Source organism: Streptomyces sp. NPDC006691 (assembly GCF_042869955.1).
In the GTDB taxonomy this organism is placed as follows: domain Bacteria; phylum Actinomycetota; class Actinomycetes; order Streptomycetales; family Streptomycetaceae; genus Streptomyces.
Genome location: NZ_JBIAGW010000001.1, coordinates 264,162 through 320,428 on the forward strand (window position 1 = coordinate 264,162; position 56,267 = coordinate 320,428).

Sequence of the window (56,267 nt, forward strand, 5' to 3'; positions counted from 1 at the left end):
GGGCGGGCAAACCCCCAGGGTCTGGGGCGCAGCCCCAGAGCCCGGCCCCATCAACTCCCCCCACAGGTGGGCGGGCGGGCAAACCCCCAGGGTCTGGGGCGCAGCCCCAAGGCCCAGCCCCATCAACTCCCCCCACGGGTGGGCGGGCGGGCAAACCCCCGGGGTCTGGGGCGCAGCCCCAGGGGCCGGAACCGACCGACCCCGGGCAACGGGCGGGTGGGAGGGTGGGCAAAACCCCCAGGACCAGGCGCGGCACCCCCAACCGCAGGGCTCCGGCTCGCGTACAGGCGGGCGGCACGCCGCACCCTGGCCGGTCAGTGGCTGAAGGACAGGAACACCGTCTCCCCCTCCCCCTGCAACCGCACGTCGAAGCGGAACACCCCCGCCCCCTCCCGCCGGGCGAGGAGCGTACCGGCCCGGTCGCCCGCGAGCGCCTTCAACTCCCCCACCCCGCCCAGCCCTTCGACGTAGGCGCGGGTGAAGAGGTGGCCGGACAGGCCTCGGGCGAACAGGCAGATCGCCAGGTAGGGGGCGGTCGGGGGCGGGGGCAGCGTGCGCAACGTCCAGTGGCCGTCCGCGCCCGTCGGGACCCGGCCGAAGCCCGTGAAGCCGAGGCCGTCGCGGGCCAGGAAGGCGCCCGAGGCGGGATCCCGGCGCCAGGAGCCGGGGCGGGGTGCGGGCGAGCCGTCCGGTGCGGCCTGCCAGAACTCCAGGAGCGCGTCCGGCACCGGCTCACCGGCCCCGTCGTACACGTACCCGTGCACGGTGATCGCGGTCGCGTCGCCGCTCGGCGCGACCTCCCCGCCGCCGGGGAACGGCAGGGCGTACCCGTAGAAGGGCCCGACGGTCTGCGCAGGGGTAGGGCCAGACCCCGAGGCCGGGCCAGACCCCGAGGCCGGGCCGGGCATCGACGCAGAGGCCGGGCCAGGCACGGAGGCAGAGCCAGGCATCGACGCAGAGGCCGGTCCAGGCACGGAGGCAGAGCCGGGCATCGACGCAGAGGCCGGTCCAGGCACGGAGGCAGAGCGAGGTATAGACGCAGAGGCCGGGCCGGGTTTGGAGGCGGTCACCGCGTTGCCTCCGGGTCGGGCAGCGTCGCGGTGGGGCCGTCGAGGACGATGTCCCAGCGGTAGCCCAACGACCAGTCGGCGACCGACAGTTCGGGGTCGTAGGCGGCCACCAGCCGAGCCCGCGCCGCCTCGTCGCTCACCGTGTGCAGGATCGGGTCGTACGCGAGGAGCGGGTCGCCCGGGAAGTACATCTGGGTGACCAGGCGCTGCGTGAACGCGCGGCCGAAGAGCGAGAAGTGGATGTGCGCGGGGCGCCACGCGTTCTCGTGGTTGCCCCACGGATAGGCGCCCGGCCGGACCGTGGTGAACGCGTAGCCGCCCTCCGCGTCCGTCAGGCACCGGCCCGTACCGGTGAAGTTCGGGTCCAGGGGTGCCGGGTGCTGGTCGCGTTGGTGGGCGTAGCGGCCGGACGCGTTCGCCTGCCAGATCTCGACGAGCTGGCCCCGGACCGGCCGGCCCGCGCGGTCGCGGATCCGTCCCGACACCGTGATGCGTTCCCCGTGCGGCTCCGCCATGTGCTGCCGGGTCAAGTCCGCGTCCAGCGCGGTCACTTCGGTGCTGCCGAAGACCGGGCCGTACAGCTCGACCGCCTCCGGATCGCCGCCGACGGCCAGCGGCGCCCGCGTCGGCTCGCGCAACGCCCCGCTGCGGTACGGGTCCACGACCCGCCCCGCGCTCCTTCCGTCCACCACCACATCCGTCGTCATCGCCCTGCCACCTCTCCCCACTTCCCCTCCGGATCCGATTCCGTCCGTACGCACCCGCGACAGCACCCCCGCCCGTACCCGCGCTCCCACCCGCACCCGCGCCCCCGTCCGCGCGCGCACCTCCTGCGCACCGACCCCCGGCGCCGTCTCGACCAGGACGAACCCGTCCTCGGGGTGGACGTCCAGTACGGCCAGGTCGGTGATGACCCGGTGCACACAGGCCCGGCCGGTAAGCGGCAGGGTGCAGTGCTCGACGAGTTTCGGGGTGCCGTCCTTCGCCGTGTGCTCGGTCAGGACGAGCACCCGGCGGACCCCGTGCACCAGGTCCATCGCGCCGCCCATCCCCCTCACCAGGCGTCCCGGCACGGCCCAGTTGGCGAGGTCACCACCCGCGGAGACCTGCATCGCGCCGAGGACCGCGGTGTCGACGTGGCCGCCGCGGATCATTCCGAACGACAGCGCGGAGTCGAAGAACGCGGCGCCCGGCAGCACGGTCACCGTCTCCTTCCCCGCGTTGACGAGGTCCGGGTCCACGTCCTCCTCCAAGGGGTACGGTCCGACGCCGAGGATGCCGTTCTCCGAGTGGAGCACCACATCCACGCCCGGCGGTAGATGGCCCGGCACCAGGGTGGGCAGCCCGATGCCGAGGTTCACGCAGCTCCCGTCGGCCAGTTCGGCCGCCGCCCGCGCCGCCATCCCGTCCCGCGTCCAGCCTTTCACCGGACCTCCCTTCCCGCTCCCTGTCCGGCTCCCTGTCCCACTCCCTGTCTCACTGCCGCCCCCGCCCCCGCCCCCGCTTCTAAGCCCGCGTCCACGCCCGCGCCCACGCCCACGCCCGCGTCACCGCGCCGCACTGTGCGTTTCTCAATTCCCTTGGCAGCGGCCTGAGTTGCTGTCAGGACTACGACACGCTGCACGAAGACGCCTGGTACGTGAATCGCGTCCGGGTCCAACTCGCCCGGCTCCACGAGGTGTTCGACTTCGGCCACGGTGACCCGGCCCGCCATCGCCGACAGCGGGTTGAAATTGCGGGCCGCGCGCCGGAAGACCAGGTTCCCGTGCCGGTCGCCCTTCCAGGCCCGTACCAGGGCGAAGTCCGTGGTGATGCCGTGCTCCAGGACGTGGTCGCGGCCGCCGAACTCCCGTACCTCCTTGGGCGGCGAGGCCACGGCCACCTCGCCGTCCGGCCCGTACCGCAGCGGCAGCCCGCCCTCGGCGACCTGGGTGCCGACGCCCGCCGGGGTGTAGAACGCGGGGATGCCGCAGCCCCCGGCACGCAGCCGCTCGGCCAGCGTCCCCTGCGGGACCAGCTCCACCTCCAGCTCGCCGGCGAGGTACTGGCGGGCGAACTCCCTGTTGGTGCCGATGTACGAGCCGGTCACGCGGGCGATGCGGCCGGCCGCGAGCAGGACGCCCAGGCCGCCGCCGTCCACCCCGCAATTGTTGGAGACGACGCTCAGCGCGGTGGCGCCCTGCGCGTACAGGGCGGCGATCAGCACGTTCGGGACGCCACTGAGGCCGAAGCCGCCGACCGCGAGGGAGGCCGCGTCGGGGATGTCGGCCACCGCGTCCGCCGGGGCCCGTACGACTTTGTCCATGGAAAACTCCCGCCCGCTCTCGACCACGGCTCACGCCCGATCCCGACCACGGCCCGCGACCACGACCCGCGACCACGGCTTTCGACCACGACCCTCGACCACGGCCCTCGCCAATTGTTCGCCAGATGAACTAGAGTTCAGAATCGTGTCGGCCCGAGTCTGCGTTCTGCGGGCCCGCGCGTCAACACCCCCGCCCGCTGCCCCGCGCCTCAACAGCCCGTCCCCGGAGGCCAGATGAGCCCCGTCCCCGCCGAAGCCGTCGGCCCGCTGATGCGCGGGGTGGCCGTGCTGCGCGCGCTCAGCGACGCGGACGGGCGGCTCAGCCTCGGCGAGCTCGTCCGGGCGACGGGCCTGGCCCGCTCCACCGTCGACCGGGTCGCGGCGACCCTGGCCCGCATGGGATACGTACGCCTCGACGGGCCGGCCGTGACCCTGGCCCCCCGCCTGATGGAGCTCGCCAACGCCTATCTGGGCGCGCTGCGGCTGCCCGCGCTGCTGGGTCCCGGCGCGGTCCGGCTCGCCGAGGAACTGGACGAGTCGGTGTCGCTGGCGGTCCCCGACGGCGACGGCATCCGTTTCGTCCACCAGAGCACCCGGCGCCGCGCGATGTCGCTGACCTTCCGCATCGGCGACCTGCTGCCCGCCGAACGCACCGCGCCCGGGCCGCTGTTCGCCGCACACTGGACGCCAGGGCAGTGGGCCGCGTGGCGCGAGCGGCGTGCCACCGACCCCGAGGGCCTCGGCTTTCCGGGCGTGCCCCCGGGCACGGGCGACCGTGGCGGCCAGGGCGAGCGTTTCGAGGAGCGGGTCGACCGGGCCCGTACCGCGGGCTGGGCCGTGGACGACCAGCTCATCGAGCCGGGCCTCATCGCGGTGGCCGTGCCGCTCCGCGACCCGGCGGGCATCCCGCTCTGCGCGCTCAGCGTCGTCAGCCACACCAGCCGGCACAGCGCCGCGTCCCTGCGCGAGTCCGTCCTGCCCCGGCTCCGCGCGACCGCCGCCACCATGGAGGCCGAGCTCGCCCACCCCACCGAACCGGCCGAGCCCGCCCACCCCACCGAACCGGCCGGGCCCGCCCGCGCCGAAGGGCTCCCCGCTCCCCAGGCGGGGCCCACCCCGCCCGCCCTCGCCGCCTGGACCTCCGCCTCCAAGCAGGAACTCGGCGCCGAGTTCGTCGAGTCGCTGGCCCGCGGGCTCACCGTCCTCACCGCGTTCGGGCCCGGCCGGGCCGAGCTGACCCTCAGCGCCGTCGCCGGGGCCACCGGGCTGCCGCGGGCCACCGCGCGGCGCGCCCTGATCACCCTGGACCATCTGGGCCTGGTCGCCACCGAGGGCCGCGCCTTCCGGCTCACCCCGCGCGTCCTGGCGCTCGGCTGCCCTCCCCTGTCCCGTACGACGCTCTCCGACATCGCGGCACCGCACCTGGCCGCCCTCGTGCACCGCGTGCACGACTCGGCCTCGCTCGCGGTGCTCGATGGAGACGCCATCCAGTACACGGCCCGGGTCGCCACCACCCGGATCATGAGCGTCAACATCACCCTGGGCACCCGCTTCCCCGCGTACGCCGCCTCCATGGGCCGTGTCCTGCTCGCGGATCTGCCCGGCCCGGAGCGCGCGGAACGGCTCGGCCGTACGGCGCTGTCGGCGCTCACGCCGCGCACGGTCACCTCACCGGCCGTACTGGCCGCCCTCCTCGACGAGGTCGCCGAGCAGGGGTACGCGGTGGTCGACGAGGAGCTGGAGGAGGGGCTGCGCTCGATCGCGGTGCCGGTGCGGGACGCGGCGGGGCGGGCGGTCGCGGCGGTGAACGTGGCCATGCACACCACGCGGCGCACCCTGGCCGAGTGCCGCGCCGAGCTGCTGCCCGAGCTGCGCGCCACGGCCGCGGCCATCGAGGCCGACCTGCACGTGGTGAACCGGTTCCGCCGGCCTTCGGCCGTCTGACCGGCATCCGCGCCCACCAGCAACGGAGCGCCGGGTTCGGAACCGGCGCGCGTTTGTCACCTCGACTCCCCGCGCTCTCCCTCTAATCGGTTAATTCAGGGGAAGGCGGACATGTTCATGACTCCGCTCGGGGATACAGCGCAAGTCCGCTGCCCAGCTGGGCCGGCTGTCCCCCGACACACACCGGAGTACGCCACGTGGAGACCACAGACACCGTGTGGAGCTGCCCCTTCGACTACGCCGATGCGCTGGAGTTCGACCCACAGCTCCAGCGGATGCTGGCCGAGGAACCGGTCGCCCGGATCCGGATGGCGTACGGCGAGGGCGAGGCCTGGCTGGTGACCCGGTACGAGGACGTGCGGACGGTGACCACCGACCGCCGGTTCAGCCGGAGCGCCGTCATCGGCCGCGACTTCCCGCGGATGACCCCCGAGCCCATCGTGCAGGCCGAGTCCATCAACCTCATGGATCCGCCCGCCAGCAGCCGGCTGCGCAGCCTCGTCGCCAAGAGCTTCGCGCCCAAGCACGTGGCGCGGATGCGCGAGCGCACCCAGAAGAAGGTCGACGAGCTGCTCGCCACCATGGCCGAGCACGGCTCGCCCGCCGACTTCGTCGAGCACGTCGCCGCCCCGCTGCCCCTCGTCACGATCTGCGAGGTCCTCGCCATCCCCGACGGCGAGCGGGACTGGCTGCGCGCCCACGCCCTGACCATGATGAACATCGGCGCCGCGGGGCGTGAGGCGGCCGTGCTCGCCAAGGCCGAGCTGCGCGCCTACTTCACCGACCTCACCGCGGCCCGCCGCCGTTCCCCCGGCGACGACCTGATCTCCACCCTCGCCACCGCCCGCGACGGCGACGAGCTCCTCGACGACCAGGAGCTCGCCGTGATGGCGATGGTCCTGCTCATCACCGGGCAGGACACCACCACCTACGAGCTCGGGAACATCGCGTACACGCTCCTGACCAGGCCGGACATCCTCGATGACCTGCGTACGCGCCCGGACCGCTTCCCGGCCGTCCTCGACGAGCTGCTCCGCTTCATCCCGTTCCGCAAGGGCGTCGGCATCCCGCGCGTCGCCACCGAGGACGTCGAGCTGAGCGGGGTGCTGATCCGCGCCGGTGACATCGTCCACGTCTCCTACCTGACCGCCAACCGGGACACCCTCAAGTTCGACCGGCCCCACGAGGTCGACCTCGACCGGGGATCGGTCCCGCACATGACGTTCGGCTGGGGCGCCCACCACTGCCTCGGCGCCCCGCTCGCCCAGATGGAACTGGAGGTGGCGTTCACCTCCCTGCTGACCCGCTTCCCGGGTCTGCGGCTCGCCGGTGACCCCGGCGACGTGCCGTGGAACACCCACTCCATCTGGCGCCACCCGCTCAGCCTTCCGGTCGCCTGGTGACCAACCACCCATCATCGAAGGGAAGTTAAATGGCCACCCTGTGCCGACCGGCGGTCGCGGTACCCGACCACGTCATCACCCAGGAACAGACGCTGGCGCTCGCCCGCGAGACCCACGCCGGGCACCCGCAGCGCGATCTGGTCCTCAGACTCATCGAGAACACCGGCGTCCTGACCCGCCACCTCGTCCAGCCCCTCGAAGAGACCCTGGCCCACCCGGGGTTCGAGAAGCGCAACCAGGTGTACGAGGCCGAGGCGAAGAGGCGGGTGCCCGAGGTGGTGCGCCGCGCGCTCGCGTACGGCGAGGTCGAGGCCGCCGACATCGACATGATCGTCTACGTGTCGTGCACGGGCTTCATGATGCCCTCGCTGACCGCCTGGCTGATCAACACGATGGGCTTCCGCTCCGACACCCGGCAGCTGCCCATCGCCCAGCTCGGCTGCGCGGCGGGCGGCGCCGCGATCAACCGCGCGCACGACTTCATCACGGCCTACCCGGGCTCCAATGTGCTGATCGTGTCGTGCGAGTTCTGCTCGCTGCTCTACCAGCCCACCGACATCGGCGTCGGCTCGCTGCTGTCCAACGGCCTGTTCGGGGACGCCCTTTCGGCCGCGGTGGTCCGCGGCGAGGGCGGCGTCGGCATGCGGATCGAGCGCAACGGCTCGCACCTGGTGCCGGACACGGAGAACTGGATCTCGTACGCCGTCCGCGAGACGGGCTTCCACTTCCAGCTCGACAAGCGGGTCCCGGGCACCATGGAGATGCTCGCCCCGGCCCTCAAAACCTTGGTGGCGCAGCACAGTTGGGAGGTCGGCGCGCTCGACTTCTACATCGTGCACGCGGGTGGTCCCCGCATCCTCGACGACCTGTGCCACTTCCTGGACCTGGGGCCGGACATGTTCCGCTTCAGCCGCAACACCCTCACCGAGCGCGGCAACATCGCGAGTTCGGTCGTCTTCGACGCGCTCGCCCGCCTCTTCGACGAGGGTGGCATGGCCGACGGCGCCCGCGGCCTGATCGCCGGCTTCGGACCCGGTATCACCGCGGAGATCGGGGTGGGCAGCTGGAACGCGGGCCCGCATCTGGACGAGGAGCTCACCGCGCTGGCCGCACGGGCCTGAACTCCCGCTGTTCGATTACTGGTTGAAGTCCGGCACGGCTACTCGTTGACCAGCACGGGGATGGAGAGCACCGCGCTGGTCGGCGTGCCGGTCAGGGTCCCGGCCCTGACCTCGAAGTCGATGCCGGCTCCCTCCGCGGCCGGGGTGTGGCCGCCCTGGTGCTCCTCGTGGCCCTCCTCGGCGTACTGGAAGGAGCCGGTGCCGAGCAGCCTGCCGTTCCCGTCGTAGTAGGCGGCGCGCAGTTCCAGGGCGATCAGCTCGCTGACGTCCGAGGTGACGGCGAGGTGCCCGGTGACGGCCGCCCCGGTCCCCAGGGCGCCACCGGTCACCTTCACCCGGTCCGTGAACGGGCCCTGTTCCAGGCGTACTTCACCTCGCGCGAGCTTCTGGTACGCGGCGGGGGCGGCGGCCCGCTCGGGCGCCGCGAAGCTGACCGAGGGGACGGGGGCCGGGGTGTCCTCGGCCCGGTCGCCGGCGGCGCCCCCGGAGCCGCCGCCGCAGGCGGTCAGCAGGGCGAGGGCGAGGGCGGCCAGGACGGCCGGGGCGGCGGTGCGCTTCATTGCCTGGGACTCCTGCGGAGTAGGACGAGGGGGCCGGAGTAGGACGAGGGGGCCGGGGGTGCGAGGGGCCCGGGGGGGGGAGCGAGGGGCCGGAGGCGGGTGCCCCCGGCCCCTGGCCGGTTCTCAGCCGGTCGGCCGGGGGGTCAGCCGCGCGGGGCGCGGCCGAACAGCGAGCCGTACATCTTCCCGTACAGGTCGGTGTTGAGCTGGCTGGCCGCGAACCGGTCGGCGCCCGGGCCGTAGGCGAAGATCGGCACGTCCGCGCCGGTGTGGTTGCCCGAGAGGTACGTCAGCCACAGGCTCGCCTCGGGGCTGCCGTCCTTGACGCCCTTGGGGTCGTCGGGGGTGCGGAAGGTCGCCGGGGCGAAGTTCTTCGCGTCGCCCGCGCCCGCGCCGTTGGCGATGCCGGTCGAGCGGGCCGGGTCCTTGGCGCCCGAAGTGGCGCGCGAGGGAAGGGAGTTGTTGGCCGGGTTGCCCGCGTCCGTGTTCGCGGGGGGCGCCACCGACTCGGCGTTGGTGTAGGTGCCCTTCTCGATGATGTTGAAGCCCGCGCACTCGTGGTCCGCGGTGACGACGACCAGGGTGTGGCCGTCCCGCTTGGCGAAGTCGGTGGCCGCCTTGACCGCGTCGTCGAACGCCTTGACCTCGGCGAGCGTCTGGGCCGCGTCGTTGGCGTGCGAGCGCTTGTCGATCTGGGCGCCCTCGACCTGGAGGAAGAAGCCCTTCCTGGAACGGCCGTCGAGCAGGTCGATGGACTTCTTCGCCATCTCGGCGAGCGTCGGTTCCTGCTTCTGCGGGGCGCCCGCGGGGAGGGCGGCCTTGGCCTGCTCGACCGTCAGGTTGCCCCGGTTGAAGAGCCCGACGACCTTCTTGCCGCGCGCCTTGTCGAGGTCGGCCTTGGTCGCGGCCCTCTGCGAAGCGGCGGTCTGCGCGGGCAGCTTCGGGTCACCGAAGGAGCCGAGCACCTGGTAGCCCTGCTTCTGGAGCGCCTGCTGGTCGTCCGGCTCGAAGCGGGCGAGGCCGCCGCCGAGGACCACGTCGGCGGTGCCGTTGCGGGCGATCTGCTCGGCGATCGGGGTGATCAGCGTCTTGTCGGCGGGCGCCTTCTCGTAGCTGCCGTCGGCGTTCTTCGGCAGGCAGGCCGCGTCCGAGTACGTCGGGCCCTGGCAGCCGCGGAGCAGCGCGTGGCTGAACTGGGCGGCGGGCGTGGCGTCGGTGATCTCGGCGGTCGAGACGTTGCCGGTGGCGAAGCCGGCCGCCTTGGCCTGCTCCATCAGCGTCACGCGCCGCTTCTCGTAACTGTCCACACCGATCGCGGCGTTGTACGTCTTGACGCCCGAGGCCCAGGCGGTGGCGGCGCTCGCCGAGTCCGTCACCAGGGCCGGCTGGTCGCTGCCCTTCTCGACGGCGTACGTGGCGACCGCGCCGGTGTAGGGCAGGCGCTCCATGGTGAGCTTGCCCTGCGCCCCGTAGAAGCGTTCGCGGCCCGCGGTGACGTGGGTGCGGCCCATGCCGTCGCCGAGCAGGTAGATGACGTTGCGTATCTCACGGTTGCCGTGACCGCCGTGACCGCCGTGCTGGGGCTGGGAGTTGGCGGTGACGGCCGAGCCGGCGGCGACCGCGGAGGCCGCCGCGACGACCGCGAGCACCTTCATTGCCTTCTGTCTCATGGCGGCGAAGCTATGAGTCGGATGTGAACGGACCGGGAGGTTCAGGCGGCCGCGAGGCGAACGCCTTTACCTCCCGTATAACGTTTCCGCCCCGGCGCTTTGCCTTGTGCGGACGGTCCCCTTACCCGGGCAACCCGGGTCACCCGGGGCCCGCCGGGCAGGGGCCTCCGCGGAGCGCGGCCTACCCGTAGGACAGGTTGGAGCAGATGTTGTCGTCGGCCGAGCGGGCCTTGTCGGCCACGGCCGACGGGACCGCGGCGGGGGCGCTGGGCGTCGCGTCCGCGCCGCCCGCCTTGTACTGCGTGCCGACGATGACGTTCAGGCCCGGTGCCTTCGCCTGGCGCAGCAGGGCGCCGGGGAAGTGCGTGGCGAGCGTCTTGGCCTTGGCCTCGTCGTTCGCGCCGTACTCGATGACCGTGTGCGTGTAGTCCTGGGTGGCGGCCGTGGTGGCGCCGGTGACGGTGAAGCCCGCGGACCTCAGGGAGTCGGCTACCTGGGCCGCGAGGCCCTTGGTGACGGTGCCGTTGTAGACGGCCACGCTGATCCCCTGGCCGGAGGCGGGGGCGCGGGGCGCCGCCGACGGGCTGGCTGAGGCCGGCGCGCTCTTGCCCGAGGCGTTCTGCCCGTCGACGGTGCGGTCCGCGCGCAGCGCCGCGAACAGGGCGTCGGCCTCGGGCTTGACCACGGCGACACGGGCGCCCTCGTAACGCCAGGGCAGGGTGACGAACTTGGTGTTGTGCAGGTCGATGTCCTTCATCGACATCGCGAACGAGATCAGCTTGCTGGGCGAGCCGAGGCCCGAGTCGACGGTCATCGACTTGGTGGCCGCGTTGGCGAGCGGCAGCAGCGTGGTCGGGTCGAGGCCGTTGCCCTTGACCTTCTTGATCAGGCTGCCGATGAAGGCCTGCTGGCGCTGGATGCGGCCGATGTCGGAGCCGTCGCCGATGCCGTGCCGGATGCGCACGTAGTCGAGCGCCTTCTGGCCGGAGACGCTCTGCGGGCCCTTGGCGAAGACCAGATCGCCCTTGCGGTGCAGATTGGGGTTGAGGTCGCCGGTGTAGACGTTGTTGGGCACGCACACCTCGACGCCGCCGACGGCCTCGGTCATCCTCGCGAAGCCCGCGAAGTCCATGACCATGGTGTGGTCCACGCGCAGCCCGGTCAGCTTCTCGACGGTGTTCTGGGTGCAGGCGGGGTTCCCCTGAACCGTTTCTCCCACCTCGAACGCCGAATTGAACATCACATTGTGCTTCTCCTTGGTCCAGCTGCCACTCGGCAGCTTGCACGGCGGTATGTCGACCAGGGAGTCACGCGGTATGGAGACGGCGACGGCGTGCTTCTGGTCCGAGTACACGTGCAGGAGGAGCGCGGTGTCCGAGCGGCCGATGTCGCCCTTGCCGTGGCCGTACTGGGCGTTGTCGCCCGAGCGGGTGTCGGAGCCGATGATCAGGACGTTGGAGCCCTTGGTCGAGGCGGCGGGACGGTCGGCGGAGATGCCGCCGTCGTCGAAGGTCTTGATGTTGCCGTTCAGCTGGAAGTAGATCCAGCCGCCGCCGGCCACCGCGAGGACGACGACCGACAGGCCGGTGACCCCTGCGATGCGGGCGCGGCTGCGCTTGTTGCGGCGCTGCGGAGCGGCGGCCCCGCCACCCTCACGCCTGCTTGCCGCTCCCGCTTTGTGGCTGCCGGCCATCGGACCCCTCATCCCTCATTCTCGCCTCTTCTGTAGAGGAGACGGTGAGTCGCACCCTCTGGTTGTACAGTTGCGCAATGTAGCAAGTCTCACTGAGAGCCAGCAGCCCCGGCCGTACAACGAATCCGGCCGGACGAAACGGCTGTAGGACGCGAACGAGGAAGGACGGCGGGATGTTCCTGCGCAATGGTCTTGAACCGTGGCACCTGCTGATCGTGGCCGTAGTACTGATCCTGCTGTTCGGTTCCAAGAAGCTGCCCGACACGGCACGCGCGCTGGGCAAGTCCCTGCGCATCCTCAAGAGCGAGACCAAGGCGATGCGCGAGGACGGCACCGAGCCGGCCCCCGCGGCAGCGGCCCCGGCCCCGCAGGTCACCCCGGCCCCGGCGACGGTGCACACCACCGCCGACCGCACCCAGGCGGACGCCCCCGCGCACCCCGCACCGTAACCGCGCGCGCCGTACGCTCGGCAGGCATGGAGCAGCTGCCGACGTACGACGACGTGGTCCGCGCGCACGAGCGGATCGCCCCGCAGGCCCACCGCACCCCGGTCCTGACCTCCCGGCTCACCGACGCCGAGCTCGGTCTGAGCCTCTTCCTCAAGTGCGAGAACCTCCAGCGGATGGGGGCGTTCAAGTTCCGCGGCGCCTTCAACGCGCTGTCCCGGTTCGACGCGGCCCAGCGCCGCGCGGGCGTGGTCGCCTACTCCTCCGGCAACCACGCCCAGGCCGTCGCGCTCGCCGCCTCGCTGCTCGGCATCCCGGCGACCATCGTCATGCCGCACGACGCACCCGCGGCGAAGCTGGCCGCGACCCAGGGGTACGGGGCCGAGGTCGTCCCGTACGACCGCTGGAGCGAGGACCGCGAGGAGATCGGCGCCGCCCTCGCGAAGGAACGCGGCCTGACCCTGATCCCGCCCTACGACCACCCCGATGTGATGGCGGGCCAGGGCACCGCGGCCAAGGAGCTCTTCGAGGAGACCGGCCACCTGGACGCCCTGTTCGTGCCGCTCGGCGGCGGCGGGCTCCTGTCGGGCAGCCTGCTCTCGGCGGGGGCGCTCGCGCCGTCGTGCGCGGTGTACGGGGTCGAGCCCGAGGCGGGCGACGACGGGCGACGCTCGCTGCGCGCGGGCGAGATCGTGCACATCGACACCCCGGCGACCATCGCGGACGGCGCCCAGACCCAGCACCTCGGCGCCCACCCGTACCCGCTGATCCGGGACCACGTGACCGACATCGTCACGGCCTCCGACGCCCAACTGGTCGACTGCATGCGCCTGTTGGCCTCCCGCATGAAGATCGTCGCCGAGCCGACGGGCTGCCTGGGCCTGGCCGCGGCCCGCGAACTCGCGGAGCGGTACCGGGGGCGGCGGGTGGGCGTGATCATCAGCGGCGGCAATGTGGACATGACGCGGTTCGCGGAGCTGTTGTCGTCCCGGTGACGCCGGCGGGTGCGGGCGGAGGTTGTCCACAGGCAGAGGGGGAGGCGAACGGAATGTGGGGGCTTCGGCGCATGATGGGGGCATGAGCGACATGAACGAGATGCCGGAGTGGGAGAAGCGGTTCAGGGCGCCCCGGGTGGGGCTCCCCGACTGGGCGGAGGACGCCCCGGACCGCTCGCTGTTCGTGTCGAACGCGACGGGGACGTACGAGCTGTACGCGTGGGACCGGGCGAGCGGAGACCAGCGCCGGGCCACGGACCGGCCCAACGGCACGACGGACGGCGTGCTGACGCCCGACGGCGAGTGGATCTGGTGGTTCGACGACACCGACGGCGACGAGTTCGGCGTCTGGCGCCGCCAGCCCTTCGGGGGCGGCCCCGACGAGACGGCGGTTCCCGGGCTCGACCCGTCCTACCCGGGCGGTCTCGCGCTCGGCCGGGACGGCACGGCGGTGGTCGGCCGCTCCACCGACGAGGAGGGCTCGACGATCCACGTGGTGCGCCCCGGCTCGGACCCGGTCGAGATCTACCGGCACCGCGAGTCGGCGGGCGTCGGCGACCTCTCGCACGACGGGACGCTGATCGCCGTCGAGCACACCGAGCACGGCGACGCGATGCACTCCGCACTGCGCGTGGTGCGCCCGGACGGCTCGGCGGTGGCCGAGCTGGACGACACCAAGGGCGGCACGGAGGAACTGGGCCTGGAAGTGCTCGGGTTCGCGCCACTGGCGGGCGACACCCGGCTGCTCGTCGCCCACCAGCGGCGCGGGCGCTGGGAGCCGATGATCTGGGACGTGGCCTCCGGCGAGGAGAGCGACCTCGCGCTCGACCTGCCGGGCGACGTCTCCGCCGAGTGGTACCCGGACGGCTCGGCGCTGCTCGTCGTCCACAGCTTCGAGGCGCGCAGCGGCCTGTTCCGCTTCGACCTCGCCACGCGCTCGCTCATCGAGATCGAGACCCCGGCCGGCTCGGTCTCGGGCGCCACCGCCCGGCCCGACGGCACGGTGGAATACCTGTGGTCGTCCGCGGCGACCCCTTCCGAGGTGCGCTCCACGACCGGCGACGTCGTGCTCGACCCTCCCGGGTTCAAGGCACCCGGATCGGTGCCGGTGGAGGACGCCTGGGTGGAGGGACCCGGCGGCCGCGTCCACGCCCTGGTGCAGCGGCCCGCCGGGGAGGGCCCCTTCCCCACCCTGTTCGAGATCCACGGCGGCCCGACCTGGCACGACAGCGACGCGTTCGCCTCCGGCCCGGCGGCCTGGATCGACCACGGCTTCGCGGTGGTACGGGTCAACTACCGCGGCTCCACCGGATACGGGCGGGCCTGGACGGACGCGCTCAAGCACCGGGTCGGCCTCATCGAGCTGGAGGACATCGCGGCGGTCCGCGACTGGGCGGTCTCCTCGGGGCTCGCCGATCCCGCGCGGCTCGTCCTGGCGGGCGGATCCTGGGGCGGCTACCTCACCCTGCTCGGCCTCGGTACGCAGCCGGACGCGTGGGCGCTCGGGCTCGCGGCGGTGCCGGTCGCGGACTACGTCACGGCGTACCACGACGAGATGGAGGCGCTGAAGGCGATGGACCGGACGTTGCTCGGCGGCACGCCGGAGGAGGTGCCGGAGCGCTTCCGCGCGTCCTCGCCGTTGACGTACGTCGACGCGGTGACGGCGCCGGTCTACATCTCGGCGGGGGTCAACGATCCGCGCTGCCCGATCCGGCAGGTCGAGAACTATGTGGACCGGCTGGTCGAGCGGGGGGCCACGCACGAGGTGTACCGGTACGACGCGGGGCACGGGTCGCTCGTGGTCGAGGAGCGCATCAAGCAGGTACGCCTCGAACTCGACTTCGCCGCGCGCCACTTGCCGAGCTGACCCGGGGGGGTTGCCCACCCGCCCGCCCGTTGCCCGGGGTCGGTCGGCTCCGGCCCCGGGGCTCCGCCCCAGACCCCGGGCATCCTGCCCACCCGCCCGCCCGTGCGGCCGGGTTGATGGGTTCGGGCCCCTGGGGCTGCGCCCCAGACCCCCTGAGGGGCTGCGCCCCTCGGACCCCCGCAAGGGGCTCCGCCCCCTGCACCCCCGTTCGCGCCTAAAGGGCGCTCGTCCTCAATCGCCGGACGGGCTGAAGGCGTCCGATGCGGGCCCGTACCGATCAGCCGGACGGGCTGAAGTGCCTTGGTGCGGGCCAGCACCGAGGCCTTCAGGGGCGCGGGGAACTGCGCGAAAAGCGACCACGGCCCGCGGACGAGAACGGGGTTAGGGGCGCGGGGAACTGCGCGAAAAGCGGGCACGGTGCGACGACGACGGGTTTTGGGGGCGCGGGGAACGCCGCGAGCGGTGCCGGCGGGGCGCAGGTGAAGGGGGGCCTCCAGCCCCTCCGGCGTTTGAGGAGCGGGGGCCGGGGGGGGCGGAGCCCCCGAGGGGGCCGGGGCGAGGGCCCCGGGGACATGCGGGCACCCCGGAGCCCGGCCCCCCGGCGGGATTCCGTACCGTGGGGGTGTGTACCGGTTCCTGCTCACACCCCGCTGGTGGGGAATCCACGTCTTCGTCCTGCTCGCCATCCCCGTGTGCGTCTTCATGGGCTCCTGGCAGCTGGGCCGCTTCGAGGACCGCGTGCAGTCCCACGACGCCGCCGAGAAGGCACCCGACCCCGCCACGCAGAAGGCCGAGCCCCTCGCCTCGCTGCTCCCCGTGGACCAGCGCACCTCCGGCCGCCCGGCCGCCGCGCACGGCCGGTACGCCGAGCAGTTCCTGGTGCCGGGCCGCGAGGTCGACGGCAAGTCGGGCAGCTACGTCCTGAGCCTGCTGCGCACCGACGGCGGCAAGGCCCTGCCCGTCGTGCGGGGCTGGATCCCGCAGGGTGCCAAGGCCCCGGCCGCGCCCGCCGGCGAGGTCGGCGTCACCGGGATACTCCAGGCCTCCGAGAACGCCGGCTCCGACGGGGTGCACGCGCAGGGCGGGCTCCCCCGGGGCCAGGTCGGGATGATCAGCGCGGCGGCCCTCGTCAACCTCGTGCCGTACCAGGTGTACGACGCCTGGGTGACGCTTCCGCGTGCCGACGCCGGGATGACTCCGGTACCGGCCAGCGCCCCTCAGAACAGCGGGCTCGACCTGAAGGCGTTCCAGAACCTCGGCTATACCGGGGAGTGGTTCGTCTTCGCCGGGTTCGTCGTGTTCATGTGGTTCCGGCTCGTCCGGCGCGAGGCCGAGGCCCTGGAGGACGCCGAGCTCGGGCTCTCCCCCGAGGCCGAGATCGGAGCCGAGCCCGGAGCCGGGGCCGAGACCGGGGCCGAGACCCCGGGGGCCCTGAAGGGTTCGTCCCTGCCCGGCTAGGGCTGGGGCTACGGCTACGGACGGCTACGGCTAGGGCGTCGCCGACGCGGTCGCGCCCGCGTCCAGGACGCCCGTCTTGTAGATCGTCCCGGCGCACGCGTTCGGGATCTTCGCCTCCGCCGACGGCGCGCCCGGCTCGGCGACATGCGTCACCGCCACCGTGCCGTCCGCCGTACCCGCCGGGACGCCGCCGTCCGCGGCCAGCCCGCTGGTCTGGCCGGTGCCGCCCGCCGTGGGCGCGACGACCCCGCTGTTGCTGCCGGAGCTGACGTTGGACGGTGTCGGGTCGGGCGACGGGGTCGCCTTGGGACAGGTGTCGGACGGCACCCAGGCGAACCGCACCTCGTACGCCGCGGCCGGTGCGAGGACCAGGCTCGTGGCGTCCTGCGAGGGATCGGGGAGCCCGGCGGCCGGATCCCCCGCCGCGTGCTCGACGACGGTGATCTTCGCCGGGTCGGCCGCCCCCTGCGCCCGGACGTCGAACTTGCCGACGCCGCCGATCGCGCACTTCTTGTCGGAGGCGTTCACGATGCGGAAGGCTCCGTAGACCTTGCCGGACGCGTCGGGCTTGCCGACCTTCGCCGACTTCACGCTCAGCTCGGTGGCGTCGCACGCCGGCGAGTCCACCTTCACGGGCCCACCACCCGGCCCGGTCGCGCCACCGGCGGTACTGCCGGCCGCGCCCTTGCTGAGCGTCGGGCTGGGGCCCTTCCCGCCGGGCGTGCCGGGCGCGCTGCCGACGGTCGAGGGGCGGCCGCTGCCGTCCGTGCTGTCCACCGTGCCGGACGCCGTGCCCGGGGCGGCGTGCGTGCGCTGGCCGTGGCCGGCGACGGCGGGCTGGTCGTCCGTGCTGCTCGCGCTGTTGGCGACGTGCAGGAAGGCGGGCACCGCGGTGGCCACCAGGAGGGCCGCCGCGACCGAGCCGACGACGGCCTGTCGCTTGCGGGCGCGCCGCACGGGCACCGCGGCCCGCAGGTGTTCGAGCGCCCCCTCCGAGGGCTTCAGCTCGTCGACCGCACCGTGCAGGAGCCTGCGCAGGGCCTGTTCATCGGCTGCCTCCGGGCTCTCCGGGGCGGCTGGAGAGGCGAAGGGAGGGGTGCCGGTGCTGTTCTTTTCCGGCGTTGTGTCCACGAATCCGTATCCAGTCAGGTCGTTCAGGTCGTTCCTGGGCCGCTGGTCCGGCCCGCTCCTGCCATATGCCCCGTGATCCCCGCGTTCCCCGCCCGCTCGGCGGGATCCGCGTTCCCCGCGTACTCGGCGCGCCCCGTGGTCCCCCGGCCGCCCGTCGCCGTTGCGGTCGGAGCCGTTCCGGTCGGAGGCGTTCCGGTCGGAGGCGTTCCAGTCGGGGCCCTTCATGCCGGAGCCTCCATGGCGATGCGCAGCGCGGCTATGCCGCGCGAGCCGTACGCCTTCACCGAGCCCAGGGATATGCCGAGCGTCTCGGCGACCTGAGCCTCGGTCATGTCCGCGAAGTACCGCAGCACGAGCACCTCGCGCTGGCGGCGCTGGAGCCCGCGCATCGCCTTGATCAGCGCGTCGCGCTCCAGCTGGTCGTACGCGCCCTCCTCCGCGCTCGCCATGTCGGGCATCGGCTTGGAGAGCAGCTTGAGCCCGAGGATGCGGCGGCGCAGCGCCGAGCGCGACAGGTTCACCACCGTCTGGCGGAGGTAGGCGAGCGTCTTCTCCGGCTCGCGCACCCGGCTGCGCGCCGAGTGCACCCGGATGAACGCCTCCTGCACGACGTCCTCGCAGGAGGCGGTGTCGTCCAGGAGCAGCGCGGCCAGGCCGAGCAGCGAGCGGTAGTGCGCGCGGTAGGTCTCGGTGAGGTGATCGACGGTGGTGCCGGTCGCCATGACCTCGTCAGCGCTCTCGCGCGAGGAGGCCGTCTGGGACGGGACGGGGGCGGGACGGGTGGCGGGCATGGGCGCGATCACCGGCATGCCGCCGGGCGCGCCGATGCGCCGGCGCGGGCGGACTGCCATCCCACCGCGCGCCGGTACCGCTCTGAAGTCGAGTACCTCTGCCACGCCTGTTGGACACGTTCCTCCCCGTCAGGGTTGTACGCGTACGACACTGTTTTTGGCGGTGCGACAAATACCCTCATCCGTACCCGCTCTTCCCCAATGCCCCAATTTTCACGGCACCTTGAGGGGCGACCGCATAGACGCTCCATGCCGGTCTGCGGTTGCAGGGACACGGAAATGAATCGTGTAACAAGGCATTGGCGCAGTTCAAGTGGTACAGACCAGCGACTTGCTCACAGAGCGTTCACAGATCCTACAAATAGGGAGACTTCAGCGCTCGTTGAATTCGCGGGCCGCCAACTCGGCGATGTGCGCGACGTTCAGAGCGGTGCCCTTGCGCAGGTTGTCGCCGCAGACGAAAAGTTCCAGTACGTGCGGATCGTCCGGCGAGCTGCGTACCCGGCCGACCCACGTCGGGTCGGTCCCGACCACGTCGGCGGGGGTGGGGAACTCACCGGCCGCGGGGTCGTCGAAGAGCACCACACCGGGTGCGGTCGCCAGGATCTCGTGGGCCCGCGCCACATCCACCTCGGTCTCGAAGCGGGCGTGCACGGACGCGGAGTGCGTGGTGACGACCGGCACCCGCACACAGGTGGCGGCCACCGGAAGCCGCGGCAGGTCGAGCAGCTTGCGCAACTCGTCGCGCAGCCCCAGCTCCTGCGAGGACCAGCCGTCGTCGGCGAGGTCACCGGCCCAGGGCACCACGTTCAGGGCGACCGGCGCCGCGAACGGGCCGAGGTCGTCGCCCACGGCCCGGCGCACATCGCCCGGACTCGTACCGAGCCCGGTCCCGGCGACGAGCGAGATCTGCCGGCGCAGCGCGTCGACCCCGGGCCGGCCCTCGCCGCTGACGGCCTGGTACGTGGAGACGACCAGCTCGCTCAGGCCGAACTCGGCGTGCAGCGCGCCGACCGCCACGATCATGGCGAGGGTGCTGGCGTGCGGGCTGGCGACGATGCCGCGCGGTCGCATCCGTACCGCGTGGGGATTGAGCTCCGGCACCACCAGAGGCACGTCCGCGTCCATCCGGAAGGCGGCCGAACTGTCCACCACCACCGCGCCCTTGGCGGCCGCGACCGGCGCCCAGCGGGCGGCGATGTCGGCGGGCACGAGGAAGACGACGACGTCGGAGCCGTCCAGGGCCTCCTCGCTCAGCGCGAGGACCTCGCACTCCACGCCCCGTACCAGCAGCTTGCGGCCGGCCGAGCGCGCGGACGCGACGAGGCGGACCTCGCCCCAGACGTCGGCGTGCTGGGACAGGATCTGGAGCATCACCGCACCGGCGCCCCCGGTCGCTCCGACGACCGTGAGCGCCGGCCTGTGGGTCATCGCCCGGTGCCTCCGTAGACGACGGCCTCGTCGCTGTCGGAGTCCAGACCGAAGGCGGAGTGCACGGCGCGCACCGCGTTGTTGACGTCGTCGGCGCGGGTGACGACCGAGATGCGGATCTCGGAGGTCGAGATGAGCTCGATGTTGACGCCCGCGTCCGAGAGGGCCTCGAAGAAGCCCGCCGTGACACCCGGGTTGGTCTTCATGCCGGCGCCGACGAGGGAGATCTTGGCGATCTGGTCGTCGTAGCGCAGCGACTCGAAGCCGATGGTCGGCTTGGCCCGCTCCAGGGCGTCGATGGCCTTGCGGCCCTCGGCCTTGGGCAGCGTGAACGAGATGTCGGTCAGACCCGTCGACGCGGCGGAGACGTTCTGCACCACCATGTCGATGTTGACCTCGGCGTCCGCGATGGTGCGGAAGATCGCCGCGGCCTCACCCGGCTTGTCGGGCACCCCGACGACCGTGATCTTGGCCTCGGAGACGTCGTGGGCGACTCCGGAGATGATGGCGTGCTCCACCTGCTGGTCCCCTCGCGGTTCGTTGCTGACCCAAGTGCCTTGTAGTCCGCTGAAGGACGAGCGCACGTGGATCGGAATGTTGTAACGGCGGGCGTACTCGACGCACCGGTGCAGGAGCACCTTGGAGCCGGACGCGGCCAGCTCCAGCATGTCCTCGAAGGAGATCCAGTCGATCTTCTTCGCCTTCTTCACGACACGGGGGTCCGCGGTGAACACGCCGTCGACGTCCGTGTAGATCTCACAGACCTCGGCGTCGAGGGCCGCGGCGAGCGCCACGGCCGTCGTGTCCGAACCACCACGCCCGAGCGTGGTGATGTTCTTGCCCTCCTGGCTGACGCCCTGGAACCCGGCGACGATGGCGATGTTGCCCTCGTCGATCGAGGTCCGGATGCGGCCCGGGGTGACGTCGATGATCCGCGCCTTGTTGTGGACGGAGTCGGTGATGACGCCGGCCTGGCTGCCCGTGAACGACTGGGCCTGGTGGCCCAGGCTTTTGATCGCCATGGCAAGCAGCGCCATGGAGATCCGCTCTCCGGCGGTCAGCAGCATGTCGAATTCCCGCCCGGCAGGCATGGGTGACACCTGCTCCGCGAGCTCGATCAACTCATCCGTCGTGTCGCCCATCGCGGAAACCACGACGACCACCTGGTGGCCGTTCTTCTTGGCTTCCACGATCCGCTTGGCGACGCGCTTGATGCCCTCGGCATCGGCAACGGAGGAGCCTCCGTACTTCTGCACGACAAGGCCCACGTGCGCTCCTCGCTCAGTTCATTACTGCGGTCGGCTCAGTTTAACGAGCGGGCCGGATTCGCCCCTGTCGTATCACTTCGTGAGATGTCCCGCTCACTTGGTGATCACCGGGCCGGTCCGGACCGCTCGCACGGTCCGCCTGCCCATGGGGGTGGTGAAGTACTCGGCTTGTGGGCGGCGTCACAGGCCTCGCGCGCGAAGATCGTGAAGATCGCGAAGGCAGCGGGGTCCGCGCCTACTTGGCGTCGCGCAGCCCGAGCCCGAGCGGGCCCGCGAGCTCCTCGGCCATGACCCGGCCCGCCTCCTCCTCCAGGGCGTCCTCCGTCAGGTCCTCGTCGATGTCGAGGCCGTCCAGCGCCTGGAGCGGCTGGTCGAGGCGGACGTGGGCGACGAGCGACTGGAGCGCGCGCAGGGCGGCGGAGGCCGTCGAGCCCCAGTTGGAGAAGTAGGAGAACTGCCACCACCACAGCGCCTCGCTGGTGCGGCCCGCCCGGTAGTGGGCCAGGCCGTGGCGCAGGTCGGTGACGACATCGGCGAGGTCGTCGGAGATCCGGTGCGCGACCGGCGCCTTGCGCGGCTCGTAGGGGTCGAAGACCTCGGAGTACACGTCGATGGGTTCGAGCAGCCGGGCGAACCGCTCGCGCAGCTCGTCCAGGTCGGCCTCCGGGCCGAGGTCGGGCTCGTAGCGCTCGTCGGGGACGATGTCCTCGTGCGCGCCGAGCCGGCCGCCGGCGAGCAGCAGCTGGGAGACCTCCAGGAGGAGGAACGGCACCGCGCTGTCGGGCTCGTCGCCCTTGGCCACTTCCGTGACCGCGACGATGAAGGACTCGACCTGGTCGGCGATCTGGACCGCGAAGGAGTCCGGGTCCTGGGTGGTCGCGTGCAGCGTTGCGTCAGACATCGAGTCGACCTTCCTCGTACCCCTGCCGGGCGTTCTCCTGCTGGGCGTCATACATCGAGCAGCCGCCTTCCTTCGAAGGCCCGGCCGAGGGTGACCTCGTCGGCGTATTCGAGGTCGCCGCCGACCGGCAGGCCGCTGGCGAGCCGGGTGACCCTGAGGCCCATGGGCTTGATCATGCGGGCGAGGTACGTGGCCGTGGCCTCGCCCTCCAGGTTCGGGTCGGTGGCCAGGATCAGCTCGGTGACCGTGCCGTCCGCGAGGCGGGCGAGCAGCTCGCGGATGCGCAGGTCGTCCGGGCCGACGCCCTCGATCGGGCTGATGGCCCCGCCGAGGACGTGGTAGCGGCCGCGGAACTCGCGGGTCCGCTCGATGGCCACCACGTCCTTGGGCTCCTCCACGACACAGATGACCGTCTGCTCGCGGCGCGGGTCGCGGCAGATGGTGCACCGCTCCTCCTGCGCCACGTTGCCGCACACCGCGCAGAAGCGGACCTTGTCCTTGACTTCCAGGAGGGCGTGGGCGAGGCGGCGCACGTCGGTCGGCTCGGCCTGGAGGATGTGGAAGGCGATCCGCTGCGCGCTCTTGGGACCGACGCCGGGCAGCCTGCCCAGCTCGTCGATGAGGTCCTGAACCACGCCTTCGTACAACGGAACGCCTCTCGTGGGTTGTTCTGACGCCTACGGTAGTTGGTGCGCGTCCGCCCCAGTAGGGCAGGCGCCGGGGCAGTCCGCGCGGGGCGGCGCACGCCCCCGGGGCCGGAGCCCCGGGCCCGGCCTAGAAGGGCAGGCCGGGCATGCCGCCCAGGCCCTGCGCCAGCGGGCCGAGCTTCTCCTGCTGGAGCTGCTGCGCGTTCTCGTTGGCGGCCTGCACGGCCGCCACGATCAGGTCCGCGAGGGTCTCGGTGTCCTCCGGGTCGACCGCCTTGGGGTCGATCGCGAGGGAGCGCAGCTCGCCCGAGCCGGTCACGGTCGCCTTGACGAGACCGCCGCCGGCCTGGCCCTCGACCTCGGTCGCGGCGAGCTCCTCCTGGGCGAGGGCGAGATCCTGCTGCATCTTCTGGGCCTGCTGGAGAAGCTGCTGCATGTTGGGCTGGCCACCACCAGGGATCACGTTTCACTCCGGGTTTCGGTAGGACGGGTCGGACGGGGCGGCGGGACCGCGCCGTCCTTTTCGGCACTCCGAGCCTACGTGGTCGACAGGCCGCCTGCTCCGCAACTCTTTCGAGTGATGCGGTGCGTGTCGCTATACCTGATCAAGGGCCACTTCCGGGCGGAAATACCTGGATATCGACCCCCGCGACCTCCATTCGGCGGTAGGAATGGCGCTCGGACGCCCCAGGAGGCGTCAATACGCCCACGCGCACCGCAGGTGCCGGCGGGCGTGACGTCCTTCGCTACGGCATTTACTACGTCAAGCACGCGTTCACTACGTCCAGTACACGTCTATGTCCAGTACACGTCCAGGTGCCCGTACGTCACGCGATGTCACAGAGGGTCACAGCAGCAGTGCGGAGGGAGCGGCCCGGTGAGCCAGCCGGCGGACATGCAGCCCGAGGGGGCCCCGGGCCAGGCCCGGCGGGACGAGGGCGCGCAGACGGGCGATCTGACCGGGCGGCCGTTCCCGCTCGGCGACTGGGGCGAGCCCGCCGAGCGCCTCGACGAGCTGTACCGCTGGGTCGAGGACGGCGCCCTGCGCACCGCCGAGTGGTACCTGGCCGACCGGCTGTGGAAGCGCCGCGGCGCCCGCACCCTGCGCTGCGGCACGGCGAGCGGGGCGATCGCGGGCGCGGTGCTCCCGCTGCTCGATCTGACCGGGGCCCTCCAGGGCGCCGCGGGCTACGGCTACGTCTGTCTGCTCCTCGCCGGGGCGTGCATGGCCTGCGACCGCTACTTCGGGCTGACCTCGGGCTGGATGCGGGACGTGGCCACCGCGCAGGCCGTGCAGCGCAGGCTCCAGGGGCTTCAGTTCGACTGGGCCACGGAGAGCGTGCGCGAGGTGCTCGGGCCCACCGAGGGCACCGCGAGCGAGGCCGCCGAGCGCTGCCTCTCGGTACTGCGCCGGTTCACCGAGGACGTGACCGAGCTGGTCCGCTCGGAGACGGCGGACTGGATGGTGGAGTTCCGCTCGGGGCCCGCGCCGCTGGTCATGCAGACCCTGAGCGCGGCGGCCCCGCGCTCGGACGGCGCCCCGGGCCCCGGCCGCTTCCCGCTGCCCCCCGCGACCCGGCCGAACATGCCGCGCCAGCGGCCGCCGGAGGGCCCGCGCTGAGCCCTCCGGCGGCCCTCACCCCGGCCCGGCCAAGCCCAGCTCGGGCCGGCCGAGCCCAGCCCGACCCGGCCAGGCCCGGCCCCGCTCAACTGAAGATGATCATCGAGCCCTGCGCGAGGCTGCGTGTCGCCGCCGCGTGCAGCCCCAGCCACACGTGCCGCTCGCGCGCGAACGGGCTCTCGTCGTACGGGATGGGTCCGGCGGGCTCCTCCAGGGAGGTGGGCCGGGTCGGCGGGGCGGGGGCGGTCGGCGGGTTGGCCGGATCTATTCCGATGGCCGGGCCCACGAACTGGAGCTCCCGCAGCAGACCCTGTGCCGAGCCGAGCGGTCCGCCGCCCGCGAGGAGTTCCTCGTTGGAGAGCGGCGACGCGAAGTCGACCGGCACGTAGGCGCCCGCGTGGTCGTAGTGCCACACCAGGTGCGACTGCTGCGCGGTCGGCTCGAACATCTCCAGGAGCTGCTCGTAGTCGCCGCCGAGTTCGTCGACGGGCGTCACCGCGAGGCCGCAGAGCTGGAGCAGATAGGCCCGGCGCAGGAAGTGCAGCGCGTCGTAGTCGAACCCGGCCACCGGCGCCACGTCCCCGGACAGGCCCGGCATGTACGCGAAGACCGGCACGGGCGGCAGCCCGGCGTCGCCGAGCGCCTTGTCGTACGAGGCGATCTCCTCCGCGAAGGGATTGTCGGGGCTGTGGCACAGCACGTCGACGAGGGGGACCAGCCACAGGTCACAGGCCAAGACGGGCTCGCTCTCAACTCGTTTCGTGCGATGGTCGGGACAGCGTAGTGCGCCGGGCACGCCGCGCGAAGACTGCCCGTCGGCTCCCGGGTGCGGGGTGACCGGATCCCCCCGCGCCCGGTCGGGTGGGTTTACCCACGAGGCCGTCCGTTACTCGGACCGCGCCGCACGGCGCGGGAGTTCACCGCACCTGCGACACGTCCCAGATCCAGACTCCGCCGACCTTCGTGCCCGGCTTCCCGCCCAGCAGCCGGCTCACCGTCTCGTACAGCTGGGGCGCCTGCGGCTGCGGAGCGAGGACGAGGACGCCCGCGTGCCAGTACGCGAGGTCCGCACGGGCCTGGTTCTGCCAGTCCGTGCCGATGTCGGGGATGGGCTTGCCGGAGCGGATGTCGCCGAACAGGTTGGACGTCCAGCGCGGGGAGGCACCGTAGATGCCGATGCGGTCCGGTCCCCAGGGCCCGTTGAAGTAGCCGCCCGGCACCGAGAAGCCGAGGCCGGTGGACGACTGCCAGTGCAGGGCCTCCGCCGAGCCGGGGTCGGGCAGCGGTACCGGGACCAGGGACTCGCCGGGCTTCACGTACTTCTTCCACAGGCCCGCCGAGATGAACTCGGGCACCTCGGGGCGGGCGTTCGTCGGGAACGACGTCGGCACGATCGGGAGCAGGGCGAGCCCGATCGCGGTGAACCCCACCGCCCGGGTCACGCGCGCGCGGCTGAGCGCGAGACGGCCCGCGCCCAGCGCGATCAGGGCGCCGAGCGCCGGTGCGCAGATCATCGCGACCCGGCCCTCGATCACCGACTCGAAGAGCGGCTTGTGCGCGAGCAGCTTCCAGGGCCCGGTGAACACCACGTCCGTGTAAGGGATCCGGATCTTCTGCCCGAGCGAGAGCACCGCCGCCGCGACCCCGGTGAACGCGAGCGCCTTCACCAGCGGGCGCCGCCACAGGCGTACGACGAGCGCGAAGGCGAGGGCCACGAGCGGCCAGCCGTAGAAGGCGTTCTGCTCGGTGCGGTTGAGGGCCAGCTTGTCGGCGGTGGCGTCGTCGCCCCACAGCGAGCGCCCCGCGAACTCGACCAGCGCGAGCGGCGAATTGCCCGCGCTGTCGCCGTGCAGCACGCTGTGATAGCTCTGCGCCCCCGCGAACTGCCGGTACAGCGGATACGCGACGAGGACCAGACACACCCCCACCGCGTACGCCATGCCCTGGGCGAGCGGCCGGACCGCGGCCCATGCGACATCGCGCCGGGCCAGCGCGTACGACAGGGCGAACAGGGTCATGCCGACCACGGCGAGCAGCAGCACCTCCTCGCCGAGGAAGATCTGGTACGTCGTGAACAGGCCCAGGACCAGGCCGTCGCGGCGGATGTCGCGGCCCTCGCAGAGCCGCAGCGCGCGGTCGATGATCAGCGGGATCATGAACAGGACGCAGAAGTTCGGGTGGGCGTTGGCGTGCGAGATCATCGGCGGCGCGAACGCGGCGAGCGCCCCGCCGAGCCCGGCCGCCCACCGGTTCTCGGTCACCCGGCGGGCGAACAGCCAGTACCAGGCGTACGCGGTCGCCGATATCCCGAGGGTGAGGACGAGCGCCCAGGTGAGTGTCGGCCCGAAGGCGAGGGTGATCGGCGCGAAGGGCACCGACAGGCCCAGCATCGGGGTGTTGCCCATCAGGTTAACGCCGTCGGGGAAGTTCTGGACGGTGGTGAACAGCGGGTCGCGCAGATGGGCCACGTTGTCCGCGGTGACCGCGAAGAACCACTCCCACTGGTTCTGGTCCTGCATCGAGTCGGTGAGATAACTCCGCCCGAGGTCTCCCCACAGGTTCTTGTAGAGCAGCACGGACGACAGCAGGTAGAGGGCGCCGAGCACGAGATCGACGCGGCGCACCGCGCGCGCCTTCAGACGGCCCAGCTCCCACAGGACCTTGCCGTAGTCGGCCGCGCCCACCTTGGAGCCCTCCTGGTGCGACCAGCGCACCGGCACCTCGGCGACCGGCCAGCCCCTGCGGCGGAAGAACTGGAGGATCTCCACGTCGATGCCCCAGCCGTCCAGGCGGGCGTCGGCGAACGCGGCCCGCGCCTTGTCGCCGTCGAACAGCTTGAAGCCGCACTGGGTGTCGTGGATGCCGGGCACCGCCACGGCCCGGATCAGCCGGTTGCCCATCCGCCCGAGCGTCTCGCGCAGCCGGCTCTGGTGGACCTCGATACGGGCCCCGGGGCGGGCGCGCGAGCCGATCGCGGCGGCCGTCTCGCCCTCGGTCATCGCCTTGGCGAGATGGTCCAACTCCTCGATGGGGGTGGCCAGATCGGCATCCGTGATCAGGACCCGGCGCCCGTAGGAGGCGAGCACCCCGAGCCGCAAGGCGTGGCCCTTGCCCCGGTTGCTCTCGCTGACGACGACGGTGATGCGCGGATCGCCGGCGGCGGCCTCGCGCGCGACCCGTACGGTCTCGTCGTCCGACCCGTCGTCGACCACGATCAGCTCCCAGGCGCAGCTGTCGCCGAGGTGGGCACGGATCGCGTCGAGGGTGGGCGCGAGGCGCTGCTCCTCGTTGTAGGCCGGGACGACGACGCTGAGTTCGACCCGTCCGGCCGGATCGGTGATCACTGCGGCAGTCGCTCCGCCCATACGAGGGATTCGTCGTTGTAGGCGGCGATCAACACCCGTGCCGCCTCGAAGTCACCGAGGGCGAGCGCCGAGACGACCTCGCCGTGGCCGGTCCACAGCCAGTCGCTGAGTTCGCTGTGGCCGCGCAGATAGGGGACCGCGAACACCCAGCTCTGCATGCGCAGGCGGTGCAGGAACTCGGAGATGTAGGTGTTTCCGGCGAGCGCGCACAGCTCCCGCCAGAACCGCAGGTCGTAGCCGACCAGGATGTTCAGATCGCCGCCGCGGGCGGCCCGCGCGGCCTCTTCGCCGCGCCGCCGCACCGATACGAGGGCGGGGCCGTGCGGCTCGACGGCGCCGGGGACCGCGGCCCGCCGGAATATCCCGTCGACCACCAGGGCCCGGGCCTCCACCATGCCCTTGTAGTCCTCGACCGTGAACACCCGTACCCGGAAGCCCCGGTGCTGGTCGGAGTCGAGCAGGCCCTGTGCGCAGAGGTCGACGAGCGCCTCGCGCACGGGCGTCGCGGAGACGCCGTACTGCTCGGCTATCTGCTTGACGGTGAATTCCTCGCCGGGCCGCATACGCCCCGCGAGCACTTCGTCACGCAGCGCGTCCGCTATCTGTTGTCGAAGGGTGTTGCGGGTGACCGCTCCGCTCGCGGGCATGACTCGCTCCCCTCCTCCGGTTCCGGGCCACCCTATGGGGTGCCCGGAAACCGGACAAAGGAGAGCGGGGCCCAGCCGCTCGAACGATGCCGAGAACACCGCCCTGACCAGGGCGAACTCGCCACCGTCACCGGGTCCGCGTGATCACCGGGTCCGCGTGATCAGGACCGCCGCGTCACACGGTGTACTGATCGGCGACCGTCAGCGCCTCGTCCAGCACCGCGAGGCCTTCCTTGGCCTCGCCCTCGCTGATGTTGCAGGCCGGCACGACGTGGGTGCGGTTCATGTTGATGAAGGGCCACAGACCGTTCTTCTTGCAGGCGGCGCCGAAGGCGGCCATCGGGGCGTTGTCCGCGCCGGTCGCGTTGTACGGGACCAGCGGCTCGCGCGTCTTCTTGCTGCGCACCAGCTCCAGCGCCCAGAACACGCCGAGCCCGCGCACCTCGCCCACCGAAGGGTGCCGCTCGGCGATCTCACGAAGCCCCGGCTCCAGCACGCTCGCCCCGATGTGCGCGGCCTGCTCGACGACGCCCTCCTCCTCCATCACGTTGATGGTGGCGACGGCGGCGGCACAGGCCAGCGGGTGCCCGGAGTAGGTGAGCCCGCCGGGGAAGGGCCGGTGCTCGAAGGTCTCGGCGATCTTCCGGCTGATGGCGACGCCGCCGAGCGGCACGTACCCGGAGTTGACGCCCTTGGCGAAGGTGAGCAGGTCGGGCACCACGTCGTAGTGCTCGGACGCGAACCACTTGCCGGTCCGGCCGAACCCGGCCATGACCTCGTCCAGGATGAGGACGATCCCGTACTTGTCGCAGAGCGCCCGCACGCCGGGCAGGTAGCCGGCCGGCGGCGTCATGATCCCGGCGGTGCCCGGCACGGACTCCAGGATGATCGAGGCGATGGTGCCGGGGCCCTCGAAGACGATGGTGTCCTCAAGGTGCTTGAGCGCGCGCGAGCACTCCTCGGCCTCGGTGGTGGCGTGGAAGGGTGACCGGTAGAGGAACGGCGCCCAGAACCGCGCGACACCGGCCGAGCCGCTGTCGGAGGCCCAGCGGCGCGGGTCGCCGGTCAGGTTGATCGCCGTGTTCGTACCTCCGTGGTACGAGCGGTACGCGCTCAGCACCTTGTGGCGCCCGGTGTGCAGGCGGGCCATCCGGATCGCGTTCTCGACGGCCTCCGCACCCCCGTTGGTGAAGAAGATCTTGTCGAGGTCGCCCGGGGTGCGCCCGGCGATCAGCCGGGCCGCCTCCGAGCGCGCCTCGACCGCGAACGCGGGCGCGAAGGTCGTCATCGTCGCGGCCTGCTCCTGGATCGCGGCGACGACCTTCGGGTGCTGGTAGCCGATGTTGGTGAAGACGAGCCCGCTCGTGAAGTCGAGGTAGCGGTTGCCCTCGTAGTCCCAGAAGTAGGACCCCTCCGCGCCGGCCACGGCGAGCGGGTCGATCAGGCCCTGGGCGGACCAGGAGTGGAACACGTGCGCGCGGTCGGCGGCCTTCACAGCCGCGCCGGCCTGGGGATCGGGGGTGCCTTGAGGGGTCATGCCCCCAGGGTAGGTAAGCCCAGCTGAGAACGGCCATGGCCATCCTGTCCACCCTGGCCACCCCCGCTCGGCAAAGTGTCGCCCAGGCCCCACCCGGCCCACGGCCGGGAACGGGCCAGGGGCGCGAGGAACGGCACGACCAGCCACGCACGGCCCGCAGACGAGAACGGGTTGGGGGGCGCGGGGAACTGCGCGACCAGCCCCACACAGCCCGCAGACGAGAACAGGTCAGGGGCGCGGGGAACCGCGCAAAAAGCACCCACGGCCCGCAGACGAGAACGGGTTGGGGGCGCGAGGAACCGCGCGACCAGCCCCACACAGCCCGCAGACGAGAACGGGTTGGGGGCGCGGGGAACTGCGCAAAAAGCACCCACGGCCCGCAGCCGAGAACAGGCCTCAGGGGCGCGGGGAACCGCGCGAAAAGCACCACGGCCCGCGGCCGAAAGCGGGGCCGGGGGCGGCACGCCCCGGCCATACCGCCCGCCCCCGCAGGGGGACCCCGCATATCCTCACCCAGTCGACCCCCACCCCGAAGGGCACCCGGCATGGACCGCACGCAGCGCCTGAGGCCGGCCGACCCGGACCGAATAGGCGGCTACCGGATACTGGCCCGCCTGGGCGCGGGCGGCATGGGCCAGGTCTACCTCGCACGGTCGGACCGCGGCCGCACCGTCGCCGTGAAACTGGTCCGCCCCGACCTCGCCGACCAGGCCGACTTCCGGGCCCGCTTCCGCCAGGAGGTACGCGCCGCCCGCAGAGTGGGCGGGCTGTGGACCGCCCCGGTCCTGGACGCCGACACCGACGCCCCCGTCCCCTGGGTCGCGACCGGCTACGTCGCCGGCCCCGACCTCCAGTCCGTCGTCGAAGACCACGGCCCCCTCCCCGAGCACTCCGTACGCGTACTCGCGCACGGCCTCGCCCTCGCCCTCCAGGACATCCACAGCGTCGGCCTCGTCCACCGCGACCTGAAGCCCTCCAACGTCCTGGTCACCGCCGACGGCCCCCGCGTCATCGACTTCGGCGTCGCCCGCGCCCTGGAGGCCGGCGCGGACGGCGGACTGACCCGCACCGGCGCCCTCATCGGCTCGCCCGGCTTCATGGCCCCGGAGCAGCTGCGCGGCGACCGCGTCACCCCCGCCTGCGACGTGTTCTGTCTCGGCTCGGTCCTGGCGTACGCGGCGAGCGGCAGACTCCCCTTCGGGGAGGCGACGAGCGGGGTGCACGCGCTGATGTTCCGCATCGCGCAGGACCCCCCGGACCTCGACGGCGTGCCCGAGTCCCTCCAGGAGCTGATCGGCGACTGCCTGCACAAGGACCCGGCGGCCCGCCCCACCCTCGGCCGCATCCTGGAACGCGTCCCCGCCACCCTCCCCCACCCGTGGCTTCCGTCCACCGTGCTGGCCCAACTGGCAAGCGAAGCAGCCCAGTTGCTCGACCTGGAAGACCCCAGCGCCTCCGGACCCCCGGCGCCGGCCCCACCCGCGCCGTACGACCCGTACGACCCGTACGACGACGTCACCGCCTACGCGGACTACTCCCCCGAGCCCGACCCGGAACCCCCGCTGCAACGCAGCGCCAAGTCCACGGCGGCACTGATCGCGGTGGCCATCGTGGTGGCGGTCGGCGCGGGCGGCTCGGTGTACGCGTTCATGAGCGGCGCCCCCGAGAACGCGACCCCGAACCCGACCGCGTCGCAGACCACCCCGGACCCGACCACTCCGAACCCGCCGGCCTCGGCCTCCCGCGGCGCCTCCGACGTCATACCGCAGCAGTACCTGGGCAGCTGGTCGGCCGTCATTCCGAGCAACTCCGGTGACAACACACGGCACTTGGTGATCCGTTCGGGCCGGGTGGGCGATCCCGTACTCACGCTCACGGCCGACGGCAGCGGCTACCACTGCGTCTTCCAGGCCCGCCTCACCGAGGCACCCCCCTCGCCCGACACCCCGCTCAGGATCGGACCGTCCGAGGTGGGCCCCGGCTCGACCGGCACCTGCAACCCCGGAAGGCCGAGCACCGTCAGCGTCATGCCGGACGGCCGCCTGCACCGCCAGACCGTCGGCACGACGGAGTACCTCGACTACACGAAGGGCAACGGGTAGCCAGTGGGTGTCCCCGGCCCCACGGCGCTCCCCCTCGCGGCGCTCCCCCTCGCGGCGCTCCCCCTCGCGGCGCCGCCCCTCGCCAGGCGGTTCAGCGGACCGGGAAGCCGAAGGTGTGGCCCTGGGCCTTGAACCAGGGGAGGAGCTTGCGCAGCGCCGCCAGGGTCTGGGAGCGGTTGCCGCCCGCGTCGTGGAAGAGGACGGTCGGCCCGCTCGGCAGCTCCTTCTCGACGGTGGCGACGATGGCGTCGACACCCGGGCGCTCGAAGTCCTTGCTGTCCACGTTCCAGCCCAGCGGACGCATGCCGCGGGAGGCGGCGAGTTCGCGGCTGTACGGGGTGAACGCCCCGCCCGGCGCACGGTAGTACATGGGCTTCACGCCACCGGACGCCTTGGTGATCATCGCCTCGGCGTCGAGGATCTGCTGCGACTGGTAGGCCTCGGACGCCTTGTCCATGCTGGTGTTGTGGGACACGGTGTGGTCGCACAGCCGGTGCCCTGCGGCGACGACCTTCTTCACGAGGTCCGGGTGGGCCTGGGCCTGCGTACCCACCATGCAGAAGGTGGCCTTCACCCCGTACTGCTGGAGCAGGTCCAGGACTTGCGGGGTCCACGTGGGGTCGGGGCCGTCGTCGATGGTGATGTTCACGCCGCGCGGGCCGGCGTCCGAGGAGTGCGCGATGGTCGTGTCGACGCGCTTGCCGTCGTTGCCGGGCGCGGCCGGCGCACTCGCCTTCGGTGACGGGCCGTCCGCCGTGCCGGCCTGCGCGGTCCACACCGACGCCCCGGTCGCCAGCAACGTCACTCCGAGCGCGGCGCCAGCCAACTTGCCGTACCAGCCTCGCCCGCTGTGCCGTGCCATGTCCGCCTCTTTTCGTCGCAGTCCCTCGTCCGCCCCCGGTCACCTGGCATGACGAGCCGAGGCGCCCGGAGGATCCCGCTGTTACCGACTGCGCACAATTCCGGGAAGGTTCCCGGACGCCCCGATCGCCTTCCGTGCGACGGCAGTCGAAGAAAGCGGCGTGGTCGGGCACGGAATGGAGGACTCGGGTCCGGAAGGAATCGGAGGGAACGGGAGGGGAGTTGAGGCCGGCATTCCGCAATGCGGGCACACCGCGGAAACCCGGGCACCCACCCCTGACCGGACCGGCGCCCTCCGCAACCGCCGTCCAGCACAGCGGATTCATCCCCGCCCGGACGGGAACTCGCAGCCGCACAGAGCGGGAAGCTGCCTCGACCAAGGTCGGTGAAGAGCCGTGCGAAAAGACCTGAACGGTACTGCCGTGGCGTTCATTTCCGGCATTCTCTTCAGCGTCACATTCACCTGTCTGGGCCCGGATGTGAATGCCATGACTCCGGGCATTCTCGCCCTGATCCTCGTATGGGCCGTCGCCTGTTCCGTCATCTCGGTCGCGGCGGTCTGGATCTACACCGTGCTCGGGACGGAGCGACGGGAACCGACGGGTCGGCCGGGTCGGCCGTCGAAGAACCCGGAGGGCTGATCCCTGGCACGGGACTTGGTCCGCCCAACTCGCCGCCGCCCTGCGCGACGCTCGGGCTGTGTCACGCGTCCCGTCCGCTCCCCCTTCCCGTCACCGACCCGAGCGGTCCAGGCCCAAGCGGACAGACCGGACGCGGCCCGAGCCCAGGCGGGCCGAGCCCAGGGCGGTCGGGCCGAGACGGGCCGCCGTGGCGGCGGCTCCGGCGGTCAGCAGCACCAGGGCCGCGCCGGCCGCGAGGCCGGAATGGGCCGGGTGGAGGACCCAGGCCCAGGGCCGGGGCCGCCCGTCGGGCGCCCACCCCGTCGCGGCCAGGGCGACCGGGAGCGCCGCGGTGGTGACGGCCGCCGCACGAGGACCGGCCAGCGCGCACAGCAGCATCGCCAACCCCAGGTAGCCCGTGGTGTTGCGCCCGACCACGAAGGCGATGGCCCGACCGGTCAGACCGTAGGTGACCGCCGCGGCCAGCACGGCGACGAGGGCGGCCAGCAGACCGAGCAGGGTGTTCCACAGGTGCATGGGGCGGGCGGCGACCCACTCCATTCCGGTGTCCGTGCGGCTCACCGCGTACATGAGCGCGGCGGCGGGGAGCACGGTGATCAGATGCCCCACCAGGAAGCTTCCCGTCCCGCCCGTCAGGGAGGGAACGGGGAGCGCCGCGCTTCCGCTGAGCACCGCGCAGGCGGTGGTGAGGACGACCGTGGCCAGGAACGCGGCCGGAGCGCGGGTCTTGAGCCACCAGTTCATCGGGCTCCTCCCACGGGACCGAGCTGCGGCTCGGCCGAACACGTACGCATGGCCGCCGTGTTGACCTCGTACCACCGCAGCTGCTCCGCCTGCGACAACAGGCTTACGTCGTGGGCCAGTTGGACGTCCGCGGCGGGCGTCCTCGACGCGACCGTGGCCTCGGGGGCTCCCGCGACGAGCATGAGCCAGGCCTCCACGGGGCCGACGGCGTCACCGGCCGGGTAGCGCTCGCGTCGCGCACAGTCGGGCGGCTCGGGGAGGAGGCCCACGACGACGCCGGGGGCCACGTCCTCGGCACGGACGTCGGGTGCCACTCCCAGCTTGGCCTCCCGCGCGGCGGGCCGGGCCGCCATGGTGAACGTCGTCGGGGTGGCCACCCCGAAGGCCCGGAGCCTCGCCACGGCCTGCTGGGTTTCGCCGCGCACCAGGGCGGCGTCGGCCACCTCGGGCCACAGGCACACGGTCGCCGAGGTGCCCCGCTCGCAGACCAGCCCCGCCGACGGCCGGGGACGGGCCGCGTCGGGACCCAGGCCGCGCGCGGTCGCGACCGCACCGCCGGCTCCGGCGACGAAGACCGCCAGAGCTATGACCGGGGCGGCCCGGAGCCGACGCCGGCTGATGACCGCCCCACAGGCCGCCGAGAGGCCGCCCGCGAACAGCAGGGCGGACCACACCGCACGGGCGTCGGGCACCTGGTCGAGCGCGCAGCACCCGCTCAGCCCGCCACCCACCAGGTGCCTGAGCCACAGGACGCTCCACGCCACGGGGTAGGCGTTCGCGACGAAGGCGCCCACCAGAGCGACCGGGACGGAGATGAGCGCCGGCAGTCGTCGTCCGAGGCAGAAGCCGGCCAGCGTGTTGGCGAGTACGAGGGCGAGTTCGACGGCCAGGATCCCCACGTCGGGAAGCCCCGCGCCCACCCCTGCCGATCCGGCCGACAGGGCGAGCGCGGCCGAGCACGCGACGACACCGGCACCCAGCACGGGGACCAGCACGGATGCCGAGACGGCCAACGGCGAGCGGACGCCCGCCTGGTCGAAGACCCGGCCGCGCGTCAGCCGGGCCCCCTCCCACGCTCCCATGCCGGCACACGCGGTGCCGATGAAGGGAAGCGCATAGACCGACGTGCCCGTCGCCGACGGCCAGTACCCGACGGTCGTCCCCGCGGTGAGTTGGTGGCCGAGCGCCGTCATGAGGAAGACGACGAGGATCGGCAGCACGATCACGGCCGAGGACGACCGCAGCATGGTGCGTATCCGCATGGTCACGCCTCCCCGTGCACGAGCTGGGCGTAGGCCGCCTCGGCACGCTCGCGCGGCTCGGTCGTGCCCGGTCCGGCCAGGGCGTAGAAGTCCGCGATGGATCCCTGGAAGCGGACCTCGCCGTGGTCGAGGACCACGACATGGGAATAGGACTCGGCCAGGTCCTCGGTCTGGTGGGTGGAGACCACCACCTGTACGTCGCCGCTCAACTTCTCCAGCAGGGTGCGGAAGACCCGGCGCTGCGTCGGGTCGAGGCCCGCGGTCGGCTCGTCCAGGAGGATCAGCTCACTGCGGTGGGCGAGGGCGCCGGCCAGCCCCATCCGCCGCCGCTGGCCGCCGGACAGCCGATGGCTCCGCCGGTCGGCGAGCTCACCGAGACCGACGCGGGCCAAGGCTTCCGCCGAAGCCTGCCAGGCCGCCGCCTTGGACATCCCCTTCAACCACCCCGCATAGGCGACCTGTTCACGCACCGTCAGACCAGGAATGGCCACGATGTCCTGCGGAAGCCACGCCACGGCCTTCACGTACGCGGCCCTGTCCCGGCGCCCGGACGCGGTCCTGCCGCGCCAGGTGATCTTCCCGCCGTGCGGACGGAGATGGGTTGCCGCGAGCGACATCAGCGTCGATTTCCCGGCCCCGTTGGGACCCAGCAGAACGGTGGCGGGGCTGTCCAATGTCAGGTCGAGCGCCGTGAAGACCGGAGACCTCCGGCCGTAGCGGAAGTCGATCCCGCTCAACTGCAATGTCATGGCAAAATCCAACCTGCCGCCAAGCTCCGGCGCCAGACCATTTCGAGAGAAGTGATCAACGCCGCGACCCCGGCGCGACACGGCTCTGCGGAGTGCCCGTCAAGCAACTGCGCGCTTTCGGAGCAGAGTTCGAGAAATACGTCCACCCGTGGATGGAGGCCCTTCGGGCGTACTGGCGACAACGACCTCATCCGGGTGAGAAGTTGGGCGCCGCGTTGGACGGCACGGACCCCCAGGGCCTCAAGTTCGTCGATCGCGAGCTGATGCTCAAGATCCCGCGTCCCCCGCTGAACGTCTTCCACCGCTTCCTCACCCAGGACGACGAGGAAGACGAAGAATTCAACAAGACCCTGCTCCTAGCGGTGCACCTGCACCACGAGTACGGGACCGCCGACGAAGAGCGCGCCGACGATGTCGACGGGGCCCTCGCCCTCGCCCCGCCGGCCCTCGCCTGCCTCGCCCACGGCGCCGGACGCTCCGTCACCATCGAGAGCGAACACCTCCCCGCACACCTCCTCGCCCGCAGAAGCGAAGATTGAGCGCATGCCGATGAAAATCTCCAGGACCCCGTACGACCCGGGCGACAACTCCGCGGAGTGGCTCGCCGAGATCGACGAGCACACGCTTGAGGCGGTCAAACGCGTCGAGCAGGCGCCCCACATGTTCGGCCTCACCTTCAGCAGCACACTCACCACCGCCTTCACGCACTGTCTGCACGACCCGACGGCCAGGGCGAGCGAGACGTGGGAGGCGTGGGTGGCCGCCATGCAGACCGGCTCGGCCCTCTTCGCCTCCGCCATGGCGCCGGAGGGCACCACGGTCGAGTGCCTGATCGCACACGAGAAGCGGGCCGTCCCCGGCCTCGGCGGACCCACGCACTTCACGGACGCCGGCACCTGGCTCCAGGCCTTCTGGCTCGCCATCATCTGCCGCGACCAGAGCCGGCTCACTCAACTGGCCAACGTACCGCTGGAGTTGCTCCGTGGCTCGGGCGCCGACTTCGAGGAGTACATCTACGACTGGGTCGACGCGCTCCAGACGTACTGGCTCGAAGGAGAGGGGCTCGGCGACAAGCTCGTCGCCGCGTTCGACGGTACGAACCCCCAGAACCTCAGGTTCGTCGACCGTGAGCTGATGCTCATGATCCTCTATCCCCCGCTGAACGTCTTCTACCGCTTCCTCACCCAGGACGACGAGGAGTTCGACAAGACCCTCCTCCAGGCGGTCCAGCTGCACCACGAGTACTGGACCGCCGACGAAGAGCGCGCCGACGACCTCGACGGAGCCGTCGCCCTCGCCCCGCTCGCCCTCGCCTGCCTCGCCCACGACGCCGGACGCCCGATCACCATCGAGACCGAGTACCTCCCGGAAAACCTCCTCGACCGCAGCTGGCTCGGCGAGTTCCCGACGTAGGCCGGGGGTCAGGGGTGCGGGCCACGGCGGGGACCGGCGCCGGAGCGGGGCTCCGGTCGCCCTCCCCGTCCCCATGCCCCGTACCTCCGCACCCCCGTAGCTCCGCGCCCCCGCACCCCGTATCTCCTCACCCCCGTATCCCCGTCGCTGCGGGAACATACCTTCAGGAAGGTATGGTGAACCGCAGCCGACCGAAGGGACTGGGCATGAGCACAAGGGCCCGTCAGAAACCCGCCGCCTCCGAACTCAAGCAGGAGCGCGCCATCCGGACCCGCGCCCTGATCCTGGACGCGGCGGCCCGCGCCTTCGCGGACAAGGGGTATCCGGCGACCACCATCCTCGACGTGGCCGAGCTGATGGGCGCGACGAAGGGCGCGGTGTACTTCCACTTCGCCAACAAGAACGCGCTCGCCGCAGCGGTGACCGAGGAGTTCTACGCACGCCTGCGGGCCAGCGCGCAGCAGGTCCAGGAGCAGGACCTGCCCCCCGCCGCCGCGGTCCGCGAACTCCTCACGCGTACGGGCACCATGTTCCGCGACGACCAGGTCATCCGGGCCGGGGCGCGGCTCCAGATCGAGCGGTCCCTGATTGACGCGGACCTGCCGGCCCCGTTCGTCGGCTACACCGAGACCGTCACGGGGCTGTTGCGCGCGGCCGGGGCCGAGGGCGCACTGCCGACCGGGAGCGACCCCGAGGTGCTCGGCCGGGTGCTGGTCTCGGCCTTCTTCGGGGCGCAGCACATGTCCTGGGTGATGAACGACCGGGCCGACATCGCCGAGCGGGTCGAGGAGATCCTGGCGACCGTCCTGCCGGGCGGGGCGACGGCCTGACCGTTCCTTGGCGACCGTCCTGCCGGGCGGGGCGACGGCCCGACCGTTCCCTGGCGGCCGTCCTGCCGGGCGGGGCGACGGCCCGACCGTTCCCGGCGACCACTGCCGGGGCGCTCCTTCCCGGCGGGCAGCGCCCGCCTGCCCGCCCGCAAAGGCCGGCGCTCCGCCTACGGCTCCAGGATGAGCTTGCCCGTGACGTGACCGGATTCGATCAACTCATGGGCCGCAGCCGCCTCTTCGAGGGAGAGAGTGCGGTCCACGTGCGGGCGCAGCTGCCCCTTCTCGACGAGGTCGGCCAGCGCCTCAAGGCCCCCGTGGTCCGGCTCCACCGAGACGCCGGCGAAGCGGAATCCCGCCGCGCGGGTACGGGCGGCGAGCTCGGCGTCGGCGCGGGCCACCGCGGTGACCAGGAGGCCGCCGGGGCGCAGGGTCCGCAGGGAGCGGTCGGCGTAGTCGCCGCCGATCAGCTCCAGGACCGTGTCGACGTCCCCGACGGCGTCCGCGAAGTCGACCGCCCGGTAGTCGATCACCTCGTCCGCGCCGAGCCCGCGCAGGAATGCGTGCTTGGCCGCGCTCGCCGTGGTGATGACGTGCGCGCCGCGGGCCTTGGCGATCTGGATCGCCAGGTGCCCCACGCCTCCGCCGCCCGCATGGATCAACACCCGCTGTCCGGGCCCCACTTGGCCCACCTCGACGAGACTCTGCCAAGCGGTGAGGCCGGCCAGCGGGACCGCCGCCGCCTGGGCGTGGCTCAACGAGGCCGGCTTGTGGGCGAAGTGGCGCGAGGGGGCCGCGACGAACTCGGCGTAGGCACCGGCAGCTCGCGGGAACAGCGGCATGCCGAACACCTCGTCGCCCTCCTGGAAGCGGGAGGTGCCCGGCACGACGTGCTCGACCACGCCCGAGACGTCCCAGCCCAGGACGAAGGGCGGCTCACCGAGCATCGGGAAGGCACCGCCCCGGATGATCGCCTCGACCGGGTTCACCCCGATCGCCTTGACCCGTACCAGGATCTCGGTGGGCAGCGGGGTCGGCCGCTCCACCTCCGCGAGGGTCAGCACCTCGGGCCCGCCGAAAGCCTGCTGGACGATCGCACGCATAGGAATTCCCCTGTCTAGTGCGGGACTTGTGCCCCGGTGGACTGCCCTCACAATAAAATACCTTCGCGAAGGAATCAATCGCGGGCAGGGGCGGGCTTCGGTGACGGTGACGGGGTCGGGGACGGGCACGGGGGCCGGAGCGGGCTGCCGGGCTCCGGTCTGCCGGACTCCGGGGTTTCGGGCTCCGGACTGCCGGACTCCGGGTTTCGGGCTCCGGCCCTTGCGGTTGCCGGAAACGACTGAGCGGGGCTCGGGGCGGCCGATTGGCACACCCCGAGCCCCGCTCGGTCGATCAAGCGCCCACGGGATCACCGCCGGGCCCGCTCTCCTACAGGAAGGAGTTGATCTCGATCGTCTCGGTACGGCCGGGGCCGACGCCGATCGCGGAGATCGGCGCTCCGGACATCTCCTCCAGGGCCTTCACATAGGCCTTGGCGTTCTTCGGCAGCTCGTCGAAGGTCTTGGCTTTGGTGATGTCCTCGGACCATCCCGGCAGCTTCTCGTAGATCGGCTTCGCGTGGTGGAAGTCGGTCTGGGAGTAAGGGAGTTCCTCGACGCGCTTGCCGTCGATCTCGTACGCGACACACACCGGGATCTCCTCCCAGCCGGTCAGCACGTCCAGCTTGGTGAGGAAGAAGTCGGTGAGGCCGTTGACGCGGGTCGCGTACCGGGCGATCGGGGCGTCGAACCAGCCGCACCGGCGGTCACGGCCGGTAGTGACACCGCGCTCGCCGCCGATGCGGCGCAGCGCCTCGCCGTCCTCGTCGAACAGCTCGGTCGGGAACGGGCCCGCGCCGACACGGGTCGTGTAGGCCTTGAGGATGCCGATGACGCGGCTGATCTTCGTCGGCCCCACACCCGCACCCGTGCAGGCGCCGCCCGCGGTCGGGTTCGAGGAGGTGACGAAGGGGTACGTGCCGTGGTCGACGTCGAGCAGGGTGCCCTGGCCGCCCTCGAAGAGCACGACCTTGTCGTCGTCGAGCGCCTTGTTCAGGATCAGCGTGGTGTCCGCGACGAACGGCTTGAGCTGCTCCGCGTACTGGAGCATCTCCTCGACGATCTTGCCGACCTCGATGGCGCGACGGTTGTAGACCTTGGCGAGCAGCTGGTTCTTGCCCTCCAGAGCCGCCTCGACCTTCTGCTCCAGGATCGACTCGTCGTAGAGGTCCTGGACGCGGATGCCGACGCGGTTGATCTTGTCCGCGTACGTCGGGCCGATGCCGCGGCCGGTGGTTCCGATCTTGCGCTTGCCGAGGAAGCGCTCGGAGACCTTGTCGAGCGTGACGTTGTACGGCGTGATCAGGTGAGCGTTACCGCTGATCAGGAGCTTGGACGTGTCGACGCCTCGCTCGTTCAGCCCGCTCAGCTCGGAGAGCAGGACCGCCGGGTCGACGACGACTCCGTTACCGATCACCGGGGTGCACCCCGGTGAGAGGATCCCGGAAGGGAGAAGATGCAGCGCGTACTTCTGGTCGCCTACGACGACCGTGTGGCCGGCGTTGTTGCCGCCCTGGTAGCGCACCACATAATCAACTGATCCACCGAGGAGGTCGGTGGCCTTTCCCTTGCCCTCGTCACCCCACTGAGCACCGAGCAGCACAAGTGCGGGCACAGGCGTACACCCCTTCCGGGCGGGGCATGTCCAAGGTCAGGGGCATACGCGTTCCATATGTGGATGCGTACACCATGGGCCTGAACCGAAGAACGCTTGCCCCGGAATAGACGAAGCCCCTGGCGCAATAGCGCAAGGGGCTCTTGCACAAAGATGCTACCCGAGGAAGGACCGAGGTGTCGGCTGCGCACCAGCTCGTCGTGCTCATCGACCCGGTCGCCCGCCGTATTGACGGCGAGTCCGTACGGATCGCGAAAGATGTGCTGTGCGCGGGCGCACAGGCGAAGATCTGCTGGCCGGAGGGGCCGGCGGAGTTCGCGAAGGCACTGGCCCGCAGGGGCGACCGGCGCACCGTGGTGGTCGGCGACGACCAGGCGCTGCTACGCACGGTGACGACGCTGTACCGGGAACGTGAGCTGAACCGGGGCGCTCTCGCGTTCGTGCCGGTGGGTTCGGCGGACTCGCTGGAGCTGGCCCGGGGGCTCGGGGTGCCGATGGGGGCGGTGGCCGCCGCGCGGGCCGCCCTGGAGGGCACCGGGCGCCGGCTCGACCTCCTGGTCGACGACAGCGACCAGGTGGTGCTCGGCGCGCTCCGCGTCCCCGCCCCGCATCCGGTACGGACCCGGCCCGCGCCGCCGACGGTGTGGGGCGCGGCCCGCTCGGTGCTCCGCTCCCTGGTGCGGGCGCCCGCCCCCGTGTCGGCGGCTGTCGCGCACCGGCTGCGGGTGGAGGCCGACGGGGTGCTCCTGAGCGATCTGGACCGGCCGGTGGCGGGCGTGTCGGTGGCCTCGGCGGACGGGCTCGCGCAGGTGGTGGTGCACGGGCGTACGGGCGAGCGGGTGCGGGCTGCTGCGCGGGCCGTCACGATCTCGGGCCCGGTGGGTGGGTTTCGCTACCGGGCGGATCATGCGGTGGCCGGGCCTGTTCGTACGCGGACGTGGACGGTGCGGGCGGGTGCCTGGCAGTTGGTCCTGCCCACCTGACCCGGGTGGCTCCGGACCCCCGGGCTCCGCCCCGGCCCTGGGGCTCCGCCTCGCTGGGCTGCGCCCCGGCCCCCGGGGGGTTTGCCCACCCGCCCGCCCGTTGCCCAGGGTTGGTTGGTTCCGGCCCCTGGGGCTCCGCCCCAGACCCCGATCGCGCCTTAAGGGCGCTCGTCCTCAAACGCCGGACGGGCTGAAGATGCCCATGCCGGCCAGCACCGAGGCGTCCGGGGCCACCTACAAGGGCGCGGGGAACTGCGCGACCAGCCACGCACGGCCCGCGGACGGAAGCCGCGCTCAGCGGGGTGGGATCGGGGGGAGGTCCAGGGTCGTGCGGTGTTCGCGCCAGCGGTCCATCAGCTGGGACAGCTCGCCGTGCAGGAACGTGAAGAACGCCGCCGTCTCCGCCATCCGCGCCCCGGCCGCCGTGCCGGGGCCGCCCGCGCTCGCGACGCCCTCCCGCATGACCTGCTCCCAGCGGGTCAGGATCCGGTCGCGGTTGGTGAAGGTCTCGTACCAGAGTTCGTTGTGCAGGACGTACCGGTCGCGCCGGGAGCCGGGCTCTCGTTCTCGGCCGACCATGTTGACCTGGGACAGATAGCGGACCGCGCCCGACACCGCGGCCGGGCTGATCCGCAGCGCCGAGGCCAGTTCGGCCGAGGTCATCGAGCCGGCCTCGGAGACGAGCAGCGCCGCGAAGACGCGCGCCGCCATGCGCTGCATGCCGGCCTCGGCGAGCTCGGAGGCGAACCGCTCGACGAAGCGGCCCACCGCGTCCTCGTCCCGCCCCTGCGGCTCGCCCGCCCCGTCCGGCCCGTCCGCCACCTTCCGCTCCTCCCGCCCGCCGTCTTCCCCACCGATACCGTCCACACCACTCATGGCCCCGACCCTATCCGCCCTTCATGCCGTTCCTTATCTTCACAACTTCATGAAAATACAGTACGTTCAAAAACATGACGAAGGCAATCACGGTAGCCGGACTGCACAAGTCGTTCGGGCGCACCCGCGCCCTCGCCGGGCTCGACCTCGCCGTCGAGTCCGGCGAGGTCCACGGCTTCCTCGGCCCCAACGGCTCGGGGAAGTCCACGACCATCCGCGTGCTGCTCGGCCTGCTGCGCGCCGACTCCGGCGCGGCCCAACTGCTCGGCCGGGACCCGTGGGCCGACGCCGTGGAACTGCATCGCCGGGTGGCGTACGTGCCCGGCGACGTGACCCTGTGGCGCAACCTCTCCGGCGGTGAAGTCATCGACCTGTTCGGCAGGTTGAGGGGCGGCCGCCTCGACCCGGCCCGCCGTCGGGACCTCATCGCCCGCTTCGAGCTCGACCCGACGAAGAAGGGCCGCACGTACTCCAAGGGCAACCGGCAGAAGGTGGCGCTGGTCGCCGCGTTCGCCTCGGACGTCGACGTACTGATCCTCGACGAGCCGACCTCCGGACTCGACCCGCTCATGGAGGAGGTCTTCCAGGACTGCGTCAAGGAAGAACGCGACCGTGGCCGGACCGTGCTGCTCTCCTCGCACCTCCTGAGCGAGGTGGAGAGTCTCTGCGACCGGGTGAGCATCATCCGCCGGGGCCGGACGGTGGAGACCGGGTCCCTCGCGGAGCTCCGCCACCTCACCCGGACCTCCGTCGCCGCTGAACTGGCGGGTCCGCCAGGGCAGTTGGCCGGGCTGCCCGGCGTGCACGACCTCGATGTGCACGGCAGGCGGGTCAAGCTTCAGGTCGACACGGACAAGCTGGACGCGGTACTGCGCTCCCTCACCGATTCGGGCGTACGGTCCCTGACGTCCACGCCGCCCACCCTGGAGGAGCTGTTCCTGCGCCACTACACCGGGGCGGAGGAGGTGGCCGCGCCATGACCACGTCTTCTTCGACGGTCCCGGGCAAGCGGTTCGGCACTGAACTGGCCGGCACGGGAGCCTTGTTGAGGCTGGCGCTGCGCCGGGACCGGATGATGATCCCGGTGTGGGCCATCGCGCTGGGCGGACTCGTCGCGAGCGGCGCGAGCACTCTGGAGAAGGTGTACACGACGGCCGCCCAACGTGCGGACGCGGCACGGTCGATGAGCGGCAACGGCTCGCTGCGCGCCCTGTACGGCCCGGTCTTCGGTGACTCGCCAGGCGCGCTGACCGCGTGGCGGTTCGGCGGGTTCGGCTGCGTACTGGCGGCGGTGATGAGCCTCCTGATCGTGGTGCGGCACACGCGCGACGAAGAGGAGACGGGCCGTCAGGAACTCCTGTCCTCGGCCATGGTGGGGCGCCGGGCCTCCCTGACATCGGCACTGCTGGCGGCGCTGATCGCGAACACGGCGGTGGCCGCGATCATCACGGCGGGACTGGGCAGGTCGACCGGCGACACGGCGGGTTCGGCGGCGCTCGGACTGACCGTCGGCGCGATCGGCATGCTGTTCGCGGCCCTCGCGGCGATCATGGCACAGCTGACGGAGAGCGCCCGCCTCGCCAAGGGCCTGACGGGGGCGGCGCTCGGCGCGGCGTTCCTGCTGAGGGCGGCGGGCGACACCGCGACCCGCGACGCCTCCTCGGTGCTGGACCACCTGACCCCGCTGGGCTGGGCCGAGAACGTACGGCCGTACGCGGGCGAGCGGTGGTGGCTGCTGCCGCTCATCGGGGCGGCGGCCCTCGCGCAGGGGGCCGTCGCCTACGTCCTGGCCGGGCGGCGCGACATCGGGATGAGCTTCGTCCCGCCGCGGCCCGGACCGGCCGACGGGCGCATCACGACGGCGTACGGGCTCGCCTGGCGGCTCCAGCGCGGCGGCGTACTCGGCTGGGCCCTCGGGTTCGCGCTGGCCGGGCTGCTGTTCGGGCGGATGGCCGACGGGACGGCGGCCCTGGTCGGCGACAACGCGCGGACCAGGGAGATCATCCAGCGGATGGGCGGCCAGAGCGGACTGACCGACGCGTTCCTGGCCACGATGGTCGGCATGCTGGGGATGCTCGCGGCGCTGTACGCCACCTCTTCGGTGCTGCGGCTGCACGGCGAGGAGACGGGCGGGCGCGCCGAGCCGGTCCTGGCCGCCTCGGTGGGCCGGGTGCGGTGGGCGGCCGGCCATGTGGTGATCGCGTTCGGCGGGGCCGCCCTGATCATGGCGATCGGCGGACTCGCCCTGGCGGCCGGCCACGGCCGCGACACCGGCCCGCTCCTGGGTGCGGCATTGGTCCAACTCCCCGCGATCTGGACCCTGTCGGGGCTCGCGCTGCTGCTGTTCGGCGCACTCCCCAGGCTCGCCCCCGGGGCCCTGGGCGTGGTGGCCCTGTGCCTGGCCCTCGGCTGGGTCGGCCCCGCCCTGAACCTGCCGACCGCCGTCCTGGACGTCTCCCCCTTCGGTCATCTGCCCAAGCTGCCGGGGGCGGGGATGACGTGGACCCCGGTACTGGTCCTCACCGCCCTCGCGGCAGCGCTGGTGGGGGCGGGGGCGGGGGCCTTGCGGCGCCGGGACGTGGTGGGCTGAGGGCGGGTCCGGGCGGCTCAGCACTCCACCCGGAGCTCCTTGAGCCCCCGGATGACGAACCCGGGGCCCCATTCCGGCTCGGCCACCAGCCGCATCCCGGGCGCCTTGCGCAGCAACTCCCCGAACGATGCCTGTAGTTCGAGCCGGGCTAGCGGTGCGCCCAGGCAGTAGTGGATGCCGGCACCGAAGGAGATGTGGGGGTTGTCGGCGCGGGTGAGATCGAGGACGTCCGGGTCGGCGAACCGTGCGGGGTCCCGGTTCGCGGACCCGAAGAGCAGGGCGACCTCGCTGCCGCGCGGCAGCGTCTGCCCGGCGAACTCGATGTCGTCGAGCACCCAGCGCTCGAAGAGCTGGAGCGGGGTGTCGTACCGCATCAACTCCTCTACGGCGGTGGGCAGAAGGGCGTCGGGCGCGGCCCGGAGCGCGGCGAGCTGAGCGGGGTTGCGGAACAGGGCGTACCAGCCGTTGGCGGTGGTGTTGACAGTGGCCTCGTGGCCGGCGTTGAGGAGCAGCACGCAGGTGGAGACCATCTCCTGCTCGGTGAGACGGCGAGGCCCGGCGACAGCCATGCCTCCCCTTCCTCCTCGTTCCCCTCTTCGTTCTCCTCCTCGCTCCCGTTCTCCTTCTCCTTCTCCTTCCTCAGCCTCTTCGGCGTGGGCGGCGATGAGGGCGGAGATCAGGTCGTCCGAGCCGGGGTTCTTGCGCCGCTTAGCGATCAACTCTCTTAGGTAGGCGGTGAATTCGAGCGACGCACGAACGGCGCGGGCGGCGGTCTCCTCACCCGGGTCGAGTTCGTACATGCCGCAGATCGCGGCGGACCAGGGTCGCAGCAGGGGCCGGTCGGCGTCGGGGATGCCGAGGATTTCGGCGATGACGGCCACGGGGAGCGGCTCGGCGACCTCGGCGACGAGGTCGCCGCCCCCGGCCGCGCGGAAGTCGTCCACGAGGCGGGCGGCGAGCCGGTGCACGGTGGGGGCGAGGCGTTCCACGGTGCGGGGGTTGAAGGCCTGCGAGACGAGGCGGCGGATCCTGGTGTGGTCCGGGGGCTCCAGGTCCAGCATGCCGCCGTCGTTGAGGGTGTGGAACGGTTCGTGCGCCGGGGGCGGAGGTGTTCTGCCGAACTCGGCGTGTGTGAACCGGTGTTGGTAGGCGCGGCCCAGTCTCCGGTCCCTCAGGAGGGTGCGGATGTCGGCGTGGTGGGGGATGAGCCACTGGCCGGTGGGCGGGTAGTGGTGGATGCGGCCCGCCGCCCTGAGCTCCGCGTACGCGGGGTAGGGGTTGGCGACGAAGTCGCGCGCGGTCGGGCGGAAGGGGAGGGGGGTGGGGATGGAGCTGGGGATGGGGATGGGGCTGGGGATGGGATACATGCCTCGACCATCCGGGGTCAGCCCCCGGGGGATCAAGGGCGCGGGCCGGTTTGCGGGCCCATCGGCTGCGACCGGTCGGTGGCCGTTCGCGCAGTTCCCCGCGCCCCCAACCCCGTTCCGACTGCGGATCGCGGTCGCTTCTCGCGCAGTTCCCCGCGCCCCTAAATGCCTTGGTGCCGGCCCGCATCGAGGCATTTCAGCCTGTCCGGCGTTTGAGGACGAGCGCCCTTCAGGCGCGAACGGGGGTGCAGGGGGCGGAGCCCCCTGCGGGGGTTCGAGGGGCGCAGCCCCTCAAGGGGGTCTGGGGCGCAGCCCCAGGGGCTGAACCCCTCAACCCGGCCGCACGGGCGGGCGGGTGGGCAAACCCCCCGGGGGGCCGGGGCGGAGCCCCAGGGGGCCGGGGCAACCGACCCCGGGCAACGGGCGGGAGGGTGGGCAAACCCCCCGGCTAGGACGGCGTCACCAGACGGGTCTCGTACGCGTACACCGCCGCCTGCGTACGGTCACGCAACCCCAACTTCACCAGCACCCGGCTGACATGCGTCTTGATCGTCGACTCCGCCACCACCAGCCGATCCGCGATCTCCAGGTTCGAAAGGCCCTGGGCGATCAGAACGAGCACCTCCGTCTCGCGATCGGTCAGCTCCTCCACCTGCCCCACCCCCGCGGAGCCACCCCGCTGGGCCGGCATCACCCGCGCGAACTCGTTGATCAGGCGCCGGGTCACCGAGGGAGCGAGCAGCGCCTCACCGGAGGCCACCACCCGTACCCCGTCCGCGAGTTGACGGGCCGAGGCATCCTTGAGGAGGAAGCCCGACGCCCCCGCCCGCAGCGCCTGGTACACATACTCGTCGAGGTCGAAGGTGGTCAGTACGAGCACCTTCGAGGAGTCGTCCGCCGCCACGATTTCGCGCGTCGCCTCGATGCCGTTCATGCCGGGCATCCGGATGTCCATCAGAACCACGTCGGGCCGCAGCGCCTGCACCTGGGCGACCGCCTCGCGCCCGTCGACCGCCTCGCCGACTACCTCGATGTCCGGCTGCGCGCCGAGCAGTACGGAGAAGCCCTCGCGCACCATCATCTGGTCGTCGACGATCAGCACCCGGATCGTCATGCCCGCTCTTCCGTCCTCTTGGCCAGGTCCACACCGGGCTCCGGCTCCCGGCCCCGGTCCGGCTCCCGGTCCGGCTCCCGGTCCGGCTCCCGGTCCGGCTCCCGGTCCGGCTCGGCTGCCGTCACCGGGATGAAGACGGTCACCTCGTAACCGCCCTCCGCCGTCCGCTCCGCGGTCATCTGTCCGCCGAGCATCGCGACCCGCTCCGCCATGCCCGTAAGCCCGTGTCCCGAACCCTGCGAGGGGCCCGCCGCACTGGTCGCGGGGCCGTTGAGGATCCGCAGGCCGAGCCCGCCCAGAACGTACCCGATCTCCACCCGGGCCCCCGCCCCCGGCGCGTGCCGCAGGGTGTTGCTGAGGGCCTCCTGGATGATCCGGTACGCCGACAGCTCGACGCCCTGCGGGAGTTCGCGCACCGCACCGGTGATGACCTTCTCGACCGGCAGCCCGGCCTCGCGGACGTTGGCCAGCAGGCCGTCCAGGTCGGCGAGGGTGGGCTGGGGAGCGTCCGGCGCCTCGTAGTCCTCGGCGCGTACGACACCGAGCACCCGGCGCAGTTCGGTGAGCGCGGCCACCGCGTTCTCGCGGATCGTGGCGAAGGCCTGGGCCAGTTCGGGCGGCGGGTTCTCCACCCGGTAGGGCGCGGCCTCGGCCTGGATGGCGACCACCGACATGTGGTGCGCGACCACGTCGTGCAGCTCGCGCGCGATGTTGGTGCGCTCCTCCAGAACGGTCCGCCGGTCGCGCTCCACCGCCGTCACCGACTTCTCCGCGCTGACCTGCCGCTCGGCGTCCTTGCGGATGTGCCCGACCGAGATGACCAGCAGGACCATTCCGTAGAAGATCGCCACCTGCACGCTGCCGAGGGTGTCGGTGTTGCCGCGGGCCACACTCAGCGCCACGCTGAGGCCCAGGGTCACCAGCCACATGTTGAGTGCGACGCGGGGGCGGGTGCGCAGCGCCACCACGGCCAGGACGGTGAGGTGCATGAGGCCGGACCCGGGGGTCCAGGGGCTCATGCTGCCGTGGTTCCCCATCATGCCGGTGAGGACGATCGCGCCGCACGACAGCCAGAACGCCCCGATGGGACGTACCAGCGTCACGACCACCGGCACCGCGAGCAGCATCCCGCTCAGCAGGAAGGCGAAGCCGCCGCCGCCGATTCCGCTCAGACTGCGCTCGTAGCCGTACGCCATCGCGAGGAACGCGAAGAAGCAGACCACGGCGTGCGGCAGCCAGCCCGCCGCCTCGCGCATCCGGCCCGGGAGCCGGCGCGCCACGGCCCCGTCCGTCCGCCGGGGCGGGAGCGGCCGGTAGGCGAACGCGTCGTGGAACAGGTCCCTGCGCAGTCCCGCGTACGTATCCATCGCCCACCGGAACTCCGGAGGGCGTTCGGCGCTGCCCGCCGCCGCTCTGTTGCCGCTCCCGTGCCGGAGCCTGGTCGTCTCGTTCACATCCACCACGGTAGGCGGCGGCCCCGGCCACGGCGTCCGGCTGGATGCGGATCCTGCGGGGTCCGCCTCAGGGACTACGCGGGGACCCTCCGGCGGCGACGCGGGGCCCGTCCGCCCGGGGCCGCCGGACCGGGATGGGATGGGATGCGATGGGCGCTCACGCCGTCGCGGTCACCTTGGCGACGAACGCCGCCACGTTCGCCATTGTCCGCCCGATCTTCTCCTCCAGCGTGAGCGTCTCGTGCAGCCGCGCCCCCATGCCCGCGTCCTTCTTGCCGCGTACGTAGAGCGAGCAGTCGAGGTCGGCACAGATGTAGGCGCCCACCGAGTTGCCCTCCTTGCCGGGCTTGCCCGCCTTCGGCGCGACCATCAGCGCGACGCCGCCGGAGTGGGTGGTCAGGCACATCGAGCACATGCTGCGCCGCTGCTGGCCCGGGACCGCACTGGAGCAGCGCAGCGCCAGCCCGTGCGGGCGGCCGTCGAGCTCGACGACGAGGTAGCCGCGGTCGGGGGCCTGCGGATCGCGCCAGCCGAGGTAGTCCAGGTCGTCCCAGGGCCGGTCGGCCAGATCGCGCGGCACGGACAGGCGCTTGGCCTCGCCCTTGGTGCAGTTAACGAAGGCGGCACGGATGTCTTGTTCGGTCAGCGGCTTCATGAACCTCACGGTAATTTGCCTAAAGGTTGTAGGCAAATCAATAATGGGTTCAGGCAAGAGAGCGCAGCACTCAGGGAGAGGCAGGGCATGGCACGCGTAGGACTGACCACCGACCGCCTGGTCCGGGCGGGCGCCGAGCTCGCCGACGAGGTCGGCTTCGAGCAGGTGACCGTCTCGGCGCTGGCCCGCCGGTTCGACGTCAAGGTCGCGAGCCTGTACTCGCACGTCAAGAACTCCCAGGACCTCAAGACCAGGCTCGCCCTGCTCGCCCTGGAGGAACTCGCGGTCCGGGCCGCCGACGCCGTGGCCGGCCGCTCCGGCAAGGACGCCCTGGCCGCGCTCGGCAACGTCTACCGCGACTACGCCCACGAGCACCCCGGCCGTTATGCCGCGGCCCAGCTCCGGCTCGATCCCGAGGCGGCGGCCGCGAGCGCCGGGCGCAGGCACTCGGGGATGACGCGCGCGATCCTGCGTGGCTACGACCTGCCGGAGCCGGACCAGACGCATGCGGTACGGCTGCTCGGCAGCGTCTTCCACGGCTACATCAGCCTGGAGATGGGCGGCGGGTTCAGCCACAGCGCCCCCGACACCCAGGAGACCTGGGACCGCACCCTGGACGCGCTCGACGCCCTCCTGCGCAACTGGCCGACGTCATGAACACGCCCGCCGAACGGAGCGGCCCGTCCAGCCCGTTCCGCTCATCCGGCCCGTCCGGCCCGTCCGGCCCGTCCGGCCCGTTCGACCCATCCCGCCCGTCCAGCCCGTCCCGCCACACGAACCCGAGCGGGGACCCAGTGAGCACCGCCCCGAACAGCACCACGACCACCCCCATCACCGCCGAACTCCTGCGCGGGGCAATTGAGTTGGAGCGCACCGCACACGGCGTACTGCCGCACCGGCTGCCCGCCTCCGCCCTCGCCCGCGGCGCCGACGCCCAGCTCGCCATGGCCGAGTCCCAGCCCTCCGGCGTACGCCTCGCCTTCCGCACCCGGGCCACCGTCATCGAGCTTGACGCGCTGCCCACCAAACGCGCGTACGCCGGCGCCCCGGCCCAGCCGGACGGCGTCTACGACCTGCTCGTCGACGGGCGGCTCACCGACCGGGGCAGTGTCCGCGGCGGTCACACCCTGACCATCGACATGGCCGCCGGCACCGCCGAACACCGACCCGGCGAGCCCGGCACCCTGCGCTTCGCGGGGCTTTCCGGCGAGGGCAAGGACGTCGAGATCTGGCTCCCCCACAACGAGACCACCGAACTCGTCGCCCTGCGCACCGACGCCCCCGTCGAGCCGATGCCCGACCGGGGCCGCAAGGTGTGGCTGCACCACGGCAGTTCCATCAGCCACGGCTCGAACGCCGCGAGCCCCAGCACCATCTGGCCCGCGGTCGCCGCGCGCCTCGGCGGGGCCGAGCTGATCAACCTGGGCTTCGGCGGCAGCGCCCTGCTCGACCCGTTCACCGCGCGGACGATGCGGGACACCCCGGCGGACCTGATCAGCGTCAAGATCGGCATCAATCTCGTCAACCTGGACGCGATGCGACTGCGTGTGTTCACCCCGGCGGTGCACGGCTTCCTCGACACGATCCGCGAGGGCCACCCGACCACACCGCTGCTGGTGATCTCGCCCATCCTGGCCCCCATCCACGAGGACACTCCGGGGCCCTGCGCCATGGACCTCACGGAGTTCGCGGCCGGGAAGCTGACGTTCCGGGCGGAGGGTGACCCGGCGGAGCGGGCGGCCGGAAAGCTCACCCTGAACGTCATCCGGAACGAGCTGTCCTCGATCGTGGCGGCCCGGGCCAAGGACGATCCCCACCTCCATTATCTGGACGGCCGTTCCCTGTACGGAGCCCCGGACGCGGCCGAACTCCCGCTGCCCGACGCCCTGCACCCGGACGCCGCGACCCACCGCCTGATGGGCGAGCGCTTCGCCGAACTGGCCTTCCTTCAGGGGCCGTTCGGGCCCCGGAAGGGCTAGCGTGCGGGAAGGACGATGGCGCGGGAAGACCGGTGGCCAGGGAAGGCGATTGTCCGGGGAAGGCCGGTTGTCCAGGGACGGCCGGTCGTCCCTGGACGACCGGGATCGCGGAAGGCCGGGATCGCGGAAGGCCGGGATCGCGGAAGGCCGGGATCGCGGAAGGCCGGGATCGCGGAAGGCTAGTAGGCCAACTGCGCGATCTCCTCGGCCACGACCGCGCACGCGTCGGCCGCCGGGTCGATGAGCGGGAAGTGGCCGACGCCCTCAAGGAGGGTGAGGCCCACCATCTCGCCCGCCTTCGCTGCCGCGTCCACGTACGCCTCCGCCACGGCCTGGGGTACGACGATGTCCTCGCGCCCCTGCACGACGGCCGTGGCGATCCCCGTCGGCAACAGGGCCGCGGTGTCGACCTGCGCGGCACGCTCCCCCAACTCTCCACCCTCACCCAGGAGTTGGAGTACGGCTCCGGAGCACACCGCCAGCTCGACGGCGGTGGCGAAGTGGGCGATGGGGGCGAGCGCCACGACGCCGCGCAGGGCGGCGGGATAGGGGCTGTGCCACGGGGAGTCGGGCGGCAGTACGTGCCGGGCCGCGGCCCACAGGGCCAGGTGGCCGCCGGCCGAGTGCCCGGTCAGTACCGTGCGGCGCGGGTCGGCCTGCGGGACGGCCTCGCGCGCCAGGGCGGGCAGGGCGTCCAGGGCGGCCGCCACGTCGTCGAAGGTGTCCGGCCAGCGCCCGGCGACCGGGCCTTCGCCACCCTGCTGCGGCAGCAGACCGCCGCGCCGGTACTCGACGTTGGCGACGGCGAACCCGCGCCGGGCCAGGAAGTCGGCGAACGGAGTGACGTGCGCACGGTCATAGGGGGCCCGCCAGGCGCCGCCGTGCAGCAGCACCACCAGAGGGGCGCCGGTGCCGGGGCCGCGCGGGGCGTAGAAGTCGATCACCTGGTCGGGGTGGTCGCCATAGGCGGCGGTGGCGTCGGGGGCGACGGCGGGATGCGAGAACGCGGAGGCCTCCTCGGCCGCGTCACGCTCCGCGGGATCCGTGTCACGCTCCGCGGGATCCGTGTCACGCTCTGCGGGATCCGTCATTCCCCAACCTTTCGCCAGGCCAAGCCGGTTGATCACCCGGGTGGCACGGACGCTACCAGGGCGTCCGTGCCACACCCGACGGGCCGGCTCGGCCCGGCTCGGCCCGGCTCGGCCGAGCTCAGCTCAGCGCGGCTCAGCTCAGCAGCGTCGCGAGTTCCGCCGCCGCCCGCTCCGCGTCCGCGAAGCCCACGTACAGCGGGGTGAAGCCGAAGCGCAGGACGTCGGGGCGGCGGAAGTCGCCGACCACGCCCCGCTCGATGAGCGCGCGCATCACGTCGCCCGCCCCCTCACAGCTCAGGGACACCTGGCTGCCGCGTTCCGCATGGGCGGCAGGGGTCACCGAAGACACCTTGCCGGCCGGAACGTAAGCCTCGACGCACTCCAGGAAGAAGTCCGTCAGGGCCAGGGACTTCGCGCGGACCGCGTCGACCGGGACGCCGTCCCACACATCGAGCGCGGACTCCAGGGCCAGCATCGACAGGATGTCCGGGGTGCCGACCCGGCCCCGCGTCGCACCGTCGCCCGGCACGTACGCGGGCCGCATGCCGAAGGGGTCCTCGTGCGAGTTCCAGCCGGGCAGCGGGGTGTCGAAGCGTGCCTGGTGCTCACCGCGCACATAGAGGTAGGCCGGTGAACCCGGGCCGCCGTTCAGGTACTTGTACGTGCAGCCCACCGCGAAGTCGACGCCGTGCGCGGCGAGGCCGACGGGCAGTGCGCCCGCGCTGTGGCACAGGTCCCAGACCGCGAGGGCCCCGGCCGCGTGGATCGCCGCCGTCATGCCGGGCAGGTCGTTGAGCCGGCCCGAGCGGTAGTCCACGTGGTTGACGAGCACCGCGGCCGTACGCCGGCCGAGGGCACCGACGATCTCCTCCGGAGCCAGCGCCCGAATCTGACGCCCCGTCATGCGCGCGGCGGATGCGGCCACATACCCGTCCGTGGGGAACGTCGAGGCGTCCACCAGGATCTCGTCCCGCTCTTCGCCGGCCATGCGTACCGCCGCCACCAGCGCCTTGAAGACGTTGACGCTCGTCGAGTCGCCGACCACCACCGTGCCGGGGTCCGCCCCGATCAGCGGGGCGATGCGGTCTCCGATGCGCTCCGGCGCGGTCCACCAGCCGCTCTCCTCCCAGGACCGGATGCGCAACTGGCCCCACTCGCGCGCGATGACGTCCTGCATACGCGCCGGGACGTGCCGGGGCAGCGCCCCCAGGGAGTTCCCGTCGAGATAGACCACGCCCTCGTCGAGCGCGAACAGGTCGCGGTGCGCGGCGAGTTCGTCTGCGGCGTCCAGCGCCGCGGCCTTCTTGGCCAGCACCTCAGACATGGCTGCGCGCCGTCCACAGCTCGGGGAACACGCTCTTGGTGGCCCGCTTCTCCAGCCAGGCCACCCCGGCCGAACCGCCGGTGCCGGTCTTGGCGCCCATGGCCCGCCGGGTCGCCACCAGATGGTCGTTGCGCCAGCGCCAGACGAGTTCACCGACATCGGTCAACGCCTCGCCCAGGCGCACCAGTTCACCGTTCTGGTCCCCCGTGTACAGCTCGGTCCAGACCGCTTCGACGCGGGCGTCCGGCTCGTACTTGAGGGTCAGGTCGCGCTGGAGGACCTCCGCCGGGATCGCGTACCCGCGGCGGGCGAGCAGCGCGAGCACCTCGTCGTACAGGCTCGGCTCGCCCAGCGCCTTCTCCAGCTCGGCGTGCACGCGGGGCGCGCCGCGGTGCGGCACCAGCATGGAGGCGGACTTGTCGCCGAGCAGGAACTCCATCCGCCGGTACATCGCCGACTGGAACCCGGAGCCCTCGCCGAGCGCGGACCGGTAGGAGTTGAACTGGGCCGGGGTCAGCTGTGCCAGCGGCGTCCATGAGGCGTTCAGCGCCTCCAGCTCGCGCACCGAACGCTTCAGGGCGTCGACGGCGACCGGGATGCGGTCCGCGCGCAGGGCCCGCGACGCGGTCTCCCACTCGTGCACGATGACCGTGAACCACAGCTCCATGACCTGGGTGGTGACCAGGAAGACCATCTCGCCCGGGTCGTCGGAGCGCAGATGCTGGAGGTGGGTGAGGACGTCCGCCTGGACGTAGTCCTCGTACGGAGTCGTACCCTCGAAGTCCAGGTTCGGGGTCTCCGGCTCGTCACCCTCCTCGGGTGGCACGACCGGTTCGGACATCTTTGATGACATCGCTGTCTCCTCGATGTGTCCGGGTAGCGGTCCGCCCCTTCCTCGGTCGGCATCGGAGCCCCGGTCCCCACCCGCATCATAAACACGGTTCCGCCCGCCCCGTCAGGGCACCGATGGCTCCGGCCCGCCGCGTCAGGGCACCGACGGGCCCGTGACGAACGTCCCGCCCGAGGTGTAGGGCCAGGCGTTGGACTTGCAGCCGTTCAGGCCCTTGATCTGCTGCATCATCACCGGGGCGGGCTTCCCGGCGCCCGGGCAGGCCATGTGCTGGTGGTAGCCGATCATGTGGCCTATCTCGTGGTTGATGATCAGGTGGCGGTACTCGGCGGGCGGCCCGTCGTACTGCGGCGAGCCCGTCACCCAGCGCTTGAGGTTGACGATGACACCGCCCGTGACCTCGCAGTTCAGCTCGCCGCCGGTGTCGCCGTTGACCGCGCACAGCCGGTCCGTGGTCTTGGGCGTGGCGATCTTGATCACGACATCGGCGCCGCCAGCCACCAGCTGGAAGCGGCCCTTGCCGTGCGCGGCCCAGCTGCGCGGGTCGGACAGGATCGTCTGGATGTCGAGCGAGGCCTGCTTGGCGGAGAGGTCCACGCCATCCTCGACCTGCACCTGGTAGCGGCGCAGCGGCCCGCCGGTACCGACGACCTTCCCGGACGCCTTGGCGCTGGTGAAGGTGCCGGGCCCCGACTGCGGTACGGCGTCGGCCTTCGGGCTGCCGGAGGCGCCCGGGGACTGCGAGGGCTGGAGGGGCGCCGCGTCGACGGGCTGCGGGGGCCGCTCTTCCATGGGACTC

The 56,267-nt window shown here is 72.2% G+C and carries 49 protein-coding genes and 2 pseudogenes; 18 read left to right on the forward strand and 33 right to left on the reverse strand.

What is annotated here, in order from left to right; genetic code table 11:
• Positions 1-314: 314 nt before the first annotated feature.
• The 4 genes and pseudogenes from ACFYNP_RS01175 to ACFYNP_RS01190 all read right to left on the reverse strand — a co-directional run.
• Positions 315-908: a protocatechuate 3,4-dioxygenase subunit alpha gene (locus ACFYNP_RS01175; protein WP_388781464.1), complete on the reverse strand. Its 594-nt coding sequence runs from the start codon at positions 906-908 to the stop codon at positions 315-317.
• A gap of 158 nt (positions 909-1,066) precedes the next feature.
• A complete protein-coding gene (gene pcaH / locus ACFYNP_RS01180; RefSeq protein WP_388414908.1) occupies positions 1,067-1,777 on the reverse strand; it encodes a protocatechuate 3,4-dioxygenase subunit beta in 711 nt (236 codons plus the stop codon).
• 81 nt (positions 1,778-1,858) lie between these two features.
• Positions 1,859-2,473: pseudogene (locus tag ACFYNP_RS01185) on the reverse strand (3-oxoacid CoA-transferase subunit B); the annotation flags it as partial.
• 155 nt (positions 2,474-2,628) lie between these two features.
• Positions 2,629-3,375 (reverse strand): annotated as a pseudogene (locus ACFYNP_RS01190) (CoA transferase subunit A); the annotation flags it as partial.
• A gap of 234 nt (positions 3,376-3,609) precedes the next feature.
• On the opposite strand from ACFYNP_RS01190, the gene ACFYNP_RS01195 reads away from it, so the two are divergent.
• The 3 genes from ACFYNP_RS01195 (at position 3,610) to ACFYNP_RS01205 (ending at position 7,843) form a co-directional block, all read left to right on the forward strand.
• Entirely contained in the window at positions 3,610-5,319 is a 1,710-nt protein-coding gene (locus tag ACFYNP_RS01195; RefSeq protein ID WP_388781467.1) for an IclR family transcriptional regulator C-terminal domain-containing protein, read from the forward strand.
• Between the two features lie 197 nt (positions 5,320-5,516).
• On the forward strand, positions 5,517-6,722 hold the full coding sequence (locus ACFYNP_RS01200; protein WP_388414914.1) for a cytochrome P450: 1,206 nt from the start codon (positions 5,517-5,519) through the stop codon (positions 6,720-6,722).
• A 29-nt stretch (positions 6,723-6,751) separates the two neighbouring features.
• Complete coding sequence (locus ACFYNP_RS01205; protein ID WP_388414916.1) at positions 6,752-7,843, forward strand: type III polyketide synthase; 1,092 nt, start codon at positions 6,752-6,754, stop codon at positions 7,841-7,843.
• Positions 7,844-7,881: 38 nt separating this feature from the next.
• Here the strand turns inward: ACFYNP_RS01205 and ACFYNP_RS01210 are convergent, their stop codons facing one another.
• The 3 genes from ACFYNP_RS01210 to ACFYNP_RS01220 form a co-directional block, all read right to left on the reverse strand.
• Positions 7,882-8,403 (reverse strand): hypothetical protein, encoded by a 522-nt coding sequence (locus ACFYNP_RS01210; protein ID WP_388781470.1) that lies wholly within the window; start codon positions 8,401-8,403, stop codon positions 7,882-7,884.
• A gap of 143 nt (positions 8,404-8,546) precedes the next feature.
• A complete protein-coding gene (locus ACFYNP_RS01215; protein WP_388781473.1) occupies positions 8,547-10,073 on the reverse strand; it encodes an alkaline phosphatase in 1,527 nt (508 codons plus the stop codon).
• Between the two features lie 181 nt (positions 10,074-10,254).
• Positions 10,255-11,766 carry an LCP family protein gene (locus ACFYNP_RS01220; protein WP_388414923.1) on the reverse strand — a complete coding sequence of 504 codons (1,512 nt, stop codon included), beginning with the start codon at positions 11,764-11,766 and terminating at the stop codon, positions 10,255-10,257.
• Between the two features lie 173 nt (positions 11,767-11,939).
• Here ACFYNP_RS01220 and tatA point away from each other — a divergent pair, with 173 nt between their 5' ends.
• The 4 genes from tatA (at position 11,940) to ACFYNP_RS01240 (ending at position 16,532) form a co-directional block, all read left to right on the forward strand.
• Complete coding sequence (tatA, locus tag ACFYNP_RS01225) at positions 11,940-12,215, forward strand: Sec-independent protein translocase subunit TatA (protein ID WP_388414926.1); 276 nt, start codon at positions 11,940-11,942, stop codon at positions 12,213-12,215.
• 26 nt (positions 12,216-12,241) lie between these two features.
• A complete protein-coding gene (locus tag ACFYNP_RS01230; RefSeq protein ID WP_388414928.1) occupies positions 12,242-13,207 on the forward strand; it encodes a threo-3-hydroxy-L-aspartate ammonia-lyase in 966 nt (321 codons plus the stop codon).
• Between the two features lie 82 nt (positions 13,208-13,289).
• Positions 13,290-15,074 carry a S9 family peptidase gene (locus tag ACFYNP_RS01235; RefSeq protein ID WP_388414931.1) on the forward strand — a complete coding sequence of 595 codons (1,785 nt, stop codon included), beginning with the start codon at positions 13,290-13,292 and terminating at the stop codon, positions 15,072-15,074.
• Positions 15,075-15,698: 624 nt separating this feature from the next.
• Positions 15,699-16,532, forward strand: a complete 834-nt coding sequence (locus tag ACFYNP_RS01240; RefSeq protein ID WP_388781476.1) for an SURF1 family protein — start codon at positions 15,699-15,701, stop codon at positions 16,530-16,532.
• Positions 16,533-16,562: 30 nt separating this feature from the next.
• Here ACFYNP_RS01240 and ACFYNP_RS01245 read toward each other — a convergent pair whose 3' ends face one another.
• From ACFYNP_RS01245 to ACFYNP_RS01275, 7 genes are all read right to left on the reverse strand, one after another.
• Positions 16,563-17,663 carry a hypothetical protein gene (locus tag ACFYNP_RS01245; RefSeq protein WP_388781479.1) on the reverse strand — a complete coding sequence of 367 codons (1,101 nt, stop codon included), beginning with the start codon at positions 17,661-17,663 and terminating at the stop codon, positions 16,563-16,565.
• Between the two features lie 221 nt (positions 17,664-17,884).
• Positions 17,885-18,559: a SigE family RNA polymerase sigma factor gene (locus ACFYNP_RS01250; RefSeq protein WP_388418164.1), complete on the reverse strand. Its 675-nt coding sequence runs from the start codon at positions 18,557-18,559 to the stop codon at positions 17,885-17,887.
• A 267-nt stretch (positions 18,560-18,826) separates the two neighbouring features.
• On the reverse strand, positions 18,827-19,885 hold the full coding sequence (locus tag ACFYNP_RS01255) for an aspartate-semialdehyde dehydrogenase (RefSeq protein WP_388418161.1): 1,059 nt from the start codon (positions 19,883-19,885) through the stop codon (positions 18,827-18,829).
• Entirely contained in the window at positions 19,882-21,153 is a 1,272-nt protein-coding gene (locus tag ACFYNP_RS01260) for an aspartate kinase (RefSeq protein ID WP_100573789.1), read from the reverse strand. Before ACFYNP_RS01260 ends, ACFYNP_RS01255 begins: the two co-directional genes overlap by 4 nt.
• A 235-nt stretch (positions 21,154-21,388) precedes the next feature.
• On the reverse strand, positions 21,389-22,054 hold the full coding sequence (locus ACFYNP_RS01265; RefSeq protein WP_167158824.1) for a DUF5063 domain-containing protein: 666 nt from the start codon (positions 22,052-22,054) through the stop codon (positions 21,389-21,391).
• 47 nt (positions 22,055-22,101) lie between these two features.
• Positions 22,102-22,701 carry a recombination mediator RecR gene (gene recR / locus ACFYNP_RS01270; RefSeq protein ID WP_388418157.1) on the reverse strand — a complete coding sequence of 200 codons (600 nt, stop codon included), beginning with the start codon at positions 22,699-22,701 and terminating at the stop codon, positions 22,102-22,104.
• A gap of 127 nt (positions 22,702-22,828) precedes the next feature.
• Positions 22,829-23,164: a YbaB/EbfC family nucleoid-associated protein gene (locus ACFYNP_RS01275; protein WP_100573786.1), complete on the reverse strand. Its 336-nt coding sequence runs from the start codon at positions 23,162-23,164 to the stop codon at positions 22,829-22,831.
• A 414-nt stretch (positions 23,165-23,578) separates the two neighbouring features.
• On the opposite strand from ACFYNP_RS01275, the gene ACFYNP_RS01280 reads away from it, so the two are divergent.
• Positions 23,579-24,322 (forward strand): SLATT domain-containing protein, encoded by a 744-nt coding sequence (locus tag ACFYNP_RS01280; protein WP_388781481.1) that lies wholly within the window; start codon positions 23,579-23,581, stop codon positions 24,320-24,322.
• Between the two features lie 85 nt (positions 24,323-24,407).
• Here the strand turns inward: ACFYNP_RS01280 and ACFYNP_RS01285 are convergent, their stop codons facing one another.
• The 4 genes from ACFYNP_RS01285 to ACFYNP_RS01300 all read right to left on the reverse strand — a co-directional run bounded on the left by ACFYNP_RS01285 (position 24,408) and on the right by ACFYNP_RS01300 (position 29,871).
• On the reverse strand, positions 24,408-25,058 hold the full coding sequence (locus ACFYNP_RS01285) for a hypothetical protein (RefSeq protein ID WP_161252664.1): 651 nt from the start codon (positions 25,056-25,058) through the stop codon (positions 24,408-24,410).
• Between the two features lie 181 nt (positions 25,059-25,239).
• Positions 25,240-27,687: a dolichyl-phosphate beta-glucosyltransferase gene (locus ACFYNP_RS01290; RefSeq protein ID WP_388781482.1), complete on the reverse strand. Its 2,448-nt coding sequence runs from the start codon at positions 27,685-27,687 to the stop codon at positions 25,240-25,242.
• Positions 27,663-28,334, reverse strand: a complete 672-nt coding sequence (locus tag ACFYNP_RS01295; protein ID WP_388418146.1) for a GntR family transcriptional regulator — start codon at positions 28,332-28,334, stop codon at positions 27,663-27,665. The genes ACFYNP_RS01290 and ACFYNP_RS01295 overlap by 25 nt, the downstream gene beginning before the upstream one ends.
• A gap of 175 nt (positions 28,335-28,509) precedes the next feature.
• A complete protein-coding gene (locus tag ACFYNP_RS01300) occupies positions 28,510-29,871 on the reverse strand; it encodes an aspartate aminotransferase family protein (RefSeq protein ID WP_388781484.1) in 1,362 nt (453 codons plus the stop codon).
• Between the two features lie 545 nt (positions 29,872-30,416).
• Between ACFYNP_RS01300 and ACFYNP_RS01305 the strand changes: the two genes are divergently transcribed.
• Positions 30,417-31,973 carry a serine/threonine-protein kinase gene (locus ACFYNP_RS01305; RefSeq protein WP_388781486.1) on the forward strand — a complete coding sequence of 519 codons (1,557 nt, stop codon included), beginning with the start codon at positions 30,417-30,419 and terminating at the stop codon, positions 31,971-31,973.
• Between the two features lie 91 nt (positions 31,974-32,064).
• Here ACFYNP_RS01305 and ACFYNP_RS01310 read toward each other — a convergent pair whose 3' ends face one another.
• The gene (locus ACFYNP_RS01310) at positions 32,065-32,835 is read right to left on the reverse strand and encodes a polysaccharide deacetylase family protein (protein WP_388418137.1); all 771 of its coding nucleotides are present in this window, start codon (positions 32,833-32,835) and stop codon (positions 32,065-32,067) included.
• 394 nt (positions 32,836-33,229) lie between these two features.
• Between ACFYNP_RS01310 and ACFYNP_RS01315 the strand changes: the two genes are divergently transcribed.
• Complete coding sequence (locus tag ACFYNP_RS01315; protein WP_388781489.1) at positions 33,230-33,475, forward strand: hypothetical protein; 246 nt, start codon at positions 33,230-33,232, stop codon at positions 33,473-33,475.
• Between the two features lie 90 nt (positions 33,476-33,565).
• On the opposite strand, the gene ACFYNP_RS01320 is transcribed toward ACFYNP_RS01315, so the two are convergent.
• The 3 genes from ACFYNP_RS01320 to ACFYNP_RS01330 are packed head-to-tail and all read right to left on the reverse strand — an operon-like array spanning position 33,566 to position 36,230.
• Positions 33,566-34,219 carry a hypothetical protein gene (locus ACFYNP_RS01320; protein WP_388781491.1) on the reverse strand — a complete coding sequence of 218 codons (654 nt, stop codon included), beginning with the start codon at positions 34,217-34,219 and terminating at the stop codon, positions 33,566-33,568.
• Positions 34,216-35,481 carry a hypothetical protein gene (locus ACFYNP_RS01325; protein WP_388781493.1) on the reverse strand — a complete coding sequence of 422 codons (1,266 nt, stop codon included), beginning with the start codon at positions 35,479-35,481 and terminating at the stop codon, positions 34,216-34,218. Before ACFYNP_RS01325 ends, ACFYNP_RS01320 begins: the two co-directional genes overlap by 4 nt.
• A 2-nt stretch (positions 35,482-35,483) precedes the next feature.
• Positions 35,484-36,230, reverse strand: a complete 747-nt coding sequence (locus ACFYNP_RS01330) for an ATP-binding cassette domain-containing protein (protein WP_388781496.1) — start codon at positions 36,228-36,230, stop codon at positions 35,484-35,486.
• On the opposite strand from ACFYNP_RS01330, the gene ACFYNP_RS01335 reads away from it, so the two are divergent.
• The 3 genes from ACFYNP_RS01335 (at position 36,224) to ACFYNP_RS01345 (ending at position 38,473) form a co-directional block, all read left to right on the forward strand.
• Entirely contained in the window at positions 36,224-36,769 is a 546-nt protein-coding gene (locus tag ACFYNP_RS01335) for an immunity 49 family protein (RefSeq protein WP_388781498.1), read from the forward strand. The genes ACFYNP_RS01330 and ACFYNP_RS01335 overlap by 7 nt on opposite strands.
• Positions 36,770-36,773: 4 nt before the next feature.
• Positions 36,774-37,643, forward strand: coding sequence for an immunity 49 family protein (locus ACFYNP_RS01340; RefSeq protein ID WP_388781501.1), 870 nt, complete (start codon positions 36,774-36,776; stop codon positions 37,641-37,643).
• Positions 37,644-37,849: 206 nt separating this feature from the next.
• Entirely contained in the window at positions 37,850-38,473 is a 624-nt protein-coding gene (locus tag ACFYNP_RS01345) for a ScbR family autoregulator-binding transcription factor (protein ID WP_388418121.1), read from the forward strand.
• Positions 38,474-38,640: 167 nt separating this feature from the next.
• Here ACFYNP_RS01345 and ACFYNP_RS01350 read toward each other — a convergent pair whose 3' ends face one another.
• Together ACFYNP_RS01350 and ACFYNP_RS01355 are read right to left on the reverse strand one after the other, a co-directional pair.
• Positions 38,641-39,573, reverse strand: a complete 933-nt coding sequence (locus ACFYNP_RS01350; protein ID WP_388781504.1) for an NADP-dependent oxidoreductase — start codon at positions 39,571-39,573, stop codon at positions 38,641-38,643.
• Between the two features lie 328 nt (positions 39,574-39,901).
• The gene (locus ACFYNP_RS01355; RefSeq protein ID WP_100573773.1) at positions 39,902-41,185 is read right to left on the reverse strand and encodes an adenylosuccinate synthase; all 1,284 of its coding nucleotides are present in this window, start codon (positions 41,183-41,185) and stop codon (positions 39,902-39,904) included.
• Between the two features lie 176 nt (positions 41,186-41,361).
• Between ACFYNP_RS01355 and ACFYNP_RS01360 the strand changes: the two genes are divergently transcribed.
• Positions 41,362-42,168, forward strand: coding sequence for a diacylglycerol kinase (locus ACFYNP_RS01360; RefSeq protein ID WP_388781505.1), 807 nt, complete (start codon positions 41,362-41,364; stop codon positions 42,166-42,168).
• A 294-nt stretch (positions 42,169-42,462) separates the two neighbouring features.
• Here the strand turns inward: ACFYNP_RS01360 and ACFYNP_RS01365 are convergent, their stop codons facing one another.
• Entirely contained in the window at positions 42,463-43,044 is a 582-nt protein-coding gene (locus ACFYNP_RS01365; protein ID WP_388781508.1) for a GbsR/MarR family transcriptional regulator, read from the reverse strand.
• Positions 43,045-43,118: 74 nt separating this feature from the next.
• Between ACFYNP_RS01365 and ACFYNP_RS01370 the strand changes: the two genes are divergently transcribed.
• Together ACFYNP_RS01370 and ACFYNP_RS01375 are read left to right on the forward strand one after the other, a co-directional pair.
• The gene (locus tag ACFYNP_RS01370; protein ID WP_388781511.1) at positions 43,119-44,024 is read left to right on the forward strand and encodes an ATP-binding cassette domain-containing protein; all 906 of its coding nucleotides are present in this window, start codon (positions 43,119-43,121) and stop codon (positions 44,022-44,024) included.
• Positions 44,021-45,634 (forward strand): ABC transporter permease, encoded by a 1,614-nt coding sequence (locus tag ACFYNP_RS01375; protein ID WP_388781514.1) that lies wholly within the window; start codon positions 44,021-44,023, stop codon positions 45,632-45,634. Before ACFYNP_RS01370 ends, ACFYNP_RS01375 begins: the two co-directional genes overlap by 4 nt.
• Positions 45,635-45,651: 17 nt before the next feature.
• On the opposite strand, the gene ACFYNP_RS01380 is transcribed toward ACFYNP_RS01375, so the two are convergent.
• The 4 genes from ACFYNP_RS01380 to ACFYNP_RS01395 all read right to left on the reverse strand — a co-directional run bounded on the left by ACFYNP_RS01380 (position 45,652) and on the right by ACFYNP_RS01395 (position 50,224).
• Entirely contained in the window at positions 45,652-47,001 is a 1,350-nt protein-coding gene (locus ACFYNP_RS01380) for a cytochrome P450 (RefSeq protein ID WP_388781517.1), read from the reverse strand.
• 448 nt (positions 47,002-47,449) lie between these two features.
• A complete protein-coding gene (locus ACFYNP_RS01385; protein WP_388418103.1) occupies positions 47,450-48,115 on the reverse strand; it encodes a response regulator in 666 nt (221 codons plus the stop codon).
• Complete coding sequence (locus tag ACFYNP_RS01390) at positions 48,112-49,575, reverse strand: sensor histidine kinase (protein ID WP_388781520.1); 1,464 nt, start codon at positions 49,573-49,575, stop codon at positions 48,112-48,114. The genes ACFYNP_RS01385 and ACFYNP_RS01390 overlap by 4 nt, the downstream gene beginning before the upstream one ends.
• Positions 49,576-49,726: 151 nt before the next feature.
• The gene (locus ACFYNP_RS01395) at positions 49,727-50,224 is read right to left on the reverse strand and encodes an FBP domain-containing protein (protein WP_388781523.1); all 498 of its coding nucleotides are present in this window, start codon (positions 50,222-50,224) and stop codon (positions 49,727-49,729) included.
• Between the two features lie 87 nt (positions 50,225-50,311).
• On the opposite strand from ACFYNP_RS01395, the gene ACFYNP_RS01400 reads away from it, so the two are divergent.
• A complete protein-coding gene (locus tag ACFYNP_RS01400; RefSeq protein ID WP_388418097.1) occupies positions 50,312-50,881 on the forward strand; it encodes a TetR/AcrR family transcriptional regulator in 570 nt (189 codons plus the stop codon).
• Positions 50,882-51,018: 137 nt separating this feature from the next.
• Entirely contained in the window at positions 51,019-52,203 is a 1,185-nt protein-coding gene (locus ACFYNP_RS01405) for a GDSL-type esterase/lipase family protein (protein ID WP_388781524.1), read from the forward strand.
• A 179-nt stretch (positions 52,204-52,382) separates the two neighbouring features.
• Here ACFYNP_RS01405 and ACFYNP_RS01410 read toward each other — a convergent pair whose 3' ends face one another.
• The 4 genes from ACFYNP_RS01410 to ACFYNP_RS01425 form a co-directional block, all read right to left on the reverse strand.
• Entirely contained in the window at positions 52,383-53,294 is a 912-nt protein-coding gene (locus ACFYNP_RS01410; RefSeq protein ID WP_388781526.1) for an alpha/beta hydrolase, read from the reverse strand.
• Positions 53,295-53,427: 133 nt separating this feature from the next.
• Entirely contained in the window at positions 53,428-54,618 is a 1,191-nt protein-coding gene (gene kynU / locus ACFYNP_RS01415) for a kynureninase (protein WP_388781529.1), read from the reverse strand.
• Positions 54,611-55,471 (reverse strand): tryptophan 2,3-dioxygenase family protein, encoded by an 861-nt coding sequence (locus tag ACFYNP_RS01420; RefSeq protein ID WP_388418085.1) that lies wholly within the window; start codon positions 55,469-55,471, stop codon positions 54,611-54,613. Before ACFYNP_RS01420 ends, kynU begins: the two co-directional genes overlap by 8 nt.
• Positions 55,472-55,603: 132 nt before the next feature.
• The gene (locus ACFYNP_RS01425) at positions 55,604-56,260 is read right to left on the reverse strand and encodes a DUF3152 domain-containing protein (protein ID WP_388781532.1); all 657 of its coding nucleotides are present in this window, start codon (positions 56,258-56,260) and stop codon (positions 55,604-55,606) included.
• Positions 56,261-56,267: the final 7 nt, after the last annotated feature.

Excerpts from the sequence above, each read along its gene's own strand:
- ACFYNP_RS01175 (WP_388781464.1), bottom strand. The coding sequence starts at position 908 with ATGCCCGGCCCGGCCTCGGGGTCTGGCCCGGCCTCGGGGTCTGGCCCT.
- pcaH (WP_388414908.1), bottom strand. The coding sequence starts at position 1,777 with ATGACGACGGATGTGGTGGTGGACGGAAGGAGCGCGGGGCGGGTCGTG.
- ACFYNP_RS01195 (WP_388781467.1), top strand. The coding sequence starts at position 3,610 with ATGAGCCCCGTCCCCGCCGAAGCCGTCGGCCCGCTGATGCGCGGGGTG.
- ACFYNP_RS01205 (WP_388414916.1), top strand. The coding sequence starts at position 6,752 with ATGGCCACCCTGTGCCGACCGGCGGTCGCGGTACCCGACCACGTCATC.
- ACFYNP_RS01210 (WP_388781470.1), bottom strand. The coding sequence starts at position 8,403 with ATGAAGCGCACCGCCGCCCCGGCCGTCCTGGCCGCCCTCGCCCTCGCC.
- ACFYNP_RS01215 (WP_388781473.1), bottom strand. The coding sequence starts at position 10,073 with ATGAGACAGAAGGCAATGAAGGTGCTCGCGGTCGTCGCGGCGGCCTCC.
- ACFYNP_RS01220 (WP_388414923.1), bottom strand. The coding sequence starts at position 11,766 with ATGGCCGGCAGCCACAAAGCGGGAGCGGCAAGCAGGCGTGAGGGTGGC.
- tatA (WP_388414926.1), top strand. The coding sequence starts at position 11,940 with ATGTTCCTGCGCAATGGTCTTGAACCGTGGCACCTGCTGATCGTGGCC.
- ACFYNP_RS01230 (WP_388414928.1), top strand. The coding sequence starts at position 12,242 with ATGGAGCAGCTGCCGACGTACGACGACGTGGTCCGCGCGCACGAGCGG.
- ACFYNP_RS01235 (WP_388414931.1), top strand. The coding sequence starts at position 13,290 with ATGAGCGACATGAACGAGATGCCGGAGTGGGAGAAGCGGTTCAGGGCG.
- ACFYNP_RS01255 (WP_388418161.1), bottom strand. The coding sequence starts at position 19,885 with ATGACCCACAGGCCGGCGCTCACGGTCGTCGGAGCGACCGGGGGCGCC.
- ACFYNP_RS01265 (WP_167158824.1), bottom strand. The coding sequence starts at position 22,054 with ATGTCTGACGCAACGCTGCACGCGACCACCCAGGACCCGGACTCCTTC.
- ACFYNP_RS01290 (WP_388781482.1), bottom strand. The coding sequence starts at position 27,687 with ATGGGCGGAGCGACTGCCGCAGTGATCACCGATCCGGCCGGACGGGTC.
- ACFYNP_RS01295 (WP_388418146.1), bottom strand. The coding sequence starts at position 28,334 with ATGCCCGCGAGCGGAGCGGTCACCCGCAACACCCTTCGACAACAGATA.
- ACFYNP_RS01300 (WP_388781484.1), bottom strand. The coding sequence starts at position 29,871 with ATGACCCCTCAAGGCACCCCCGATCCCCAGGCCGGCGCGGCTGTGAAG.
- ACFYNP_RS01305 (WP_388781486.1), top strand. The coding sequence starts at position 30,417 with ATGGACCGCACGCAGCGCCTGAGGCCGGCCGACCCGGACCGAATAGGC.
- ACFYNP_RS01310 (WP_388418137.1), bottom strand. The coding sequence starts at position 32,835 with ATGGCACGGCACAGCGGGCGAGGCTGGTACGGCAAGTTGGCTGGCGCC.
- ACFYNP_RS01320 (WP_388781491.1), bottom strand. The coding sequence starts at position 34,219 with ATGAACTGGTGGCTCAAGACCCGCGCTCCGGCCGCGTTCCTGGCCACG.
- ACFYNP_RS01325 (WP_388781493.1), bottom strand. The coding sequence starts at position 35,481 with ATGCGGATACGCACCATGCTGCGGTCGTCCTCGGCCGTGATCGTGCTG.
- ACFYNP_RS01335 (WP_388781498.1), top strand. The coding sequence starts at position 36,224 with ATGTCATGGCAAAATCCAACCTGCCGCCAAGCTCCGGCGCCAGACCAT.
- ACFYNP_RS01330 (WP_388781496.1), bottom strand. The coding sequence starts at position 36,230 with ATGACATTGCAGTTGAGCGGGATCGACTTCCGCTACGGCCGGAGGTCT.
- ACFYNP_RS01340 (WP_388781501.1), top strand. The coding sequence starts at position 36,774 with ATGCCGATGAAAATCTCCAGGACCCCGTACGACCCGGGCGACAACTCC.
- ACFYNP_RS01345 (WP_388418121.1), top strand. The coding sequence starts at position 37,850 with ATGAGCACAAGGGCCCGTCAGAAACCCGCCGCCTCCGAACTCAAGCAG.
- ACFYNP_RS01350 (WP_388781504.1), bottom strand. The coding sequence starts at position 39,573 with ATGCGTGCGATCGTCCAGCAGGCTTTCGGCGGGCCCGAGGTGCTGACC.
- ACFYNP_RS01365 (WP_388781508.1), bottom strand. The coding sequence starts at position 43,044 with ATGAGTGGTGTGGACGGTATCGGTGGGGAAGACGGCGGGCGGGAGGAG.
- ACFYNP_RS01370 (WP_388781511.1), top strand. The coding sequence starts at position 43,119 with ATGACGAAGGCAATCACGGTAGCCGGACTGCACAAGTCGTTCGGGCGC.
- ACFYNP_RS01375 (WP_388781514.1), top strand. The coding sequence starts at position 44,021 with ATGACCACGTCTTCTTCGACGGTCCCGGGCAAGCGGTTCGGCACTGAA.
- ACFYNP_RS01380 (WP_388781517.1), bottom strand. The coding sequence starts at position 47,001 with ATGTATCCCATCCCCAGCCCCATCCCCATCCCCAGCTCCATCCCCACC.
- ACFYNP_RS01385 (WP_388418103.1), bottom strand. The coding sequence starts at position 48,115 with ATGACGATCCGGGTGCTGATCGTCGACGACCAGATGATGGTGCGCGAG.
- ACFYNP_RS01395 (WP_388781523.1), bottom strand. The coding sequence starts at position 50,224 with ATGAAGCCGCTGACCGAACAAGACATCCGTGCCGCCTTCGTTAACTGC.
- ACFYNP_RS01400 (WP_388418097.1), top strand. The coding sequence starts at position 50,312 with ATGGCACGCGTAGGACTGACCACCGACCGCCTGGTCCGGGCGGGCGCC.
- ACFYNP_RS01410 (WP_388781526.1), bottom strand. The coding sequence starts at position 53,294 with ATGACGGATCCCGCAGAGCGTGACACGGATCCCGCGGAGCGTGACACG.
- kynU (WP_388781529.1), bottom strand. The coding sequence starts at position 54,618 with ATGTCTGAGGTGCTGGCCAAGAAGGCCGCGGCGCTGGACGCCGCAGAC.
- ACFYNP_RS01420 (WP_388418085.1), bottom strand. The coding sequence starts at position 55,471 with ATGTCATCAAAGATGTCCGAACCGGTCGTGCCACCCGAGGAGGGTGAC.
- ACFYNP_RS01425 (WP_388781532.1), bottom strand. The coding sequence starts at position 56,260 with ATGGAAGAGCGGCCCCCGCAGCCCGTCGACGCGGCGCCCCTCCAGCCC.